The sequence below is a fragment of the Aminipila sp. genome, assembly GCF_032051575.1.
GTDB lineage: Bacteria > Bacillota > Clostridia > Peptostreptococcales > Anaerovoracaceae > Aminipila.
The window spans coordinates 1-57,671 of sequence record NZ_DAMBYD010000009.1 but is presented as its reverse complement, the minus strand read 5'-3'; the positions used below and the strand labels follow the sequence as shown (position 1 = coordinate 57,671).

The 57,671-nt window shown below is 34.3% G+C and carries 59 protein-coding genes, 1 pseudogene and 1 riboswitch (1 of these 61 running past the window's edge); of the genes and pseudogenes, 45 read left to right on the top strand and 15 right to left on the bottom strand.

Translation table 11 applies throughout. From position 1 onward, the window contains the following. The 10 genes from RTW14_RS13035 to rpmH form a co-directional block, all read right to left on the bottom strand. A protein-coding gene (locus RTW14_RS13035) for a ParA family protein (protein ID WP_312652087.1) crosses the window boundary here: on the bottom strand, positions 1-607 show its 5' portion. The gene continues 167 nt to the left of window position 1, outside the view; the window shows 607 of its 774 coding nt (coding positions 1-607); the start codon lies at positions 605-607; the stop codon falls past the left edge of the window. 299 nt (positions 608-906) lie between these two features. Beyond that, a complete protein-coding gene (locus RTW14_RS13030; RefSeq protein WP_312652085.1) occupies positions 907-1,707 on the bottom strand; it encodes a ParB/RepB/Spo0J family partition protein in 801 nt (266 codons plus the stop codon). Positions 1,708-1,820: 113 nt separating this feature from the next. Beyond that, positions 1,821-2,537, bottom strand: coding sequence for a 16S rRNA (guanine(527)-N(7))-methyltransferase RsmG (gene rsmG, locus RTW14_RS13025; protein ID WP_312652083.1), 717 nt, complete (start codon positions 2,535-2,537; stop codon positions 1,821-1,823). Further along, the gene (gene mnmG, locus RTW14_RS13020; protein ID WP_312652081.1) at positions 2,537-4,426 is read right to left on the bottom strand and encodes a tRNA uridine-5-carboxymethylaminomethyl(34) synthesis enzyme MnmG; all 1,890 of its coding nucleotides are present in this window, start codon (positions 4,424-4,426) and stop codon (positions 2,537-2,539) included. Before mnmG ends, rsmG begins: the two co-directional genes overlap by 1 nt. A gap of 21 nt (positions 4,427-4,447) precedes the next feature. After that, positions 4,448-5,884: a tRNA uridine-5-carboxymethylaminomethyl(34) synthesis GTPase MnmE gene (gene mnmE / locus RTW14_RS13015; protein WP_312652079.1), complete on the bottom strand. Its 1,437-nt coding sequence runs from the start codon at positions 5,882-5,884 to the stop codon at positions 4,448-4,450. A gap of 164 nt (positions 5,885-6,048) precedes the next feature. Continuing rightward, positions 6,049-6,885, bottom strand: coding sequence for an RNA-binding cell elongation regulator Jag/EloR (gene jag, locus RTW14_RS13010; RefSeq protein ID WP_312652076.1), 837 nt, complete (start codon positions 6,883-6,885; stop codon positions 6,049-6,051). Between the two features lie 27 nt (positions 6,886-6,912). Further along, a complete protein-coding gene (locus RTW14_RS13005) occupies positions 6,913-7,614 on the bottom strand; it encodes a YidC/Oxa1 family membrane protein insertase (RefSeq protein ID WP_312652074.1) in 702 nt (233 codons plus the stop codon). 12 nt (positions 7,615-7,626) lie between these two features. Then, entirely contained in the window at positions 7,627-7,836 is a 210-nt protein-coding gene (gene yidD, locus RTW14_RS13000) for a membrane protein insertion efficiency factor YidD (protein ID WP_312652072.1), read from the bottom strand. Positions 7,837-7,849: 13 nt separating this feature from the next. Then, entirely contained in the window at positions 7,850-8,212 is a 363-nt protein-coding gene (rnpA, locus tag RTW14_RS12995; protein WP_312652070.1) for a ribonuclease P protein component, read from the bottom strand. Positions 8,213-8,263: 51 nt separating this feature from the next. Continuing rightward, positions 8,264-8,398, bottom strand: coding sequence for a 50S ribosomal protein L34 (gene rpmH, locus RTW14_RS12990; protein ID WP_312652068.1), 135 nt, complete (start codon positions 8,396-8,398; stop codon positions 8,264-8,266). Positions 8,399-8,815: 417 nt separating this feature from the next. Here rpmH and dnaA point away from each other — a divergent pair, with 417 nt between their 5' ends. From dnaA to RTW14_RS12905, 17 genes are all read left to right on the top strand, one after another. After that, on the top strand, positions 8,816-10,195 hold the full coding sequence (gene dnaA, locus RTW14_RS12985; RefSeq protein ID WP_312652067.1) for a chromosomal replication initiator protein DnaA: 1,380 nt from the start codon (positions 8,816-8,818) through the stop codon (positions 10,193-10,195). A gap of 186 nt (positions 10,196-10,381) precedes the next feature. After that, the gene (gene dnaN, locus RTW14_RS12980) at positions 10,382-11,488 is read left to right on the top strand and encodes a DNA polymerase III subunit beta (RefSeq protein WP_312652065.1); all 1,107 of its coding nucleotides are present in this window, start codon (positions 10,382-10,384) and stop codon (positions 11,486-11,488) included. Between the two features lie 50 nt (positions 11,489-11,538). Next, a complete protein-coding gene (recF, locus tag RTW14_RS12975) occupies positions 11,539-12,666 on the top strand; it encodes a DNA replication/repair protein RecF (RefSeq protein ID WP_312652063.1) in 1,128 nt (375 codons plus the stop codon). Position 12,667: 1 nt separating this feature from the next. Continuing rightward, the gene (locus RTW14_RS12970; RefSeq protein WP_312652061.1) at positions 12,668-13,237 is read left to right on the top strand and encodes an RNA polymerase sigma factor; all 570 of its coding nucleotides are present in this window, start codon (positions 12,668-12,670) and stop codon (positions 13,235-13,237) included. After that, positions 13,227-13,976 (top strand): DUF4367 domain-containing protein, encoded by a 750-nt coding sequence (locus tag RTW14_RS12965; protein WP_312652059.1) that lies wholly within the window; start codon positions 13,227-13,229, stop codon positions 13,974-13,976. Before RTW14_RS12970 ends, RTW14_RS12965 begins: the two co-directional genes overlap by 11 nt. 64 nt (positions 13,977-14,040) lie before the next feature. Then, on the top strand, positions 14,041-14,634 hold the full coding sequence (locus RTW14_RS12960) for a hypothetical protein (protein WP_312652057.1): 594 nt from the start codon (positions 14,041-14,043) through the stop codon (positions 14,632-14,634). A 69-nt stretch (positions 14,635-14,703) separates the two neighbouring features. Then, positions 14,704-14,835: riboswitch (cyclic di-AMP (ydaO/yuaA leader) on the top strand. A gap of 142 nt (positions 14,836-14,977) precedes the next feature. Then, positions 14,978-15,526, top strand: a complete 549-nt coding sequence (locus RTW14_RS12955; RefSeq protein WP_312652055.1) for a GNAT family N-acetyltransferase — start codon at positions 14,978-14,980, stop codon at positions 15,524-15,526. A 285-nt stretch (positions 15,527-15,811) separates the two neighbouring features. Continuing rightward, positions 15,812-17,077: a glutamate 2,3-aminomutase gene (gene eam / locus RTW14_RS12950; protein WP_312652053.1), complete on the top strand. Its 1,266-nt coding sequence runs from the start codon at positions 15,812-15,814 to the stop codon at positions 17,075-17,077. 284 nt (positions 17,078-17,361) lie between these two features. Continuing rightward, complete coding sequence (gene gyrB, locus RTW14_RS12945) at positions 17,362-19,281, top strand: DNA topoisomerase (ATP-hydrolyzing) subunit B (protein ID WP_312652051.1); 1,920 nt, start codon at positions 17,362-17,364, stop codon at positions 19,279-19,281. A gap of 22 nt (positions 19,282-19,303) precedes the next feature. Continuing rightward, positions 19,304-21,793 carry a DNA gyrase subunit A gene (gyrA, locus tag RTW14_RS12940; RefSeq protein ID WP_312652350.1) on the top strand — a complete coding sequence of 830 codons (2,490 nt, stop codon included), beginning with the start codon at positions 19,304-19,306 and terminating at the stop codon, positions 21,791-21,793. A 76-nt stretch (positions 21,794-21,869) separates the two neighbouring features. After that, positions 21,870-22,271: an ATP-binding protein gene (locus RTW14_RS12935; RefSeq protein ID WP_312652049.1), complete on the top strand. Its 402-nt coding sequence runs from the start codon at positions 21,870-21,872 to the stop codon at positions 22,269-22,271. Then, positions 22,268-22,990, top strand: coding sequence for a SigB/SigF/SigG family RNA polymerase sigma factor (locus tag RTW14_RS12930; protein WP_312652047.1), 723 nt, complete (start codon positions 22,268-22,270; stop codon positions 22,988-22,990). The genes RTW14_RS12935 and RTW14_RS12930 overlap by 4 nt, the downstream gene beginning before the upstream one ends. A 16-nt stretch (positions 22,991-23,006) precedes the next feature. Next, positions 23,007-23,993 carry a tryptophan--tRNA ligase gene (gene trpS / locus RTW14_RS12925; RefSeq protein WP_312652045.1) on the top strand — a complete coding sequence of 329 codons (987 nt, stop codon included), beginning with the start codon at positions 23,007-23,009 and terminating at the stop codon, positions 23,991-23,993. A gap of 2 nt (positions 23,994-23,995) precedes the next feature. Continuing rightward, entirely contained in the window at positions 23,996-24,868 is an 873-nt protein-coding gene (locus RTW14_RS12920) for a YitT family protein (protein ID WP_312652043.1), read from the top strand. 186 nt (positions 24,869-25,054) lie between these two features. Beyond that, positions 25,055-25,540, top strand: a complete 486-nt coding sequence (locus RTW14_RS12915; RefSeq protein WP_312652042.1) for an RNA polymerase sigma factor — start codon at positions 25,055-25,057, stop codon at positions 25,538-25,540. Beyond that, positions 25,537-26,151, top strand: coding sequence for a zf-HC2 domain-containing protein (locus RTW14_RS12910; RefSeq protein WP_312652040.1), 615 nt, complete (start codon positions 25,537-25,539; stop codon positions 26,149-26,151). The genes RTW14_RS12915 and RTW14_RS12910 overlap by 4 nt, the downstream gene beginning before the upstream one ends. 155 nt (positions 26,152-26,306) lie before the next feature. Next, positions 26,307-26,543, top strand: coding sequence for a hypothetical protein (locus tag RTW14_RS12905; RefSeq protein WP_312652038.1), 237 nt, complete (start codon positions 26,307-26,309; stop codon positions 26,541-26,543). Positions 26,544-26,562: 19 nt separating this feature from the next. On the opposite strand, the gene RTW14_RS12900 is transcribed toward RTW14_RS12905, so the two are convergent. Further along, positions 26,563-27,306, bottom strand: coding sequence for a lysophospholipid acyltransferase family protein (locus RTW14_RS12900; protein ID WP_312652036.1), 744 nt, complete (start codon positions 27,304-27,306; stop codon positions 26,563-26,565). Between the two features lie 117 nt (positions 27,307-27,423). Here RTW14_RS12900 and RTW14_RS12895 point away from each other — a divergent pair, with 117 nt between their 5' ends. Genes RTW14_RS12895 through idi form a run of 4 tightly spaced genes read left to right on the top strand, consistent with a single transcriptional unit; the run spans position 27,424 to position 29,166 of the window. Next, positions 27,424-27,651: a hypothetical protein gene (locus tag RTW14_RS12895; protein WP_312652034.1), complete on the top strand. Its 228-nt coding sequence runs from the start codon at positions 27,424-27,426 to the stop codon at positions 27,649-27,651. Continuing rightward, a complete protein-coding gene (locus RTW14_RS12890) occupies positions 27,632-27,943 on the top strand; it encodes a YbjQ family protein (RefSeq protein ID WP_312652032.1) in 312 nt (103 codons plus the stop codon). Before RTW14_RS12895 ends, RTW14_RS12890 begins: the two co-directional genes overlap by 20 nt. A 21-nt stretch (positions 27,944-27,964) precedes the next feature. Next, on the top strand, positions 27,965-28,621 hold the full coding sequence (locus RTW14_RS12885) for a phosphatase PAP2 family protein (protein ID WP_312652030.1): 657 nt from the start codon (positions 27,965-27,967) through the stop codon (positions 28,619-28,621). A gap of 5 nt (positions 28,622-28,626) precedes the next feature. Continuing rightward, positions 28,627-29,166, top strand: a complete 540-nt coding sequence (gene idi / locus RTW14_RS12880) for an isopentenyl-diphosphate Delta-isomerase (protein ID WP_312652028.1) — start codon at positions 28,627-28,629, stop codon at positions 29,164-29,166. 97 nt (positions 29,167-29,263) lie between these two features. Here the strand turns inward: idi and RTW14_RS12875 are convergent, their stop codons facing one another. The 3 genes and pseudogenes from RTW14_RS12875 to RTW14_RS12865 all read right to left on the bottom strand — a co-directional run bounded on the left by RTW14_RS12875 (position 29,264) and on the right by RTW14_RS12865 (position 31,460). Next, a complete protein-coding gene (locus RTW14_RS12875) occupies positions 29,264-29,722 on the bottom strand; it encodes a pyridoxamine 5'-phosphate oxidase family protein (RefSeq protein ID WP_312652026.1) in 459 nt (152 codons plus the stop codon). Between the two features lie 22 nt (positions 29,723-29,744). Beyond that, complete coding sequence (locus RTW14_RS12870; protein WP_312652024.1) at positions 29,745-30,461, bottom strand: B3/B4 domain-containing protein; 717 nt, start codon at positions 30,459-30,461, stop codon at positions 29,745-29,747. Positions 30,462-30,516: 55 nt separating this feature from the next. Next, a pseudogene (locus RTW14_RS12865) lies at positions 30,517-31,460 on the bottom strand (DMT family transporter). 288 nt (positions 31,461-31,748) lie between these two features. Here RTW14_RS12865 and RTW14_RS12860 point away from each other — a divergent pair. Further along, on the top strand, positions 31,749-33,833 hold the full coding sequence (locus RTW14_RS12860) for a sigma-54 interaction domain-containing protein (RefSeq protein ID WP_312652022.1): 2,085 nt from the start codon (positions 31,749-31,751) through the stop codon (positions 33,831-33,833). A 78-nt stretch (positions 33,834-33,911) separates the two neighbouring features. On the opposite strand, the gene RTW14_RS12855 is transcribed toward RTW14_RS12860, so the two are convergent. Then, positions 33,912-34,460, bottom strand: a complete 549-nt coding sequence (locus RTW14_RS12855) for a ferredoxin domain-containing protein (protein ID WP_312652021.1) — start codon at positions 34,458-34,460, stop codon at positions 33,912-33,914. Positions 34,461-34,641: 181 nt separating this feature from the next. On the opposite strand from RTW14_RS12855, the gene RTW14_RS12850 reads away from it, so the two are divergent. The 23 genes from RTW14_RS12850 to RTW14_RS12740 all read left to right on the top strand — a co-directional run bounded on the left by RTW14_RS12850 (position 34,642) and on the right by RTW14_RS12740 (position 57,590). Then, entirely contained in the window at positions 34,642-35,565 is a 924-nt protein-coding gene (locus RTW14_RS12850) for a sugar phosphate nucleotidyltransferase (protein ID WP_312652020.1), read from the top strand. Positions 35,566-35,596: 31 nt separating this feature from the next. Next, positions 35,597-36,565 carry a nucleoside hydrolase gene (locus RTW14_RS12845; RefSeq protein WP_312652019.1) on the top strand — a complete coding sequence of 323 codons (969 nt, stop codon included), beginning with the start codon at positions 35,597-35,599 and terminating at the stop codon, positions 36,563-36,565. A 15-nt stretch (positions 36,566-36,580) separates the two neighbouring features. Then, positions 36,581-37,891 carry a class II aldolase/adducin family protein gene (locus RTW14_RS12840; protein ID WP_312652018.1) on the top strand — a complete coding sequence of 437 codons (1,311 nt, stop codon included), beginning with the start codon at positions 36,581-36,583 and terminating at the stop codon, positions 37,889-37,891. 127 nt (positions 37,892-38,018) lie between these two features. Continuing rightward, the gene (locus RTW14_RS12835; protein WP_312652017.1) at positions 38,019-39,110 is read left to right on the top strand and encodes a BMP family ABC transporter substrate-binding protein; all 1,092 of its coding nucleotides are present in this window, start codon (positions 38,019-38,021) and stop codon (positions 39,108-39,110) included. Between the two features lie 98 nt (positions 39,111-39,208). Continuing rightward, positions 39,209-40,765, top strand: coding sequence for an ABC transporter ATP-binding protein (locus tag RTW14_RS12830; RefSeq protein WP_312652016.1), 1,557 nt, complete (start codon positions 39,209-39,211; stop codon positions 40,763-40,765). After that, positions 40,758-41,831 carry an ABC transporter permease gene (locus RTW14_RS12825; RefSeq protein WP_312652014.1) on the top strand — a complete coding sequence of 358 codons (1,074 nt, stop codon included), beginning with the start codon at positions 40,758-40,760 and terminating at the stop codon, positions 41,829-41,831. The genes RTW14_RS12830 and RTW14_RS12825 overlap by 8 nt, the downstream gene beginning before the upstream one ends. Further along, complete coding sequence (locus RTW14_RS12820) at positions 41,815-42,732, top strand: ABC transporter permease (RefSeq protein WP_312652012.1); 918 nt, start codon at positions 41,815-41,817, stop codon at positions 42,730-42,732. Before RTW14_RS12825 ends, RTW14_RS12820 begins: the two co-directional genes overlap by 17 nt. 30 nt (positions 42,733-42,762) lie before the next feature. Then, on the top strand, positions 42,763-43,659 hold the full coding sequence (locus RTW14_RS12815; protein ID WP_312652010.1) for a ribokinase: 897 nt from the start codon (positions 42,763-42,765) through the stop codon (positions 43,657-43,659). A gap of 165 nt (positions 43,660-43,824) precedes the next feature. Next, positions 43,825-44,112 (top strand): 30S ribosomal protein S6, encoded by a 288-nt coding sequence (gene rpsF, locus RTW14_RS12810; protein WP_312652008.1) that lies wholly within the window; start codon positions 43,825-43,827, stop codon positions 44,110-44,112. Positions 44,113-44,122: 10 nt separating this feature from the next. After that, positions 44,123-44,557: a single-stranded DNA-binding protein gene (locus tag RTW14_RS12805; protein WP_312652006.1), complete on the top strand. Its 435-nt coding sequence runs from the start codon at positions 44,123-44,125 to the stop codon at positions 44,555-44,557. Between the two features lie 30 nt (positions 44,558-44,587). Continuing rightward, positions 44,588-44,821 carry a 30S ribosomal protein S18 gene (gene rpsR / locus RTW14_RS12800; protein ID WP_331640265.1) on the top strand — a complete coding sequence of 78 codons (234 nt, stop codon included), beginning with the start codon at positions 44,588-44,590 and terminating at the stop codon, positions 44,819-44,821. Positions 44,822-44,997: 176 nt separating this feature from the next. After that, a complete protein-coding gene (locus tag RTW14_RS12795; protein ID WP_312652004.1) occupies positions 44,998-45,741 on the top strand; it encodes a DUF2232 domain-containing protein in 744 nt (247 codons plus the stop codon). A gap of 44 nt (positions 45,742-45,785) precedes the next feature. Then, positions 45,786-47,600 carry a DHH family phosphoesterase gene (locus tag RTW14_RS12790; protein ID WP_312652003.1) on the top strand — a complete coding sequence of 605 codons (1,815 nt, stop codon included), beginning with the start codon at positions 45,786-45,788 and terminating at the stop codon, positions 47,598-47,600. Position 47,601: 1 nt separating this feature from the next. Beyond that, positions 47,602-48,045: a 50S ribosomal protein L9 gene (gene rplI, locus RTW14_RS12785; protein ID WP_312652001.1), complete on the top strand. Its 444-nt coding sequence runs from the start codon at positions 47,602-47,604 to the stop codon at positions 48,043-48,045. Positions 48,046-48,054: 9 nt separating this feature from the next. After that, positions 48,055-49,377 (top strand): replicative DNA helicase, encoded by a 1,323-nt coding sequence (gene dnaB, locus RTW14_RS12780; protein WP_312651999.1) that lies wholly within the window; start codon positions 48,055-48,057, stop codon positions 49,375-49,377. A 23-nt stretch (positions 49,378-49,400) separates the two neighbouring features. Then, complete coding sequence (locus RTW14_RS12775) at positions 49,401-50,702, top strand: DnaD domain protein (protein ID WP_312651997.1); 1,302 nt, start codon at positions 49,401-49,403, stop codon at positions 50,700-50,702. Beyond that, complete coding sequence (locus tag RTW14_RS12770; RefSeq protein WP_312651995.1) at positions 50,675-52,813, top strand: LysM peptidoglycan-binding domain-containing M23 family metallopeptidase; 2,139 nt, start codon at positions 50,675-50,677, stop codon at positions 52,811-52,813. The genes RTW14_RS12775 and RTW14_RS12770 overlap by 28 nt, the downstream gene beginning before the upstream one ends. Before the next feature lie 16 nt (positions 52,814-52,829). Then, the gene (gene udk, locus RTW14_RS12765) at positions 52,830-53,453 is read left to right on the top strand and encodes a uridine kinase (protein ID WP_312651993.1); all 624 of its coding nucleotides are present in this window, start codon (positions 52,830-52,832) and stop codon (positions 53,451-53,453) included. Between the two features lie 270 nt (positions 53,454-53,723). Continuing rightward, a complete protein-coding gene (locus RTW14_RS12760; protein WP_312651991.1) occupies positions 53,724-53,954 on the top strand; it encodes a helix-turn-helix transcriptional regulator in 231 nt (76 codons plus the stop codon). After that, positions 53,941-54,372 (top strand): hypothetical protein, encoded by a 432-nt coding sequence (locus tag RTW14_RS12755; protein ID WP_312651989.1) that lies wholly within the window; start codon positions 53,941-53,943, stop codon positions 54,370-54,372. Before RTW14_RS12760 ends, RTW14_RS12755 begins: the two co-directional genes overlap by 14 nt. A gap of 60 nt (positions 54,373-54,432) precedes the next feature. Next, complete coding sequence (locus tag RTW14_RS12750; protein ID WP_312651987.1) at positions 54,433-54,852, top strand: hypothetical protein; 420 nt, start codon at positions 54,433-54,435, stop codon at positions 54,850-54,852. Positions 54,853-55,407: 555 nt separating this feature from the next. Continuing rightward, positions 55,408-56,070: a response regulator transcription factor gene (locus tag RTW14_RS12745; RefSeq protein ID WP_312651985.1), complete on the top strand. Its 663-nt coding sequence runs from the start codon at positions 55,408-55,410 to the stop codon at positions 56,068-56,070. Continuing rightward, positions 56,067-57,590 carry a sensor histidine kinase gene (locus RTW14_RS12740; RefSeq protein WP_312651983.1) on the top strand — a complete coding sequence of 508 codons (1,524 nt, stop codon included), beginning with the start codon at positions 56,067-56,069 and terminating at the stop codon, positions 57,588-57,590. The genes RTW14_RS12745 and RTW14_RS12740 overlap by 4 nt, the downstream gene beginning before the upstream one ends. Positions 57,591-57,671: the final 81 nt, after the last annotated feature.

The window sequence follows — 57,671 nt, the reverse complement described above, 5'->3', positions numbered from 1 at the left end:
TCTTAACTTCTTCAACAACTTGAATTGAAAGATTTGTTCTCCCATCAAACATACTTAGGATAACACCCTGTATCTGGAGATTCGGATTTAAGCTCTTTTTTACTAATTCTATTGTGCTCATAAGTTGACTTACACCTTCAAGCGCATAAAATTCACATTGAATAGGAATCAAAACACTATCTACTGCTGTAAGTGAATTAATAGTCAAAAGTCCCAATGATGGAGGACAATCAATAAATATATAGTCATAATTAGATTTAATCTTATCAATTGCCTTTTTAAGTCTCTTTTCTCTACCCTCTAATTGTACTAATTCAATTTCTGCACCTGCAAGTTGAACACTTGCTGGTATAATGTCCATGTTTTCAACGCTTGTATGCATAATTGCTTCTTCTGGAGTAATTGTATCATCAACTAGTATCTCATATGTAGTCCTATCAAGTCCTTTTTTTGAAATTCCCACTCCACTTGTTGTGTTACCCTGTGGATCTATGTCAAGAATAAGTACTTTTTTTCCCTTTAATGCCAAACAAGCTGCCAAATTTATATTTGTGGTAGTTTTACCTACACCGCCCTTTTGGTTAAAAATTGCTATCGTCTTTCCCAATATATTTTCTCCTTTTTAGTTTTATATAGTAAATTGTTGATTACTTAATATTATCCTTTTAATAACCTATTTACTATTATATTATACAATATAATATTTAACCACTACTTTTTACATAATAACACGTAATTTTCACAAAAAAACAAAAAAATGTGGCTTTGCCACTTATCTAAGGTACCCAATGTTTCACGTGAAACATTTTATAAGATAACAAACCAGCTACAATTATATTTAGCAGCTGGTTTATCTATATGTAGTATTTACATTATATTATTTTGTAATTTACATTTTTTGTAATTTTATCCGACTTTATCGCAACTTGCGTTTTTAGGTATTAAAATCTTAATTTCCAGCATATCCCCCAGATCCTGCTGATAATACTTTGCGTTCGCTTCTGCATCTTTAATTTGGTCAAAAGTTTTCTTTATTGAATTTATATATATTTTATAATTAATATATCTTAATTTATGAGCCTTCCGCATTTCCTCCTGCTTTTTACTCAAAATATCTTCTATTAACCTTTCTGTTTGCTTAACATTTAAATTATTAGCAATAACTCTTTCTAAAACCTTTTTTCTTAAGGTTTCATCATCCAATTTTAATAAAGCTCTAGCATGCCGTTCAGTCAACTGGTTATTTATAAGCATTTCTTGTACATCATTAGGTAATGCTAATAGTCTTATCTTATTTGATATAGTAGATTGCTGCTTTCCCACTCTTTTGGATATTTCCACCTGAGAAAGTCCGAAATCGTCCATTAATTTTTTGTATGCAATGGCCTCCTCAAGATAACTCAAGTTTTCTCGCTGAACATTTTCAACCAAAGCAATTAATGCTATGTCCTTAGAGTTTACTTCCCTTATGATGGCAGGAATCTTAGATAATCCAGCCAGCTTTGATGCCCGAAGTCTTCTTTCTCCTGCAATTAAAAAATATTCACCTTCTTTATTCTTACTTACAATAATTGGCTGAAGTATACCATACTCTCTAATGGACTCTGCTAATTCCAAAAGTTCATTCTCATTAAAAACCTTTCTAGGCTGATCTGGATTTAGATTTACTAAATCAATAGATACTTCAATATTTTTTTTATTAAACATAAAATCATCCTCCTGATAATCACATTACAAGCATATACTCTTCCTTATTTAATATTATCAGAAGCCTGTCCAATTGAAAGTACCTTATGATAAACAAAAAACCACTGAAATCGCTATTTCAGTGGTTCTTTCGATGGTGTTCCCGCTTTTCTCGGATATTTTGCGGAAGTGCTCTGCACTTTATTCATTACTATAATATTATGATCCAAATCATAACCTGGTAGTGTTACTCTTTCCTCTCTAGCTATGCTGCCCCCAAGAAGAAATATAGCTTTATGGGCCTCTTTTATTTCTTCATCAGCCTTAGTCCCCTTATATGCAAGGAAGTTACCTCCCCTTTTTATAAATGGCAGACAATATTCAGACAAAGTTGCAAGGTTTGCCACAGCTCTTGAAACACATATATCATACTTTTCCCTATGTTCCTTATTACGCCCCATATCTTCTGCTCGGCCATGCAGCGTAACAACATTTAAAATATTTAATTTAGAAGCCAAATCGTCTATTATATTTAAACGTTTTTGCAGTGAATCCATTAAAACAAACTGTTTTTCAGGAAAAACTAATGCTAAAGGTATTCCGGGAAATCCTCCACCGGTTCCAACATCTATAACCTTCTCTGCTTTTTTCATTTCAGGAAAATTGTAACACAAAAGAGAGTCAATATAGTGCTTTCTAATGAATTCTTCTTTGTCCGTTATCGCTGTTAAATTTACCTTTTCATTCCATTCAAGAATCAATTCCATATACTTTTGAAACTTGTCTAAAACTTTATTATTATAAGATATATTTAACTCATTAAATGCTCTCTGTAATGTTTCCATTGCCATTAGTTTTTCTTACTCCTTCTTGCCTTCTCCAGATATACAAGTAATACATTTATATCTGCTGGTGAAACTCCTGAAATTCTTGAAGCCTGCCCAACAGACATAGGTTTAAACTGAGTCAGTTTTTGAATAGCCTCTAATCGCATTCCTTCAATCTGTTTATAATCAAAATTCTGGTCTAATTTTTTAACCTCAAGTTTTTTAAACTTTTCTATTTGCTGAAGCTGCTTCGCAATATATCCAGTATATTTAACCTGAACTTCCAGTTGAGTAATAGAATGCATGGATAGCTGCTTATCTCTATTTTTGTCAAGGGGGGCAAGTAAATCATAAGTAATTTCTGGTCTCTTCAAAAGCTCACATAGTGAAACTCCACTCTTTATTGGAGAACTTCCTAAGCTTTCAAGATAATGATTAATTTCTTCTGTTGGTGGAACTATAACATTTTCAAGTCTAATCTTTTCTTCTTCGGCCTCATTTCTTGTTTTTAAGAATCTATCAAATCTATTCTGCTTCACGAGACCTATTTCATAAGCTTTTTCGGTCAGACGTAAATCCGCATTATCTTGCCTTAATACCAGTCTATATTCAGCTCTGGAGGTCATAATACGATAAGGTTCATTAGTACCCTTAGTTACAAGATCATCGATTAATACCCCAATATAAGCCTCTGATCGATCCAATACGAATGGATCCTTACCATCTACCTTAAGTGCTGCATTTATACCAGCCATTAAACCTTGTGCAGCAGCTTCTTCATATCCAGAACTTCCATTAAATTGCCCTGCACAGAAAAGATTTTCAATCTGCCTGTTTTCAAGGCTTGTTTTAAGTTTAAGTGGATCGATACAGTCATACTCTATAGCATATGCAGGTCTTACAATTTTTAAATTTTCAAGTCCTGGTATAGTTTTATAAAAAGCCTCTTGTACATCTTCTGGCAAGCTTGAAGACATTCCCTGAATATACATTTCTTCAGTCTGCAAGCCTTCAGGCTCAATAAACAACTGATGTCTTTCCTTGTCACTGAATCTGTTGACTTTGTCCTCTATGGATGGGCAATATCTAGGTCCAATACCTTCTATCTGGCCTCCAAAAAGCGCAGATCTTGAAAAATTATTTCTTATAACTTCATGTGTTTTGGCATTTGTATAGGTCAGCCAACATGATATTTGCTCCTTCTCAAGTTCATCATTCATAAATGAAAACGGTACGATCTTTTCATCACCAAACTGCTCCTGCATTTTAGAATAATCAAGGGTGCTCGCAAGTGCTCTTGCAGGCGTGCCCGTTTTAAAACGACGAAGCTCCATGCCATGCTTTTTAAGATTATCCGCAAGTTCCATTGAAGGTGCTAGACCATTTGGTCCACTATTAAAACACCATTCTCCTATAAAAATCTTACCTCTTAAAAATGTTCCTGTCGCCAATACTACAGCTTTTGCTTTATATGCAGAACCTGTTCTTAGTATTACTCCACAAGCCTTACCATCCTCCACGAAGATATCTATAACCTCACCTTGTTTTAAATCGAGATTATCCTGTTTTTCCATAGTTTTCTTCATCTCTTCATGATATTTAAATTTATCAGCCTGTGCTCTAAGGGAATGTACTGCCGGTCCTTTTGCAGTGTTTAACATTTTACTCTGAATAAAAGTTTTATCTATATTTAGTCCCATCTCTCCGCCCAGTGCGTCTATTTCTCTGACTAAGTGCCCTTTTCCTGTTCCACCGATTGAAGGATTACATGCCATCATAGCTACTGCTTCAAGATTTATAGAAAATGCTAAGGTTTTTTTGCCCATTCTTGCAGAAGCAAGCGCTGCTTCGCAGCCTGCATGTCCTGCACCAATAACGATTACATCATATTCACCCATCATATAATAATTCATACTACTTATCACCTACTTATTCTACTTTCCAAGACAAAATCTTGAAAATACCTCATCTATTATACTATCACTTACTGTTTCTCCAACAATTTCACCAAGAAACTCAAAAGTTCTTTTTACATCTATTTCTATAAATTCAAGTGCCTCACCTAGACGTACCATATTTACAGCATCCTCTAAAGCACTTTTAGCAGACACTAAAAGATTTGAGTGGCGAACATTTGTTATAAACGTATTTCCACTCTGCTTTACTTCACCATTGTATACCAAATTTTCAATTTCTTGCTCAATATTGTTTATTCCTCGTCCATCTTTAACTGCAGTTTCTATAAAAATAGCTCTTGGCATTTTTTCATGTAGAGTTTGTTCATCAATAACCATGCCTAAATCTATTTTATTTATAAGAACTAAAGCTCTCCTATTACCAACTATTTTTATAATATTTTCATCTTCTTCAGAAACGGGCTGGCTTCCATCTAAAATTAGCAAAACTAAATCAGCTTCATTAAAAGATTCTTTACTTTTTTCAATTCCTATTTTTTCAACCGTATCCTCCGTATCATGAATTCCTGCAGTATCAATTAATTTTACAGGTATATTCTTAATTGTAATATCTTCAACAATTGTATCTCTAGTAGTCCCAGGAATATCAGTAACAATAGCTCTAGTTTCTTTTAACAGCGCATTCATAAGTGAAGACTTTCCTACATTTGGTTTACCAACAATAGCAACTTTAAATCCTTCTTTTATTATACGCCCTGTATCTGCTGAACTAATTAATTTTTGAATCATATCGTTTATTTGTAATAGATTGTTTAATAATTTTTCATAGGTTATTTCTTCTATATCTTCATCTGGATAATCTAAATTTACTGTTAAGCCTACAAGTTCATCCATCAATAAATCTCTAATTTGTTTTATATCTTTCGATAAAGCTCCTTCAAGCTGCCCCAAAGCAACATCAAAGCTTTTATCACTTTTTGCTTTTATTAAATCTATAACTGCCTCTGCCTGAGTTAAGTCTAATCTGCCATTTAAAAATGCTCTTTTAGTAAATTCTCCAGGTTCAGCCATTCTAGCGCCATTTTTTAAAACAAGTTCTAAAACTTTTCTAAGTGACACTATACTCCCATGGCAGTTAATTTCTACAACATCTTCTGTAGTATAAGTATAGGGTGCCTTCATATATACTGAAAGTACCTCATCTATAACCTGATTTGTATGATAATCTATAATGTGACCATATGTTAATCGTCTATTAACTATAGGCTCTCCAATTGTCATACTAACGGATTCAGGCTTGAAAATATATTTTTCAACATCATTTTTTTCTATGTGCTTTTTTATAGGCTGAAATACCTTATTTAAAATTGATAAGGATTCTTCACCGCTTATTCTTATTATTCCAATTCCACCTTCTCCATATGCGGTAGCAACTGCTGCTATTGTATCTTCCATAATTTAATCACCATCTTTTCAAATTAGTAAAATTATAAATTTTGTCTAGCAACTTCTTTCACCAATTGGACAAAATAATTAACGATAAAAATCGATCTATCCATGATTAATTTCATAAATCTGGATAGATAAAAAAGAAAAAATAGCCCGAATGGGCTATTTTTTTATTTCATTTCTATTATAACCCTTCTATAAGGTTCTTCACCTTCACTTCTTGTAGTGATTTTAGGGTTGCCCTGAAGAGTAGCATGAATAATCTTTCTTTCATACGGATTCATTGGCTCAAGCCTTACACTCTTCTTTGTTCTAACAACCTTGTCTGCTAGTCTATTTGCCAGCTGTTCCAAAGTTTTTTCTCTTTTGCTTCTATAATTCTCAGCATCAACGACAACTCTTTTATATTTTTCATCGTCTTTATTTACAACAAGACGAGTTAAATACTGTATAGCATCAAGAGTCTGTCCTCTTTTTCCTATAACAGTTCCAGAATCTTTTCCATTGATGTCAATATATATACTATTTTCATTTTCTGTAGCTGTAACAGTAACTTCAATTCCCATTTTTTCAGTTACATCTTTAAGAAAATCTAAAGCAGGAGAGCTTTCAACAGATACTAAATCATTTGGTCTTTCAGTTTTAAAGTCTTCAACATTTTCAGGTTTTCGAACTGAATTTTTAATTTCTTTAGTCTCTTTAAATTCTTTGTGCTCTTTATTTTCTTTTTTTACAAATTCCTTTTTCGTAAACTCTTTATTTGAGTTACTTTGTACCTTTGTTATTGGAGCTTCCTTCACAGCTTCTTTTATAGGCTTTTCTTCAACCTTTGCAGCTGTCTTCTTATAAACTCTTACTTTGGCAAGTTTTGAACCTATACCGAAAAAGCCTTTTGAAGATTCTTCCAATACAATTACATCAACTTCATCTATCGTAAGTTTTAAATCAATGAGGGCAAGTCTTATAGCTTCATCTTCATCCTTCCCCCACTTTTCTGCGTAATCCATATTTAATTTCCCTTCAAATATATGCTTTTATTTCTTACGTTTCTTTTCTGATTCTTCCTTCATCTTTTTCCTTAATCTATTAAGTCTAAAATTAAAACCAATCTGAACTAAAGTACCTATAAACCAATAAATTGTAAGACCAGCTGGGAATGATCTACCCATCCAAACGATCATTACTGGAAAGAAGTACTTCATCATATTCATCATTGGAGCCATCTGGTTATTTGCAGAACCTTGCTGACTCTGTGTTTGGCTGAAAGAAATAAAAGTTGTTACACCGGCTGCTATTGGAAGAATCCATAAATCAGGCTGACTTAAGTCCATAACCCATAAAAATGATTCGTGAATTGCCAATAGCATAGAATCACTATTCATATAAGCCATAGGATTTCTTAATAAAGCAAAAAGTCCAAATATTATAGGCATCTGAATTAACATAGGTAAACAACCGCCCATAGGATTAAACTTTTCTTCCTTATAAAGTTCCATCATCTTTATATTTAGTGTTTCTTTATCATTTGCGTACTTTCTTTGCAAAGCCTGCATTTTAGGCTGAATGTCCGCCATACCAGCAGTTGATTTAATCTGTGCTGCATAAAGCGGGTAGAGACAACCTTTTACTAATATGGTGAAAATTATTAAAGTTATACCATAATCATTTAACAAACTATATATAAAACTTAATAACCAACCTAGAGGCACTGCAATAAAACCAATAATTGTTTGCATTAATTTCCTCCGCTACTTTAAAGGATCATAGCCACCAGGATTAAAGGGATGACATTTTAGAATCCTTTTAATTCCAATAAAACTACCCTTTATCACACCATATTTTTCTACTGCTTGTATAAAATATGCTGAACATGTTGGGTAAAACCGGCATGTTGGTGGAAATAAAGGAGAAATAAATTTCTGATATCCCTTAACAAGTCCTATAACTATTTTCTTCAAATAGTACACCTTCTTATTTTTTTGTTATTAATCCGGCTTTTTTTATAAGAGAATTCATAGATTTGTAAACATCATCACACTTGACATCTTTGATAGTGTTTCTTGCAATCAAGATTATATCAAAACCAATCAGCGTATCAGCTTCCATTCGTCTAAAGCTCTCTTTCATAAGTCTTCTTGCTCTGTTCCTTACTACGCTGTTTCCTACTTTTTTACTAGCTAAAAAACCTAATCGATTGTAACTTAAATTATTCCTTCTACAGAATAATACTACATATTTTCCACCGAAGGATTTTCCTCTGTTATAAATAGCAGAAAAATCTTTTTTATTGCGTAATACATTTTTTTTTAGCATTACATCACCATACAAGACCATACAAGAGTGTCCTGTTCAATCTTTAAAACAAAAAGACCACAGTTGCGGTCTCTATGCTGATAATTCTTTTCTTCCTCTTAATCTTCTTCTCTTTAATACATTTCTACCGTTCTTTGTACTCATTCTTTTTCTAAAACCATGTTCTTTTGATCTCTGTCTTTTCTTTGGCTGATAAGTCTGTTTCATTCTTAAACACCTCCTTGCTTAATTCAATAATTCGGTTTCATACACATCTAAATTTCAACGCGTATTTTCACTTACATGTCCTATACATGCCACATTATTATACATTCGCTAATTATCTGTGTCAATGATTTTAACAAGTTTACCAATAATATTACAAATAAATAAAAATATTTTACGGTAATATTTTATATAAAAACCTATATATAGTTGTTAACATGAAAACTATACACAAAGTTGTCCACTATATGTGGATAATTTTTAAATTGTTGAAAGTTCAATATAAAAAATTTAACTATTGCCTGTGGATAACTTAATTGTTATTATGTATTAAGAACTTTATATCATTTTTTTTCTTTGATTAGTTATTTAATTTTTACTAATCATTTTATATTTAATTAAGCATAAGGATGTAGATAAATGAGCAACATGAATGAAAATTGGAAAAAAACCCTAGAATTACTTGCTCCAGAATTAACTGAAGTAAGCTATAATACGTGGTTTTTGCCTATAGTACCTTTAAAAATAGAAGAAGAAAATAATAAATTATATTTAAAACTTTTAAATGATATGAATTTAAATATTATGAAGAGCAGATATATGTCTATTCTGGAAAATGCCGTAGCTATTGCCTTTTCAAAGAAATATGATATAGAACTTACTCTTGATGATATGGAGGAGGAAGAAACCATCAATCACAAAAGTGCATATGATGATTCCTTCGTAAAGCGTTTTCCAGATGAATACTATTTTAATCCACGCTACAATTTTAATGCATTTGTAGTAGGTAATAACAATAGATATGCACATGCTGCATCACTTGCTGTTGCAGAATCGCCATCATGTGTATCTGCAAATCCCTCTGATTCCTACAATCCATTGTTTTTATATGGTGGATCTGGTTTAGGGAAAACTCATTTGATGCATGCCATTGGTCAATACTTATTGATAAATTATCCAAAACTTAAAGTTCTTTATGTCTCCTCTGAAATGTTTACAAATGAACTGATCAAAGCTATAGGGGATAGAAAAACTCTTGAATTCAGAAATAAATATAGAAATATCGATGTATTGTTAATAGACGATATACAGTTTATTGAAGGAAAAGACAGTACTCAGGAAGAATTTTTTCATACGTTCAATACTTTATATGAAGCCAATAAGCAAATTATTATTTCCAGTGATAGACCACCAGCCAAACTTTTAAACATCGAAGAAAGACTGCGATCTAGGTTTCAATGGAATATGATTGCAGATATACAACCTGCTGATTATGAAAACAGAGTTGCCATCTTAATGAAAAAGGCGGAACTTGAAAACATTACAATTGATGATAACCTCATGGAAGTCATTGCTCTTATTGCTGGAAAGATTAAGTCAAATATCAGAGAACTTGAAGGAGCCTTTTCAAGAGTTATTACTTTTTCAAATCTAATGAACAAAGAAATAAACCTATCTCTTGCAAAAGAAGTATTAAAGGATATTATTTCAAATACAGATGTCATCATTAATCCAGAGGTTATAAAAAAATATGTCTGCAAGCATTTCGATATTAAAATTTCAGATATCGAATCAGCAAAGAGAACAAGGGCTTTAGCATTTCCAAGGCAGATTGCTATGTATCTATGCAGAGAAATGACTGATTTATCACTTCCAAAGATTGGCGAAGCTTTTGGTAAAAGAGATCACACTACGGTAATGCATGGATGTGAAAAAATTACTTCTGAAATAAAAATGAATGAATCTATAAAAGAAGTTGTTGAAGCAATCAAAAGAAATATAAATGAGAGTAGAATATAAAAATAATACATAAAAATTTATACACAACAATACACTGGTTGTTATATAAATTTATACAAGTTATCAACAAAAAATAAACAACAAAAAAGTTAGCAGTTTCAAGGCTTCAAAGTGGTTATCAACAAATCCACAGCCCCTACTACTAATACTACTAATAAAAATTAATAAGAATAAAGGAGTCGGCACATGAAATTTACCTGTAATCAGCAAATTTTATCTAAAGCTATAAATACCGTTTCAAAAGCTGTAACTAACAGAACTACTATTCCTATTCTTAAGGGAATTTTACTAAAAGCAAAAGATAATAAGTTAGTATTAACTGCATCAGATTTAGATTTAAGTATAGAAAAAATAATTGACACACATGTATCAGAAGAAGGAGAAATTGTTGTTTTATCAAAATTATTTGGTGAGATTATCAGAAAACTTCCAAACGAAGACATCACTATTGAACTAAAAGAAGAAAACAACATAACTATAGAATGTTCAACATCACAATTTAACATTGTATGTTTTCCAGCAGATGAATTTCCAAACATAGGGGAAATTGAAGAACAAAGTAAACTTTTAATTAATAGAGATATATTTAAAGAAATGATTAGAAAGACGTCTTTTGCCGCAAGTGTAGATGAATCAAAGGGTGTCATAGTTGGTGTTTTAATTGAGCTAGAAGAAAATTACTTAAATATGGTTGCATTAGATGGCTTCAGAATGGCTGTTGTGAAAGAAGAAATGAAAAACTCTGAAGAAAAGAAAATAATAATAGCTTCAAAGATTTTATCAGAAATAAGTAAAATAATTTCAGAAGTAGAAGATGAAGATGTTGGAATCATCTTAGACTATAAAAAAGCTGTTGTGATACTAGAAGGAACAAGAGTTGTTTTAAGACTTTTAGAAGGTGAATTTATAAAATATAAAGATATAGTTCCAAAAGAATGTCAGACAACTGTTACTATAAACAGGGGAGATTTATTAGAAAGTGTTGAAAGAGCCTCTCTTTTCGCAAAAGAAGGAAAAAACAATCTAGTAAAACTTTCTATAGACGGAAATAATATGACTATTACTTCAAGATCTGAAGAAGGTAATGTTAAAGAAGATGTTATTATTTCAACAGAGGGGGAAGGTCTCGATATAGGGTTTAATTCAAAATATTTAATTGATGTACTAAAAGTAATAGACGATGAAAATATTAGACTTGAGCTAAATACAAGTGTAAGTCCTTGTTTGGTTAAGCCAATAGAGGGTAATCAGTTTGTTTATTTAATATTACCTGTAAGATTATCAGGAAATTAAAGAAATTTGGCTGTCATTTATGGCAGCCTTTGTTATATGGAGAATAGAAGATGTACATAACAAAAGTTGAACTGCAGGATTTTAGAAATTATGAAAATCTGAATATAGAATTTCATCCTAATGTTAATTTGATACTTGGTAATAATGCGCAGGGAAAAACTAATCTTATTGAGGCTATTTATTTATCTTCACTAGGAAAGTCTTTTCGTACTTCTAATGATTTTGAAATGATCAAATTTGGCAGTAAATTTTTCAGAGTAAAGATAGAGGCCGAAAAAAAGAATGAAGATCTTTGTGTTGAAATGGCTGTGAGTAAGGAAAGTAAGGCTGTAAAGTTAAATGGGCGAAAAATAAAAAAAATTTCTGAACTTCTTGAAAATATTTATATTGTTGTGTTTTCTCCAGAAGATTTAAAAATTGTTAAAGAAGAACCTGAAAAAAGACGAAAATTCATTGATCGAGAACTTTGCCAGATAAGGCCTATGTATTTTAATAATATTTCTCGATATAAAAAAATACTTCTACAGCGAAATACAATGTTAAAAGAGAATTCTCCCAAAATATCTTTACTTGAAATATGGGACCAGGAATTAGCAGAGTATGGATCTAAGATTATATTGATGAGAGCTGAATTTATTAAAAAGTTAGATAAAATAAGCAGTCAAATACATAAAAATATTACCAATGGCAAGGAAAAACTCCATATTCAGTATGAAGCAAATGTTCCATTTATGAATAGCTTACAGGAGCAGAAAGATTTATTTTTAGAAAAAATAAGGAAAAATATAGAAAAAGATTTAGTAAGAAGAAGCACAAGTGTTGGGCCTCATCGTGATGATTTGAAAATAATCATAAATGGCATAGATATAAGAAAATATGGCTCTCAGGGCCAGCAAAGAACAGCAGCATTGTCTTTAAAATTAGCTGAAATTATGTTGATAAAAGAAGAAACAGAGGAAGATTGTATATTGCTATTGGACGATGTTTTGTCTGAATTGGATGAAGAGAGACAAAATTATTTGATAAATTCCCTTGCAAATATACAGCTTTTTATAACTTCAGCAGAACTTTCAGATAAAGTTAAAAGAACACTTCCTGAGGGAAAAACATTTTATGTGGAAAATGGATGTGTAGAACAACGAAAAAGTACGATAGATTTTGAGGTGGTAGGGGTTTAGTGTGATTAGTTTATTAATGATGGAAATTTCTGATGGAGTTAATAAAACAAATTTTGAGAAATTGTATACTCTATATAAAAAACATGTTTATTACATAGCCTTAAAATATTTAGATAATCAGCAACAGGCAGAAGATGCTGTGCAGATTACATATTTTAAGGCCTTTTGTAATATAGAAAAGTTCGAAAATATGGATGATTATAAAACCAAAGGGTATATTTTTACTATAGCTAAACGCACTGCAATAGATATTTTAAGAAAAGAAAAAACAAATGTATGTGTAACAAATGAGCAGGAAGATGCGTTATTAAAAATAAAAGACAATTTTTCTTTAGAAAAAGAAATTTTAAAAAGAGAAACAAAAAAATTAGTTAATTCCAAGATGGATGATCTAAGTGAAGTGGATAGAAAATTATTAAAATTAAAATACATAGATGAAAAAAAAGATAAAGAAATAGCTGAAGAACTTGGAATTCCTTATGATAATGTGAGAGTGAAAATAACAAGAGCTAGAAAGAAGCTGGCACTATCACTTTTAGTTGAAAAGGAGGATATGTTTGATGAATTTTAAATTTGAAGATATGGCAGATGAAGAATTAGAAGAAGCTGCAGAAGAATTCGAAAGGATAGAAGTTGAAGTAAAAAATTTAGAAGAACAAAATAATCCTTTTTCTGTTCCAAAAGAATTGGATCAGAAAATACTAAAAATGATAAGAAAATTTGAAGCAATAGAGCTAAAAAATAATAAAAAGAAAATAAAAAATAAATATTTTAGAATTGCAGCTATGATTATAGTTTGCATAGGTGTCGCCATGACAGTAGTCACAATGAATGTAGATGCTTTTCGTATAAAGCTTTTTGATTTTATAATAGAGGATCATGGAGAATACATAGATGTTAATGTAGTTGAAAAAGGTGAGCTGAGTCCTGAAACAAAAGCAAAATTTCCAAAAAAATGGGAAGATGTATTTTATCCAATGGCACTGCCAGAAGACTTTAACTTAGTAGATGTTAATGGATATGGTGATATAAAAAGTATGACTTTCACTATTAATGAAAAAGAGGAGTTATATGCAACGTTTCAATATTATTTAATTGGAAAAGCCAATACAGCTATCAATAGTGAAAATTGTGAGGTAGGAAAAACTAAGGTTAATGGAAAAGAAGCAATATATTCTTTAAAAAAAGATGAGTGTGTTATTTTAATGTGGACTGATAGTGGATATGAATTTTGTATAACGATAAATAGGGGAACTGTAAAAGAAGCAGTAAATATAGCAGAAAGCGTAGCTTATGTAAAATTAAACTAATTAGTGGAACCACTAGAGTATCTTATTTAAAGTGAAAAATAAAGAGTAAATAAGGAGAAGAAAAATGCGCAGATTATTGATTTTAATGAGTTTAATTGCAATATTTTTTTCATTAAATGCCTGTGGTAATCAAGTAAATAGTTCAGAGAATATGAGTGATAAACAATTTATGCCTTACGAGAAACTCACATTAAGCAATAAGGCAGATGATATACAAAATGGGGAGTGGATTGAAAAATTAAGGATGCAGCTTATTGAAAAACAAGAAGTTAGTGAAATGACTGCGGACAGATTAATGAAAAATGGAAAATTTGAAGCTTATAGATTAGAACTTGCAGGTAGCCAGGAATATGATGGTAAAACATATCCATATAAAATAAGTGCAGACATGGTGTTATGGCAGAGTGATGAATATTATGCCATTTGTGAAATTAATAATAAAAAAATACAAAGTTGCGACGAAAATATAGAATTAATTACAGAAGAACCCTTAAAAATGTGGACAGATGATTTAGATGTCTTAAAAATAGTGACAACAAAGGAAGTAATACAATTTGATATAGGTGGAAGAGTTTCTTTTAAAGAAAAAGGAAATAAAGAAGTAGGTCCATTTACTATAGTTTATAGCGTAAATTTTTCTTGTCCAAGGGAAATGTGAATATAAGAGAAAGTAATTGAAATTTGACTTATAACATCTAAAATGTTATAATAAATAAGAATAAAATAATAAAATGTGTTGCTGAGTCAAGAAATTGAACGGGAGAACCAAATTTATGGGGTGAATCACAGATGTATTGTGTAGGGTGTCTTTTCTGCCCGAATCCGTCAGCTAATCTCGTAAGCATTAGAAAAGGGAGTATAATATAATAATATACATTTTTTTTGTGTGCAAAAAATTAGCTACGGTTTAAAAACCGTAGCTTTCTGTGTTTTTGGCTTCAGTTCCAACAAAGAAAGGAGGAAAATAATTCGTTTGTTGTAACAATTGAAGGGGGTTTTATATGATTAATAAAATGTTAGAGGAAATTAATCGTTTACCGCGTAAATTTATTAAAGATTTAGATATAAATCTTAGTAATATTAAAGTATATCTAGTTCAAGATTTTGATTTATTACTTTTACAAAATATGGTAAGTTTTGGATTGAATATCTTTGGAGAATTAGGTATGGATGAATGGGGACTAGTTCCACAAATTCGGCATGGAAGTGTTTATATATTAAAAGAAGAAGAGAAAACAGACATTAAAGGGCTGGCAATTCTTATGAGAGATTGGGAAAATCCTGAAAAAGCATATCTATTTGATTTTGCTATTGAAAAAGAAATACAGGGCCATGGTTTTGGGCGTCAATTCCTTAAAATTATTGCAGAGAATCTGCAAGAACAAAATTTCGAGAAAATAGACCTTACTGTTGATGTTGACAATCAACCTGCAATAAATTTATATAAGCATATTGGATTTAGACCTATTGAATATAGTCGTAATGAGTATGGAAAAGGTCATAATCGATATATTATGGAATGGGATATTGCAGGATCAGATCAAATATAAGATTCTTAAATACAATTCATTAAAAAATAACTTAAATTCTTAAATTTCAAATTCTAAATATATTATTTTACTTTATTTCAAAAAAAATATATGATTAGCATTTAATATGAGCAAACAACAGATAATATGATTTAGGCTGTTATTTATTTGTATTAATTTAATATTTGTTTCCGTGTAGGAACAGAAAAATTTCAATAGAATATATGTTTGTATATAGGGGATATAAGTATATCTAAAGAAATAAAGAGATGAAATATAAGACGTACAAAAAGTGAGGAGGAGTACATGGAAAAAAACAAAAAAAGGCAAATATCTATTCAAAGAGCAAATGAACTAAAGGGTAAAATAGAAGATTTTTTGGAAGCAAAAAAGACAATTACAAAAGGAATGGACATGGAAAATGAACTAGTTAAAAGAAAAAATAAAATATTAAGTTTGTTAAAAGCCTCAGAAGAGGATTGGAATGATTATCATTGGCAATTAGATAATAAGATTACGGATGCTGAAACTTTAAGTAAAATTATTAATCTAAGTGAAAAAGAAAAGAAAAATATTGAAGAAGTTGAAAAAAAATTTAGGTGGGCAATTTCTCCTTATTACTTGAGTTTAGTACATCCGGATGACAAGTATGATCCAATAAGATTATTATCAATTCCTGCATATAAAGAATTAGAGGATTCATGTACAGATCTTGATCCTATGGGAGAAGAATTTACAAACCCAGCAGGATGTATAACCAGAAGATATCCCGACCGATTAATTATAAATGTAACTAATGAATGTGCCATGTATTGTAGACATTGCCAGAGAAGAAGAAATATTGGAGAAGAAGATGTTCACAATACTCGTGCCGCCATTCAAGAGTCAATAAACTATATTAAGGAAAATGAGGAAATAAGGGATGTTTTAATTACCGGTGGAGATGCTTTATGTCTTTCAGATGAAGAATTAGAGTGGATTATAAAACAATTAAAAGATATTTCTCACGTTGATTATATTCGTTTGGGAACCAGAACCCCAGTAACCATGCCTCAAAGAATTACTGATAAATTATGTTCTATGCTTAAAAAGTATCATCCCATTTATGTAAATACTCATTTTAATCATCCAATAGAAATTACTTATGAATCTAAAGCTGCCTGCGAAAGATTAGCTAATGCTGGTATACCTATTGGAAATCAAGCAGTATTGTTAAATGGTATTAATAATAGTAAATTTGTTATGAAGGTGCTAAATCAGGAATTGTTAAAATGCAGAGTAAGGCCATATTATATATTTCATGCTAAACATGTACAGGGAACCACTCATTTTAATACTTCAATTGAAGATGGAATGGAAATTATGGAATATTTGAGAGGTTATACTTCAGGTATGGCAATTCCTACTTTTATAGTAAACGCACCAAAAGGCCAAGGAAAAACTCCTATATATCCAAATTACATTGTTTCCAGAGGACCAGGTTATATTCAATTAAGGACATGGGAAGGAAATATTGTTAAATACGAAGATCATGAAACAAAAAATATTAAAGAATATTTTGAAAAGGTATAAAATAAATGCCGCAAATTAGACTATAGAACTTAAAGTGAACCAGAAAGCCTTAAATTAACGATTTAAGGCTTTTAAAATGTGTTTTTTAAAAAGAACCTCCAAAAATAGAAAAAATATTGTAAGGGTGCAAATTTTAGTGTATACTAGATTAGTTATATTGTATCTAAAATTTGGTAACAATATTTAGTAGAGTAAAAAATAAAATTTTAAAAGGCAAGGAAAATGGCATTACTAGAAGTTTTGACAAGATAACCATCCATGTCTATAGAACAGGAGAAGTTAAATTGAGTACAGAAGTAAACAATCAACAGTATGATGCTGCCCAGATACAAGTTCTGGAGGGTCTTGAAGCTGTAAGAAAAAGACCGGGAATGTATATAGGCAGTACTGGTCCAAGAGGTCTTCATCACCTAGTTTACGAAGTTGTAGACAACAGCGTGGATGAAGCTTTAGCAGGTTTCTGCAAAACTATCAACATTACAATAAATGCAGATAACTCTATCACTGTAGAAGATGATGGCAGAGGTATGCCGGTAGATGCACACCCTAAGCTTGGTATTCCTGCAGTTGAAGTCATTCATACAATACTTCATGCTGGTGGTAAATTCGGCGGCGGGGGATACAAAGTATCTGGAGGTCTTCACGGTGTAGGTGCTTCTGTAGTTAATGCGCTTTCTACTGAAATGGAAGTTGAAATAAAAAGAAATGGGAAAATCTATAAGCAGACGTATAGTAGAGGTAAGACTACTATGCCTCTTACTGTTATAGGTGATTCAAGACATACTGGTTCAAAGACAACCTTCTGGGCTGACCCTGATATCTTTGAAGATGTAAACTATGATTATGCAACGCTTGAACATAGACTTAGAGAGATGGCTTTTTTGAATAAGGGAATTAAAATTTCACTTAAGGATGAACGAGAAGGTCAGAAAAAGGGAGAAGTATTCCATTACGAAGGCGGTATTAAGGAATTTGTAATACATCAGAATAAAAATAAAGAAGCTATTCATGAAGAAGTTATTTACTTTGAATTAATTAAAAATAACCTTGAAGTTGAAGTAGCTATGCAGTATACAGATCGTTATAACGAACTGATTCTTTCTTATGCAAATAATATTAACACCACTGAGGGTGGTACTCACATGGTGGGCTTTAAGTCGGCACTTACCAGAGTAATCAACGACTATGCAAAGAAGAATAAGCTTATAAAAGAAAATGATGATTCTCTTTCAGGTGAAGATGTAAGAGAAGGACTTACTGCTATTATTTCCGTAAAGCTTACTGAACCTCAGTTTGAAGGTCAAACAAAGACAAAGCTTGGTAATAGTGAAATGAGAGGTTTCGTTGAAACTTCAACAAATGAGAATTTAACTGCATTTTTAGAGGAGCATCCAAATGAGGCAAGAATTATCATTGATAAATGTCTTCGTGCGGCTCGTGCAAGAGAAGCAGCAAGAAAAGCAAGGGATTTAACCAGAAGAAAAGGTGTACTTGATGGTATATCACTTCCTGGAAAGCTTGCTGACTGCTCCGAAAAAGATCCTGCGCTTTCAGAAATATTCTTAGTCGAAGGAGATTCTGCGGGTGGTAGTGCTAAGCAGGGCAGAGATAGAAAAAGACAGGCAATTTTACCACTTCGTGGTAAAATTTTAAATGTTGAAAAAGCTAGACTTGATAAAATATTAAATTCAGAAGAAATTAAAAATATGATTACAGCATTTGGCTGTGGTATTGGGGTTGACTTTAATTTGGAAAAGCTTAGATATCATAAAATCATTATCATGACCGATGCCGACGTTGATGGCGCGCACATCAGAACATTATTATTAACATTCTTCTACAGATATATGACACCGCTTATTGAAAACGGTTATGTATATGCGGCTCAGCCGCCACTTTTCCAGACCAAAAAGGGTAAGGAAGTATATTACACTTATGGGGAAAAAGAACAGGAAAGACTTATGGCGGAAATTGCGGACAAGCCTGGAAAAGCAGATATTCAAAGATATAAGGGTCTTGGAGAAATGGATTTCAACCAGCTTTGGGAAACAACTATGGATTTTAATCACAGGACTTTAGTGCAGATAACCCTTGAAGACGTTACTGCTGCAGATGAAATCTTTACAACTCTAATGGGAGATAAGGTTCCACCAAGGCGAAAGTTTATAGAAGATAATGCAAGATATGCAAATGTAGATATTTAAGATAGGAGGAAAAAACATGACTATGAATTTATTAGAAGATTCAAAGCTGATACAGCATGAGATTCATGATGAAATGAAAAACTCCTATATAGACTATTCCATGAGCGTTATTGTAGGAAGAGCTCTTCCAGATGTTCGTGATGGTCTAAAGCCTGTACACAGAAGAATACTTTATGGTATGAGTGAATTGGGAGTTACTCCTGATAAGCCACATAAAAAATCGGCACGTATCGTCGGTGAGGTAATGGGTAAATATCACCCTCATGGTGACAGCTCTATTTACGATGCTATGGTTAGAATGGCACAGGATTTCTCAATTAGATATATGCTTGTGGACGGTCACGGTAACTTCGGTTCGGTTGATGGAGATGGCGCCGCAGCAATGCGTTATACGGAAGCAAGAATGACTCCGTTTGCATTGCAGATGCTTCGTGATATTGATAAAGAAACCGTTAATTTCATGCCTAACTTTGATGAAGAAGAACAGGAACCTGAAGTACTTCCCGCAAGATTCCCAAATCTGTTAGTAAATGGTTCTAACGGTATTGCGGTCGGTATGGCAACATCTATTCCTCCTCATAATCTTAGAGAAGTGATTGATGCTGCTGTTTATATGATTGACAATGAGGATGCAGATGTTGAGGATCTAATTAAAATTGTTAAAGGTCCAGACTTCCCAACAGGTGCAACCATCATGGGAAAAAACAGTGCAAAGCAGGCTTATAGAACTGGACAGGGAAAAGTGCTTGTTCGTGCAACAACTGAATTTGAAGAAACAAGCAAGGGTAAGCAGCAGATTATTGTGACAGAAATTCCCTATCAGGTAAATAAAGCAAGATTAATCGAAAAGATTGCAGAATTGGTTAAAGATAAGAAAATTGAAGGTATTTCTGATATCCGTGATGAATCAAATAGACAGGGTATGAGAATTGTAATTGAACTTAAAAGAGATGCAAATCCTCAGATAACTTTAAACCGACTTTTCAAGCATACTCAGCTTCAGGAAAGCTACAGTATGATTATGATTGCACTTGTAGACGGACAACCAAGAACATTAACGCTTCACGAGATTTTAACTGAATATTTAAAGCACCAGAAAGAAGTTGTTACAAGAAGAACTATATTTGATAAGAAAAAAGCTGAAGCAAGAGCTCACATCTTAGAAGGTTTAAGAATAGCGCTTGATAACATTGATGAAATCATTAAAATTATTAGATCTAGTTACAATGATGCAAAAGATAAATTAATAGAACGTTTCGGGCTTTCAGAAATTCAGACACAGGCAATTCTTGATATGAGGCTTGCCAGATTACAAGGTTTGGAAAGAGAAAAAATTGAGAGCGAATATGAAGAATTAATGAAAAGAATTTCATATTACAACCAGTTATTAGCAGATGAAAAGATGTTAATGGGTGTTGTTAAAGACGAACTTCTAGAAATCAAGGATAAGTGGGGAGATGACAGAAAAACAAAGATTGTTGCTGACATTTCCGAATTAGATGAAGAAGATTTAATTGAAGAAGAAAATGTTGCAATAACATTAACTCATCTTGGTTATTTAAAGAGAGTATCAGTTGATAATTATAAGACTCAGAAGCGAGGCGGCAAAGGAATAACTGGGTTAACAACCAGAGAAAATGACTTTGTAAAGAATATGATTATGACGTCAACTCATGATACACTAATGTTCTTTACAAATACGGGTAAGGCTCATAAACTCAAAGCTTATGAAATACCTGAGGCAGGGAGAACTGCAAAGGGCATGCCTGCTGTAAACTTCTTGAATTTAATGCAGAGAGAAAGAATAACAGCTATTATTCCTATCAAGGAATTTACAGAAGATGAATTCTTAATTGCGGTAACTAAGCATGGTACAATTAAGAAGACTCCTATTTCACAGTTTGATACAAATAGAAAAACTGGGCTTATTGCTATCAATCTAAAGGATGGCGATGAACTTATTGGAATAAAGCAAACAACAGGCCGCAATAAAGTTATTATCGTAACAAAGCAGGGAAAATGTATCTGCTTCTCTGAAGAAGACGTTAGAAGCATGGGAAGAATTGCTGGCGGTGTAAGAGCCATTAAACTTGAACCAGATGATGAAGTCGTTTCCATGGAGTTAGTTGAGGCAAATGAAGAACTTCTTGTTGTTACTAAGAATGGTTATGGAAAGAGAACACCGGTTGATGACTATAAGATTCAGGTAAGAGGTGGTAAGGGACTTTTAACTTACGACAAGGCTAAGTTTAAGAAAACAGGCGAACTTATCGGTGCAATGGTTGTAAATGAGGATGATGAAATCATGCTTATTAACTCCGATGGTATTATAATCAGAATTAGAGCAGGTGAAGTCTCAAGACTTGGAAGAGCTACTCAGGGTGTTAAAATCATGAGGGTTGACGATGATGCGAATATCATTGCTATGGCAAAAGTTATTAAAGAAGTTGATATAGAAGAAACTGAAAATGAAACGGAAGAATCTTCACAGATTGAAATAAAAACAGAATAATGTTAAAATGAGGGGAATCATCATTTATGATGATTCCTACTTCCTATTATGACCAAATCAAGGAGAAAGTATAAAAATGGCAGATTGTATTAAATTTACAGTTACGGGAAAACCGGAATATATTAAAGTTGTTAGAATGGGTATTGCTGCACTTGCAAGCAATGCTGGTTTTGACGTGGAAGCTGTGGATGACATAAAGCTTGCTGTAGATGAGGCCTGCAAGGCTATTACGTGTCATGGGTTCAATGCTTGGACAAATATGTATGAAGTGTCTTGTGAACTTCATGAAGACAAAATAGAAATTTTGGTTACAGATATTGGTAACGGAAGAGACTTAGTAAAAGAATACAGACCTTGTAAAAATTGTCCTCAAGATGGTGATTTGGCAATGATTGTTATAAAAACGCTTATGGATAAAGTTGAAATTAAAAATGCAAGTGATGAACAAAAAAGCATAGTAATGGTGAAGAACAAATGATGAACCAACAAGTATTCCTACAGTACAGAAAAAGCAGAAGTGTTGATATAAGAAATCAAATTGTAGAGACTTATCTGTATATGGTGGAAATTCTCATAAGAAAATATATGAATAAAGGTGTAGACTATGATGATCTTTATCAAGTAGGTGCAATGGCTCTCGTTTCTGCCGTTGACAGATTTGATCCTGAAAAGGGCTTTGAGTTCTCTAGCTTTGCTACGCCCACAATTTTGGGAGAAATAAAAAAGCATTTCAGAGATAAGGAATGGAGTATGAAAGTTCCTCGCAGGACAAAGGAGATAAGTCTCAAAATACCTGCTGCAAAAGAAGATCTTACCGAAAAGCTTGGAAGAACACCGACTGTTGATGAATTAGCAAAGCATCTTGACTTATCAAATGAAGAAATTATTGAAGCAGTGGAAAGTGGAAAAGCTTATGCTACATACTCATTAAATCAAACTACTGAAACTGACGAGGTTCTAACCTTTGATAAGTTTGCGTCTATTGAAGAAAAGGGATATAGTAGTATTGAAGACTTTGAAGTTATAAAGACGGTATTTAAAACTCTTAATGAAAAAGAAAAGAAGGTTTTTAAGCTTCGATATTTAGGAAATAAAACTCAGGCAGAAATAGCAGACGCTTTAGGGGTATCACAGATGACTATATCTAGAGCAGAAAAGAATATAAGAAAAAAGTTTCACGAGGAATTAAATCGTTAAACGGAGGAAAAATAAGATGAAACGAGTTTTTTCAGGCGTACAGCCTACAGGTAATATACACATAGGAAATTATTTAGGAGCGTTAAAGCAGTTTGTTGAATTACAAAATGATAACGACTGTATTTACTGCATAGTAGATATGCATTCAATAACTGTGCCACAGGATCCAAAAGAACTTAGAAAACACACACTTGATGTGGCTGCTTTGTATATGGCAATCGGGATTGATCCAAACAAAGCTACTGTCTTTGTTCAATCTGATGTTCCTGGTCATGCTGAATTATCATGGGTATTAACTTGCAATTCATACACAGGTGAACTTTCCAGAATGACTCAGTTTAAAGATAAGAGCAAGGGAAAAGAATCTGCACCTACAGGATTGTTTTCATATCCTGTATTAATGGCAGCCGATATTCTTTTATATGATTGTAATATAGTTCCTGTTGGAAATGATCAGAAACAGCATATTGAATTATGCAGAGATCTTGCTATGAGAATAAATAATAAGTATGGAGAAACCTTTGTAATTCCTGAGGGAAGATTCCTAAAGGAAGGTGCCAGAATCATGGCATTGGATGATCCTACAAGAAAGATGAGTAAAAGTGCAGAAAACCCACTTAGCAAGATTTCTCTTCTTGATGATGAATCAAAAATTAAAAAGGCAATTATGAAATCCACCACAGACTCTGAAGGAATTATTCGTTTTGATATTGTAAACAAGCCTGGTATAAGTAATTTACTTAATATCTACAGCTCTTTTTCAGGAATTACTGTACAAGATATTGAGAAAAAGTATGAAGGCTGCGGATATGGGGATTTTAAAAAAGATTTAGTTCAGGTAACTTCCGAAGCACTAAGACCAATAAGAGAAAGGTTTGAAGATATCAGAAATTCCGAAGAACTAATTATAGCATTAAAAGAAGGTGCAGAAAAGGCTAATGCTATTTCTGAGGCAACTATGTCTAGAGTAAAAGAGAGATTTGGACTTGGAATTGGAAAATAAGAATGAATATAATAAAAAAAGAAATGAACTGGAAAAGAGTTTTAATTGATTATTCTTTTATAACATTAGGGCTATTTTTAGTAGCAACTGGTGTGTATTTTTTTAAAATGCCAAACAATTTTTCAACTGGTGGTGTTAGTGGTATTTCTATTCTACTTGCCAGTGTAGTGCCTATGTCAAAGGCAACTTTAATGGCGTTAATAAATATGCTGCTACTGGTTGTAGGTTTTATATTTTTAGGGACCTCTTTTGGAATAAGAACTCTATATGGTTCTGTAGTTTTATCTTTTTTTGTTACATTTTTTCAAGAAATCATTCCTTTGAATGGCCCGCTGACTAATGAGCCATTAATGGAGTTAGTCTTTGCTGTAATACTTCCAGCAATAGGCTCTGCGATTTTATTTAACTATTCAGCCAGTAGTGGCGGTACGGATATAATCGCTATGATTTTGAAAAAGTTTACCGCTTTGGATATAGGAAAAGCTTTGTTTTGTACAGATGCACTTATAGCCATAACTAGTGGAATTATGTTCGGAATCACCACTGGTTTATTTTCTATACTTGGACTTTTATCAAAAGCAGTTGTTGTAGATAACGTAATGGAAGGTATTAATATTTCAAAATGCTTTACAATTATTACGGATAAGCCAAGTGAAATAAGTGAATTTATACACAGTGAATTGAAGAGAGGAGTAACGAAGCATAGCTGTATTGGAACATATGACAATCACGAAAGATTTGTGTTAATGTCAGTAGTTAACCGTGCACAGGCAAAACAGCTTAGAGATTTTATCAATATAAATGATAAACATGCTTTCGTTATAATAACCAATTCAAGTAATATATTAGGCAAAGGGTTTAGAACACCCATGTAGGAATTATAAAGGAGTAGGATCAAAAAAAGTTTTTGATCCTACTCCTAATTTTTATCTGTTTTTTAATTCAGCATATATAGTAAGAAAACTATTATGGTGGTTTTTATTTTTTGTTTATACTTTTTTATTTTCTATGTAACGAAATATAGAGTAGTCGGATACATGTTGTGAAGGAGGTGATATAAAATGCTCAACGTAGATGATATTTATAATGAATACGCAAAAATGATTTACAAATTTTTGATGAGTCTTTGCAATAATGCAGAGCTTGCAGAGGAATTGACTCAGGAAACTTATTACCAAGCAGTCAAATCATCTAAAAAATATAATGGCACCTGTAAAGTATCAACCTGGCTGTGTCAAATTGCAAAGCATTTGTGGTATCAGGAAATTGAAAAAAGTAAACGAAGAAAAACATCTACGCTTAATGAAGATATCGTTTTACCTGATTTAGAACTGCCTGAAAAAATATGTTTAAAGTTTGAGAAAATGAAAGTGATTAAAGCAGTACATATTTTAGATGAAACGTCAAAAGAAGTAGTACTTCTTCGTATAACAGGAGCATTTTCATTTAAGGAAATAGGTGAAGTTTTTTCTAAAAATGAAAATTGGGCAAGAGTAACCTTTTATAGAGCAAAACAGAAGATTGTAAAGGAGGAGAGAACAAGATGAAGTGTGAAATAATCAGAGATTTACTGCCAAGTTATATTGATGGACTGACTAGTGAGGAAAGTAATTTAGAAATAGAAAAGCATATAAATGAATGTTCTTTATGCAATGATATTTATGATCACATGAGAGTGGAAATGAAGTCCCAGCGTATCATATTTGATGAAGACAGAATTAAGCCTTTTAAAAAGTTGAATAGAAGAATATTAAAATCAGTGGTAGCTACAGTTTTAATTTGTGCAATGCTTGTAGGTGTTTATTTGTATTTTTTTACTTTCGGTTGGAAAGTAAATTCAGAAGATATGAATATACATTATGATTATAAGGATGGGAGTATCTACATTGAGTTTGAACTTTTAGATGGAAGAACTTTAACTCCAATATTGGATAGACATGCCTTTGGACCTGAAAAAGTTATTAATTTTAGAGAATGTTTCAGTAGTATTATAGATGACAGAGGGGAGTACCCAAACCAATTTTCCTATGGAATTGAATATAATGAATATTTCAGAAAGAATTTGGATGATGATAATTGTGTTATACTTAATTTTAAGGATAAAACTGAAATTTTATATTATAAAGATATTGTTAAAGAATTGAAGTTAAAGAAATAAGTGAAAAAATTTATCAAGCTGAATAGTTCATCAATCAGCTTTTTGTATGAGCAAAGACACATAAGCATAGTTAAATATACTTATTTGGTGTTAAGAATTAGAATGGTTTTTATGGGATATAATAGTAAAACAACATGATTGGAAGGAGACCAACTATGGAATTTACTATATGGCCAGAAACAGAGCTGGGCCGATGGGCAGCAAGCCTTGGCATTACTGTTATAATTTTTGAATTGTTGAAAATGATGTTTAATTTTCCGATTATGTGGTTTATTATTACAGTTCAAGGCTTGTTGGGATTGGTTTTTGCCATGGTTACAATTTTGAAATATAAAGAAAAATCGATACTTGTTTTTCTTTCAGCTTTTATAGGAATAATTATTATTTTATAATATATAAATAGTTTATGGACTATTTGTTATTTTTTAAATCGTTTAGGCCTTTTTTTACAATCTGTTCTACTGTCTCGGCTAAATTAGAAGCCTCAGATCTAGATAGCCCAGAAGTTTGAATTGCTGGATGAATAAGAAAGTCAACTGTAAAGTCACCCTGCATATAGCCTTTTTCCTCAAAAAGTTTGTAAGTGCCATTTATAGAAATAGGCACGATAGGAACGCCAGGTTTTGTAGCAAGTCTTAAGCTTCCTTTTTTAAATTCACCCATTTCGGCGCCCTTGCTTCTGTGACCTTCTGGAAAAACAACGATTGAAAAACCTTGTTTTATAAAATCAATTGCTGTTTCAAAAGCTCTGAGTGATTCTCTTGGATCTTCCCGATCAATCATAACACTTCTGATATTTTTTATCCACTCGCCATAAAGAGGCAATTTACTAAGACTGCTTTTAGCAATAAATCCAGTTTGGAATTTATCTAAAGCGGCGCAGCATGTGGGGATATCACCATAACCCTGATGGTTAGCAACAAATACCACAGGACCGTTTTCTGGCATATTTTCTTCTCCAATTATATTTAAGTGGATATTTAAATCATTTAAAATTCGTTTTCCCCAGGTAGAAGTAGCTTTCAATATATATTCTTTTTCTTTCTCAAGATCTTCAAGAGCCCTATATTTATATATGTTTTTTTTATGTTTTTTTAGTTCTGGGAGTGCTGAAACAAATTCAACAATCATAGGTATATTTCTTATAATTTTCATCTTTATTTCTCCATTCTACTTTTAATCATAACATATAATTAATAAAATATTAATTACTAATTAAAATAAAGGTGTAGTATAATGTTACGAAAAGAGTATATTTTAAGGTGGTATAGTATGAATAAATTTATTGCACCTATTGTCATTGCAGTAATAACAATAATTTATGGACTAGGCATGTCGATACTTTTATTTACAGCTGTAATGAAGAATCTGTTACCTATGGCAGTAGCCATATTTATATTAATTGGCCCTATAGTAGGAGCTGTTTTAATAATAGTAGTCTTAATTCAAAGGATAAAAGAAATAAAAGGAGGAGAAGAGAATGCTGCTAGTAAATATTAATTATATTCCAGGAAAAGATATAGAGGTAATTGGAATTGTTAAGGGAAATGTAGTACAGTCAAAGAATGTTGGAAGAGATATAATGGCTGGTGTAAAAGGGCTTGTAGGAGGCGAATTGTCAGGATATACAGAAATGCTGACAGAGGCACGGCAAATTGCAACTAAGCGAATGGTTGATGAAGCAGAAAAACTTGGGGCAGATGCAATTTTACAGATTCAATTTTCATCATCAGCGATAATGCAGGGAGCAGCTGAAATTATTGCTTACGGCACTGCTGTCAAATATAAATAGAACGATAGCGTTGGGGGCTTTATGAGTTTAAAAAGAATGGTTGTTTTGAGCGGAGCATTGCTATGCTTCGCTTTTATAGCGTTTTATGTAATGAACTCAATGGCAACAGTGGAGCCATTAGTTTTTGATACAATTATAAGGAATACAATCATTGGATTAAGAAATCAATATTTAAATCCAATTTTAACTGGTATAACGTATTTGGGAAATCCAAATACCATTACATTATTTTGCATAGTATTATTATTTTTTAAGAAAACTAGAGTGGAATACGGGATGCCACTTGGTATTGCAGTTTCTTGTTCAGCAACGATACAAACCATGATTAAAGTAGTGGTGCATCGGCCCAGACCACCTGTGGAAAACTTCTTGATTTTACAGGGAGGATTTAGTTTCCCTAGTGGACATTCGTGCTCAGGCCTTGTATTTTATGGGATGTTCGCATATTTACTTTTCCACACAACTGTGGATAAAATTGTGTATAAGATAGTTGGAAATCTATTTATAGTATTAATTTTAGTAATTGGGTTTAGCAGAATATATGTAGGTGTGCATTATCCTACAGACGTTTTAGGTGGTTGGTCGTTAGGATTAGCCATATTGATGGTAGCAATTTCTGTTATAGACAGGTGGAAAAGTCCTAAAAACAAGAAAAATTCTAATAAAATTGAGGATTAGAAATTATGACAAAAAGGGAAGAGATATTAAGGAATGAGGTCCTTTTAGTGGATTGCAGCAATATGCCTATAGGTAAAGCCACAAAATTGGAGGCTCACAGGAGTCCATTACTCCATAGGGCCTTTTCTATATTTTTATATCATGAAGATAAGTTATTAATTCAGCAGAGGGCGTTTGATAAATATCATTCTGGAGGATTATGGGCAAATACATGTTGTTCACACCCTGGGGATAATATGGGGATAACTTCAGATGCAGAAGAAAGGCTCTTTGAAGAAACAGGCATAAAATGTAAGGTAAAAGAAATTTTTTGCTTTGAGTATGAACATAAATTTGATGAGAATTTATATGAGCATGAGTATGATCATGTAATGATTGGAGAATACAATGGAGATTTTGTATTAAATCCTGAGGAAGTAGAAGATATGAGGTGGGCTACCTTTTCAGAACTGGAAAAAGAATTATCTGAGCATCCAGAAAAATTTGCACCTTGGTTTATCATAGCGGCACCTAGAGTTATGGAATATTTAAAATCAAAGAAATAAAAAAAGCCATAGGAAATATAAAAATATCTCCTTGGCTTTTATCCTGATGTGGACACAGTATTTTATAATATCATAATCAGCAAAAAATGTTAAAATATCATACTCGGTGTTTCCCTGTAAGGTTTTTAATTTTGATTTTTATTACCATTGCTTTTGGTGCAGCAGCTTTTATATATTTTTCTCCTTCATTTATAAAATCAGCACAGTACTTGCTAAGAAATTCTCTGAAAGCCCTTAATCGTTCTTCTTCATCGGAAACTAACTCAGCCTCTCCGAAAGCAATAGCACTCTCATATAAAGTGCCAAATTTATCTGGCAGAATTTTTGTTTTTCCCACAACTGTAAAACAAACTATGTTGTTATATTTTATATTGTTGTATTTGCCGCCACCTTCACTGGTACTGTGGAAATAGATGCAGTCGTCCACATAAACATAACTTAAAGGTACTCCATAAGGGTGCCTCTCCGCATCAACTGTTGCAAGAATTCCATAATTCCCTTCTTTGAGAACCCTTAAAGTGTCCTCCTGGCTCATGAGCCGATCCGATCTACGCATGTGTATCTCCTCTCATATCTAACTATAAAGTTAGTTCCCGGTCAACAACATTCATAAAAGTAACCTCTGTAGTACCTCCAAGATACTTCTTGGTAAGATCCGCTAATAATAATGCAGCTGCTTCTAAGTCATCACTTTTGTCAGGATCTACTGATTCTATAATAAGAAAAGCATTTTCCGTCTTTTCAGTAAGCATCGTTCTCTGACCATCACGCCAGTTCCAACATCGGCATACGGCTCCTTCGTCATCTTTATAAATGACTTCACCAGGCAAAGCATTATTATAGTCCTCATCACCAAGTGCCAGAAAAAGTTCTCCACCAACTGCTTTTGTTAGTAGTAAATCCCCCTTAAACGTATCAATATCTTCGCCACCGCAAGGAAGTCCATAGGTTAGTGATACTGCATTATAGATGTCAACTAAAGGATTTATCGGCGAAACTCCGATCCCTTTTTCTACTCGTTTCAATAACGCCTCTATGGAGCATCTGACACCTTTTTTTGTCTTAAATTGCTGATATGCTTCTCGCCAAACAGAAATTACTTTATTTTGGCTGAACACCTCCGCTGTCAGAAATTTGTTTGCTTCTTTGCTACTCTGTTTCAATAGTTGGTTGATTTCTTGCCTTACATCGGCCACATGTGCTTCTGTATTTTTAATTCCTTTCACTAGAACTATAGCAATCTCAGCTTCGGGAAACAATTCCCAAAACTCATCAGTAATCATAAATTTTGCCATTTTACATTCCTCCTCTGTATTTATATTAATTAAGGTTATACATAAACTTATAAACTTAATTTTTATCAAGTCCAGAATTATATTTTATCATTTTTTTACTTGTTTTATTAATTAGTTTTCCTTGGGATGGAATCTGCGCAAGAAGAATGGCTGCAAACATTATTATACATCCAAAAGTCTCACGTATAGAAATTTGCTCATGAAGAATAATAATTCCTGCAATTACTGCAAATACGGATTCCAAGCTTAGAATCAGGGATGTAACGGTAGGCTCAGTATATTTTGAGCCACAACCTGCAAGGTATATGCAATACCGCAAGACATAACGCCCGCATATAATATGGGCAGCCAGCAATTCATAATATTCATCCAATTGATACTCTCAAAAACAATCATAAAAGGTATGGAAAGAATCCCGCAAACAAGGAATTGGACACAGGATAGTTTCACGCCATCTGTTTTTGGCGAAAAATAATCAATTACTAAAATGTGTATTGAAAATCCCAAGGCACAAATCAATATTAGAAGATCACCTTTGCCTATTGAAAAACCCTCTTGAATGCAAAGCAAGTATAGACCTGCGGTGGCTAATAGTACACAGAACCATAGAATTGGACGAACCTTGTGTTTCAGAAAGATTCCTAAAATCGGCACTATAACAATGTATAATGCTGTAATAAAGCCAGCTTTTCCAGCAGTGGTATAAACCATTCCAATCTGCTGCAATGAGCTAGATATGAAAAATATAACACCACATGATAAACCACCTATAATTAGATTCTTTTTGGCAGATTTAATTTCCATTTCCGTTGTTTTTATTTCTCTTTCAGTGGATTGGCTTTTTTTTCTTTGGCAATTCATTATAATTATAACAGGAAGCAGAGCAAGAGCGCCAATTAAACATCTTATTCCGTTTAATGCAAACGGACCGATGTACTCCATTCCTGCTCGTTGGGCAACAAAAGATACTCCCCATATCAGAGCTGTTATAATCAACATGAATTCACCACGCATTTTTCTTAGCATAATATTTCCTCCATTACATAATTAGATACTCACATAATAAGCAAATTACATGCCAATTATTATGTTTTAACTATAAATGCCAAAGAACATGTAAGTTATCAAGCTTCAGTCTGTATAAAATATTTTTTGGTGAAGAGTGTTTGAATCAATACTGAATCATTATTAATTATCTTGATACAAAATTGATTCAAGATAGACATTGGTTCGTATTGAAGATATAATGAGTCAGAAATATATTCGTCTGGTTAGAGAGGAAGAAAAATGAACATAACAAATGATACATTCGGGCTTAGCCGAGTAATCGAGCCAAAAGATGCTGTTCCAGTTACGGCATGGAAGGTTGATAATCATAGAGAAATATCACCCGCGGAGTGTAGAGTATCTTTAAAATTGATTCATTTAGAAAGAGACTGTTTTCAGCAATTTTGCAGCGAATGTGGTTTTGATGAGGCTAAGATTATTGCAAAAATTTTAGATTTAATAAATCGTAGAGGAAAACTTCATAATCCTTTTACAAATACTGCCGGACAATTTTATGGTACTATCGAAGAAATGGGAAGTGAGTTTGAAAAGAGCTCACAGTATCATATAGGGGATAGCATTTTTTGTTTGACAACCATGACAGCTCATCCGATTTATATTGATAAAATCCATAAAATTGACTATAACTATGGCGAACTCACGGTAATGGGCTATGGCATTGTTTTCATGACGTCGCCATTAACGACAATACCTCCTGCTTTACAGTTGAATTATACTATGGCTACCTTTGACGAAGCAGCGAGTTTGTATAGTATTCATAATGTGTCTGATGAAGGACAACGGTATCTTGTTATCGGGAAGGATTTAGTTTCAAGCATAACCTATGTTTGCTCCATAAAGAAAGCAGTCGGTGATAACTGCTATATTACAGTGATTCTTGACGAGGATGGGATAGGGACGCTTACACCTCAGCAAGTTAAACACGAACTAGCATATTGGGCTAATTCTTCCTATGTTCTTAATGTAGCACAACCTATCAATTCGTCAAAAGCGGTTCTGAAAGAAGAAAAAAAACACTATGACATGACAATTAATTGTGAAGATCTTCAGGGCTCAGAGGTTCTAAGCGTTATTCTTACACGCCAAAAGGGAAAACTATATTTTACAAGTCTCAAAAATAGTTATACACAATCCATTCTAATCGCAGAGAGTATGAGCAAGGAACTTGAAACTTATGTACTGGGACAGTTCGTTCTTGGATATGAAAAGTATACCTTTGATTTACTAATATCCATTGCAAAAGAGCTGGATAGGGTGAATAAGCTTTATGAATCACAATCAATCGCTTTTCGTCAGGCAACAAAAAAATCCACTGTAGTAGCAATGGAAAAAAATAAAAAAATAGATGATTTTATTTTCGGAAGTTCTACAACAAAAGCCTTAGTAGATGAAGGCTTAAATATTGCTCAATATGACTGCAATATTATTATCCAAGGAGAAACTGGCGTTGGGAAAGAAAAAATTCTTGATTTAATACACAAAAACAGTACTCGTAAGAACAAGCCATGTATCAAGATTAATTGTGCAACTATTCAAGAGAACCTTGCTGAAAGTGAGTTCTTTGGATACGAGGCAGGTTCGTTTACTGGAGCTCAGGCAAGTGGTAAAAAAGGATATTTTGAGTTAGCCAATGGAGGAATTTTGTTTTTAGATGAAGTTGGCACGCTTTCATTAAATCTTCAATCAAAACTTCTGAGAGTACTTCAAGAGAGTCAGTTTTATAAGGTTGGTGGAACAGCGCCTATTAATATTAATGTACGTGTAATCTGTGCAAACAATATACCGTTGCGGCAGCTTGTGGAGCAGGAAAAGTTTAGAGAGGATTTGTATTACAGGCTAAATATCTATACGATTACAGTTCCGCCACTTCGGGAGCGAAGCGATGATATTGTGCCTTTGGCTACATCCTTCCTTAGCAATTATTGTAAGCATTACAACATCGACAAGGAATTTGATGCTGCTGCTCTTACAAAACTTGCTGATTATGATTGGCCAGGAAATGTCAGAGAGTTAGAAAACCTAATACATCGTGCTGTAATCAGCGTAAAAAGTCATGTTATAACGGGAGACCATATACAAGAAGTCTTAAACGAGAATATATATGAAGATTTAGTTATGGAATTAAAACGTAACATGCGGGCTTCCTCTTATCTGAATTTTGATGAGATTATGGAGCAGCAGGAAAAGAAACTGATAGAATATGCTTTAAAAAAATTTGGAACGACCAGAAAAGCTGCAGACTTTCTTCATATGTCTCAACCCAAACTAATGCGAAAAAAACAGAAATATAATATTTTGATCTAAAAGAACTGAGGCTGTAGCAAAATAAAACGGCTACAGCCTCAATTCAGAGTAAGCTATAAACATCGATTAGGGTTCGAGTTAAACAAGAACGCAGCCAGGCTCTCTATCAAAGAAAATACTCTTTGAAGATGTTGAAAGTGGAATTCCATAAGCTACTCTTACCTCTTTAGGGAAGACACTTGTTTCTACTGCAGTCTTTCCTGCAGAATAGAGCACACGGTTGTCAATTCTGTTATCTGCTGCGATAGACACGGCTGAACCTACAGCTATACCTAAGTCGGTTATATTAAATGTACAGTTGGCACCTGCATTTCTCATAACCCCACAGTTTTCAAAACCGCATATTCCACAATTCTCTAAACCTAAAGGATTATTCTTTATGCCGATTAAAATAACGCAATGGCTGTTATCCACATTGCCAGCATCACGATTAAAAAAATCAGCCCCTGTTTCTTTAGCAATCCTTCTCATATCACTGGATAACTTATCCTTTTCTATTCCATCAAGAATCACAACTTCAATGTTATCTACACCACAGCCTTTTGGAGCTGTTCTTGCTGCAGCTGCCATTAAATCTGCAACGGCAAAGGCTGCTCTTTTCTCTGCATCAGCGCTAGTATATCTCATGTCTAAAGTCCTCCCTTTTATGTTCTTTATTTATAAAACTTATTATACCATAGGTACAGTATTTGAAAAGGTTGCAAAATTCATTATTTTGGTATAAAATTAAAAGGTTTATGGAGTATAGTTAGTAGAAATTTTCTACTAGAATGAAATAAGGATAGAGAATTTGAAAGGTCGTGAATTTATGAAAGAACCAGTTTTAGTGATTATGGCAGCTGGTATGGGTAGCCGATACGGCGGATTAAAACAGATGGATCCAGTTGGATCTGCGGGGGAACTAATTATAGATTTTTCTTTATATGATGCATACCTTGCGGGGTTTAAAGAGGTTATCTGTGTTATAAAAAAAGAAATAGAAGAAGACTTTAAAAAAATTATGGAGGGAAGAGCTGCAAAGCATTTAAACATTCGTTATGCTTTTCAGGATATTCATGATCTTCCTGAAGGATATAGTGTCCCAGAGGATAGGGTAAAACCATGGGGTACCTGTCATGCAGTTTTGAGCTGTAGAAAAATGATTGATGGGCCTTTTGCGGTAATTAATGCAGATGACTATTATGGCCCAGGGGCTTTCCAGAGTATTTATGATTATCTTTCAAACACACAGGATGATGATAAATATAGATATTGTATGGTAGGTTATCAGGTAGAAAACACTCTTACTGAAAATGGAACAGTTGCCAGAGGTGTATGCCAAACATCTGGGGATGGATTCTTAAAAGAAATTATTGAGCGAACAAAGATTAAATGGATGGAAGATGGAAACATTGGATTCACAGAGGATGAAGGAGAAACTTGGCAGAATGTTTCGAAAGGAACACCTGTATCTATGAATTTCTGGGGATTTAGCAGAAGTATGATTGATGAAATGGATGCAAGATTTCCTAAGTTTTTGGACAAAGCATTAGTTGAGAGTCCTTTAAAAGGCGAATATTTCCTTCCTTTGGCAGTAGATGCTTTGATTAAAGAAGAGGCAGCAACGGTAAAGGTATTAAAATCTGCAGACAAATGGTATGGAGTTACTTATAAAGAAGATAAGGAAATGGTTGTGGATGCACTCCAGTCACTGAAAGACAAGGGTTTATATCCTGAAAAACTTTGGGATTAGATATAATAAACATTAAAAAAATGGAGGAACTATGGAAAATAAGAAAATAACTAAGGTAATAATGGACTGTGACCCTGGGCATGATGATGCGATTGCGCTATTGCTTGCATCCAGAGCGGATAATATTCAGATTTTAGGAGTAACAACAGTTCAGGGGAACAGCGAAATAAAATACACAACAAGAAATGCCAGAAGAGTTCTAGATTACGCAGGTGTTACGGATGTAGATGTATATATGGGATGCCCTAAGCCAATGATGAAGGAGCATTATCGTTTAACAGGTGTGGCTATTCATGGGGAAGATGGATTAGGTGGACCTTATATTCCAGATCCTATTACACCAATAAAGGAAAAGCATGCCGTAAACTTTATTATCGATACATTGAGGGCTTCCGAGGAAAAAATAACACTTATTCCAACAGCACCTTTAACAAACATTGCTACTGCATTTATTATGGCACCAGATATTAAAGAAAAAGTTGAACGAATTATTATTATGGGAGGAGTCGTTTATACAGATGGGAATGTAAACTCTTCAAATGAATTTAATTTATTCCTGGATCCTGAAGCAGCTAAAATTGTATTTAACAGTGGTTGCGATATTTATGTAAATACACTTGATGTTACGATGAAGGCAACTTTTGAAAAAGAAGATGTGGAAAGACTTAGAGCACAGGGAGACAAAGTTTCCGTAATAGTTGCAGAACTTATGGACTTCTTTGGAAACAGCCATGAAGAATTATTTAATTTCTTTACGATTCCACTTCATGATCCAGTTTGTGTTGCAATGCTTATTGACGAGAATTTGGTGGAATATGATCATGTTTGGGCAGATATCTCTACGAGAGATGAGCTTACAGCAGGTGAAATTGTGGCAGACATCTGGCATTTAACCGATAAAGCACCAAATTGCCATATATCCAGAAAAATCGATAGAGAAAAATTTGTAAACATGATTTGTGATCACATGAAGAAACCTTACATATCAAAAAATGCTTAAGGGAGAAAAAAGGTTATGAAAGTTGAAAAACTAAAACCTTCAGAACAACTTTGCAAAATTATGTCGCGTATTTATGATTCCAAGCTTACTACAGTTTCTGGAGGAAATTTGTCCTTAAAAGATCAGGAAGGGAATATATGGGTAACCCCTTCTGGAGGAGATAAAGGGAGATATGAGATTAGTGATATTTTAAAGATATTACCAGATGGGAAGATAGAAGGGACGAAAAAGCCTTCAGTGGAGACAGGAATACATCAATCTATCCTTGCGGATAGACCTGAATTTAAGGCCGTTGTTCACGCACATCCTGCAGGGCTAGTGGCGGTCAGTCTTCTTAGAGAATTGCCTGAAACTATGATTATACCACAGGTTGCTAATTCTGTTAAAAATATTAGATTGGCGGCTTACGGATGTCCTGGCAGTGAGGAGCTCAGAAATAATGTAGCGAAAGAATTTAAGGAAAATAAGCAGACTAATGTTGCAATACTTGAAAATCATGGAGCGTTTGTCGCCAGCAAAATTGGACTGCGAGATGCGTTTGGTATTTTTAAAGATTTAGATTTTAGTATCAGGATACAGGCAAAAGCGCAGAATTTTTTGGGAAAACGCCCGAATCTCATTTCACAGGAGCAGCTCGAACATTACAACAATGCTTCATGCCCTAAAGTTGAAACGTTTAACCAAGCAGAAATTCCTGAAAAGGAAATGCAGTTAAGAGAGCTGATTTGTGATTTCTGTGAAAGAGCATATCGAAGAGATTTGTTTACTCAGAATATTGGAGTAATTTCTTCCCGGCTAAATAGCCATAGTTTTTTGATTACAGAAAGTGGGGCTGACAATGCACAGCTTACTGTGGATGAAGTTGTTAAGGTTCGAGGGGTGGCAGTAGAAGAGGGAAAAATCCCCTCTAAGAGCGTTACGCTGCATAAAAAAATTTACGACGAAAATCCAGACATAAACGCTATAATAATGGCTGCCCCAGAAAATGCCATGGTTTTTGCTGTAACCGATTTAGAATATGATTTAAAAACTATTCCAGAATGTTATATCGTATTGCGAGAAGATATTACTAAATTTCCTTTTGGAGCAACAATTAATCAACAAGAAGATTTAGCGCAATACTTTAAATTAAAATCCCCAGTTGCAATTGTTGAAAATGACTGTTATATCTGTACAGGAAATAGTCTTTTTAATGCATTTGATAAACTTGAGGTAGTAGAGTTTAGTGCAGCTGCGGTTATAAATGCAAAATTGCTTGGAAGTGAACTAAAACCAATAAATCAGGATCAAGTAAAAGAAATAAAAAACAAATTTGGCATATTTTAAATTAAGTTGAAATTTATGTATAAGAAGTATAAAATGGAAATTACCGATTTTTGTTAATTGTCAATCAATTATAGAAAATTGACAATAAAATAATGTGATTTAGGGTAATCCCTAAGAGGAGGAAAAAATGAAAAAAATTCTTAGCTTATTATTAGTGACTGCATTAATAATGACTTCATTAGCTGGTTGTGGCAGCAAAGCTTCCGAAAAACCTGCTAAGGATAGTAAAACATTAAAAGTTGAGTGTCTATTAAATGGTAACTTAGGAGACAAATCATTCTTCGATTCAGCCAATAATGGTATGAAACTTATTAAGGACCAACTTGGTTGTGAAACTAAAGTGGTAGAAATGGGTTTTGATAACACGGTTTGGGAATCAGATCTTTATGAAGCTTGTGATTCTGATTATGATGTAATTGTTGTTGGTACATACCAGATGCAGGAGTTACTTCAGAAAGTTGCACCAGAATACCCAGATAAGAAATTTATTATCTTCGATTCAGAAGTAAAGGCTGATAATGTATATTCTATCACATTTAAGCAAAACGAAATGATGTATCTTGCAGGCGCGTTAGCAGCTACATTGGCACAGGATAAAGAAAAAACAAATGGTTCAGGTACTATTTCAGCAGTATCTGCTATGGATATTCCTGTATTAAACGACTTCCTAGTTGGTTATATTCAGGGAGCTACGGAAACTGTTCCAGGTACTAAAGTTATTACATCAATGATTGGGGATTTCTCTGATACAGCAAGAGCAAAAGAATTAGCAACAGCTCAGATAAATGCTGGATCTGCAGTAGTATTCCACTGTGCAGCACAGGCAGGCCTTGGTGTTATTGATGCATGTAAGGACAAAAATACTTTAGCAATTGGTGTAGATGCTGATCAAGCTATGGCATTGCAGAAAGATGATCCAGAAGCAAGCAAGATTATTGTAACATCAGCAATGAAGAATATTGACCAGGTGCTTTTAAGAGCGATTAAAAAGCATCAGGATGGAACTCTTCCATATGGAAAAACAGAAGCTTTAGGTATGGCAGATAATGCCGTTAGCCTTGCTGATAACGAAGTTTTCAGAAGCATTGTTCCACAGGATACTATTGATATGATGGCCGGCTTAGAGAAAAAGATTCAAAATGGTGACATAAAAGTTAAGAGTGCGTTTGATATGTCAACAGAAGAAATAACTGCTTTAAAGGCATCAGTTGCGCTATAATAATTAACAAAAACTAATTCAACGGGGCTGCTTTTGGGGACTATGAGATGTGGTCAGGGATATAAAGCAGCTTCGTTGTTGTATAAGAGGAAAAATATATGGCTGAATTATTGGAAATGAGAGAAATTTCTAAGATATATGGGAATGGCGTTTATGCTAATCAAAGAATAAGTTTCTCCATTAAAAAAGGTGAAATTCATGCTCTAGTAGGTGAAAATGGGGCAGGGAAAAGTACCTTAATGAAAATTTTGTTTGGGCTGGAGAAGCCAGATCATGGTGAACTTATATTAGAGGGAGAAACACAGAATTTTCAATCGCCACAGGATGCGATGGCAAAGGGAATTGGGATGGTACATCAGCACTTTATGCTGGTAGAGTCATTTAGTGTACGAGAAAATATTGCACTTGGTTATGAACCGATTAAAAATGGTTTTGTTGATAAAAATGAAACAAAAGAAAGAGTTTTAGCCCTTTCAGAAAAATTTAACATGAAAATTAATCCAGATAGCGTAGTAAGGGATTTACCTGTAGGAATAAAGCAGAAGGTAGAAATATTAAAAGCACTTTACAGAGGTGCAAAGATTTTAATTTTAGATGAACCTACAGCCGTTTTAACGCCGCAAGAGACAACAGAACTATTTGCACAGTTAAAACATTTAAAAGAACAGGGCTTTACCGTTATCTTCATTACACATAAATTAAGAGAGGTAAAAGAGATTTCAGATAGAATCAGCGTTATGAGATCAGGAAAGATGATCACAACGGTAAATACTGCTGATGTAACAGAAACTGAAATTTCTGCCCTTATGATGGGAACGCAATATTCATCAGTATTAGAAAAAAAACCTGCTAAACCTACGGATTGTATATTGCAAGTAGACAATGTAAGGCATGTGGACTCAGATAAAAAGGCAGTGGTTGATGGTATATCATTTACTGTAAGAGCAGGTGAAATTATGGGAATTGCAGGAGTTGAAGGCAATGGGCAAAATGAGCTGGTTGAGCTTATTACAAATCTTAGGAAACTTGATAGTGGTAAAATCACCATGTTTGGTACAGATACAAGGGGCAAGCATATTCGGAAACTTAGAGAATTGGGATTAGCCTATATTCCAAGTGACAGAATGACTTTGGGGATTACAAAGCAGCTGTCTATTGAGGACAATCTTATAACAACTAAGTTAAAGTCCCCTGAGATTTACAATAAGTTTAAACTTTTAGATCCAAAAGCGATTAGAAAGTTAAGCCAAAGACTGGTAAAAGAATATTTAATAAAATGTAAGTCTCCATTGACAGAAGTTGAAATGCTTTCAGGTGGTAACATGCAGAAGGTTGTTGTTGCGAGAGAATTTACCCAGGAGAATGTAAAACTTATTATAGCAGAGCAGCCAACAAGAGGTATAGACGTTGGCGCTGCTAAATTTATACATGAAAAACTTGTAGAGCTAAGAGATGCAGGCTGTGCAGTATTGCTAATTTCTGCTGATTTAGAGGAACTATATAAACTGTCAGACTCCATGCTTGTTATTTATGATGGCAAATTATCGGCTTACTTTGAAGATCCTTCAAAGATAAGTGAGCAGGAACTGGGTAAATATATGCTTGGTGTTGAGACTCAGTCTGATGAAGAAATAAGGAGGGCTTATCATGCGTGAAAAATTGCAGAATAAAAATTTGTGGTTCTCCTCAGCGACTACTATTTTAGCGGTAGTAATTTCACTGTTTATCGCATTTATATTAATTATGATTTTCAGCAATAATCCAGGAGACTCCATTTCAGACCTGCTTACAGGTCCATTTTCATCAAAAAGAAATCTTGGAAACGTTATATCTATGGCTTCAACGTTTACTTTTACTGGGGTTGCCATCTGCATTATGTTTCAAGCCTCTTTATTTAATGTTGCAGCAGAAGGTGCATTTTTTATGGGTGCTATGTTTGCGGCAGCAGCTGCAACTCTTTGGCAGCTTCCAGTTGGACTTGCATTAGTAGTACCAATGATAATTGGTGCAGTGACAGGAGCCATCATTTGTTTTATACCAGGAATATTAAAGGCTAAATTTAATGCGGATGAACTGGTGTCATCACTTATGCTTAATTATATAGTTCTTTACTTGGGCTTATACTTACTTAATACATATATAAGGGACCCGAAATTTGGTGCGTTAGCGTCCTATCAACTTCCTGCAGCGTCAAAGATTTCAAACCTTATACAAGGGACTTCAGTAAATAATGGAATTATCATTGCTATTATTTTAGTCATTATAAGTTATGTGTTTTTATATAGAACTAAAACTGGCTATTCCATTAGAATTCTTGGGCAAAATAAGGATTATGCCAATTACTCAGGGATTAAAGTAGCAAAAGTTATCGTTATTTCTCAGTTAGCAGGCGGAGCAGTAGCTGGCCTTGGCGGTGCTGTTGAAGTAATGGGTATGTATGGACGTTTTCAATGGACGTCACTTCCTGGGTATGGATGGGACGGTGTAATAGTTGCAATTTTAGCGGGAAATAAACCTCAGCTTGTACCTATTGCAGCCATATTTTTAGCATATTTACGAATAGGAGCAAATGTAATGGCTCGATCAGGTGACGTTCCTTCAGAACTTATAACAGTTATACAGGCAGTAATGATTATTCTTGTAACAGCTTCAGCGCTGTTAAGTCATATAAAGAAAAAGGTTATAATAAAGGAGGCGCTTTCAGATGGACAAAATAGTTGATATAATCTTCTCAATCGCTTTCCTTGATTCGGTTATAAGAGTTACTACTCCAATATTATTTGCAACAATGGCAATACTAGTTTCAGATAGGGCTGGTGTTTTAAACATTGGTGTAGAGGGAACAATGCTAGTGGCAGCTTTGGCGGGAGTTGTAGGGAGTGCATACACACAGAGTGCATGGTTAGGTTTATTAATCGCCATCCTAACAGGAATGGTTTATTCTGGCATTTTAGCGGTTTGTCACTTAAAGCTTGGAACAGATGTATTCTTATCTGCCATAGCTCTAAATTTGATGGCAAGTGGACTAACGGTATTCGTTCTTTATCTGCTAACAGGGGATAAAGGTGTTTCAACAAAACTGCCAAGTAAAGTAATTCCAGATGTAAATATTCCTATTATTAAGGATATCCCAGTTTTAGGAGATATTTTATCCGGGCAGAACGCGCTTACCTATATTGCCATAATCACACTGATATTACTTAGCATATTTTTGTATAAAACGCGCACAGGTACTTATATCCGTGCTGCTGGAGAATTACCTCAGGCAGTTGAAACTGCTGGTATTTCAGTAAAGAAAATTCGTATGTTTGCATTACTCCTTTCTGGAGCCATTGCTGGTATGGGTGGAGCATTTATGTCTATGGGTTATTTATCCATGTTCACAAAGGATATGGTGGCAGGGAGAGGATTTATTGCTTTAGCAGCAGAAGCTATGGGAAGGGGCCTTCCGGGATTATCCTTGCTTTCCTCACTATTATTTGGTTTTGCAGATGCATTAGCCAGCAGCTTACAGATTTTTAATATACCGAGCCAGCTGACTCGATTAGTACCATATCTTCTAACAATTGTTGCGTTGACAATATATGCTGCAAGAGAACAGAAAAAGAGAAAGAAGTTATAACTAAGAAAAAAGTCAGGATAGGAGAACGATATGAAAATATTAAATTTTGGTTCTTTGAATATAGACTGGGTTTATAATGTAGATCATTTTGTTAAACCGGGAGAAACTCTTTCTGCCTTGTCTGTTGACAGGTTTTGCGGGGGTAAGGGGCTAAATCAGTCAGTAGCCTTATCTAAGGCGGGAGCTTCGGTTTTTCATGCAGGAGGCATTGGAATTGACGGACAGTTCTTAAAAGAACGCCTTAAAGAAAGCGGCGTTGATGTAAGTTTTGTTAAAACATTTGATGTGCCAACAGGTAATGCTTTTATTCAGGTGGATAAAACAGGACAAAACTGTATTATACTTTTTGGTGGAGCAAATCAGGAAATTACTAAAGAGTATGCAGAAGAAGTGATTAAAAATTTTCAAAAAGGAGACATTATCGTTCTTCAAAATGAAATTAGCTCACTAAATGAAATTGTGGATATGGCATATGAAAGTGGTTTACAGATTTTCTTAAATCCAAGTCCTATGAATGAAAAGATTTTAGCCCTTGATTTAAACAAAATAACCTATTTTATGATGAATGAAATAGAGGGTGAAGCCATTACAGGAAGCAATGAACCGGATATTATTCTTGATAAAATGATAGAAAAATACCCTAAAAGTAAAGTTGTTTTAACTTTAGGCGATAAAGGGGCAAGATACGCAGAAGGAACCAAACGTATTGCTTGTGGCAGTTATGAAGTGAAAGCAGTTGATACTACAAGCGCAGGAGATACTTTTACGGGGTATTTCATCGCGGCTTTGGCTGACAATATGGAAATAGAGAAGGCATTAGAAAGATCCGCTAAGGCAGCTGCACTGGCAGTATCCGTAAAGGGTGCCTCGAATTCCATACCGTTACCAGAAGAAGTTGATAATTGCAAGCTTACTTTGAAAAAATAATTCAAAAATTACCTTGCTTTTTCAAAAAAATATAGTATAATTAAAAGGCATGAAATTTGTAGGACTACTTTGAAATTATTTTCAGTTGGAGTCCGACCGACAAAAGATTGCTCTCTGTGCAGGCATAAGGTCTGCACCATTTAGTCCATAGGGAGGTGAAAACGAATGACAAATTATGAAATTATGTTCATTATCGACCCAACTGTAGAAGATGCTAAAAAGGATGCTGTTGTAGCAACAGTACAGGAAATCATTGCATCAGATGGTGAGGTTGGTAAGGTTGATGTTTGGGGCATGAGAAAGCTTGCATATCCAATTCAGAAGAAGAATGAAGGTTACTATGTGGTAATCGAGTTCAAGGCTGCTCATGATCTACCAAAGGAATTAGACAGAAGACTTAGAATTTCAGACGCAGTAATGAGACATCTTATCGTAAACAAGGATGAGAAATAGGGGGTAACAAATGAATAGTGTAGTTCTTATTGGAAGACTTACTAGGGACCCTGAAGTTAGATATACTCCTAGTACACAGATGGCTGTTGCTACTTTTACATTAGCAATTGACAGACCTACTGGTCAGGGGAAAGAAAAACAAACTGATTTTCCTAGAATAACTGTATTTGGCAAGCAAGCCGAAAACTGTGAGAGATTTCTTACGAAAGGCAGACTTGTAGGCATTCAGGGAAGAATTCAGACAGGAAGCTACAAGAATAAAGAGGGTGCAACTGTATACACCACTGATGTTGTAGCAAATAATGTGGAATTTCTGGAATGGGGAGACAGAGGCGGAGATGGCGCAAGAAATAGTTCATCAGTACCTACTGGTTTCCAGACGATGGACGAACCATCGATTCCAGAAGGTTTCTCATCACTTGATGATGATGATATTCCATTCTAAACAAACCTTAATGAAAGGAGCGTAATCGCTATGATGGATAAAAGACGTGGCGGCATGAGAAGAAAGAAAGTATGTCAGTTCTGTGCCGATAAAACTGAAGCAATAGATTACAAGGACGCAGACAAACTAAAGAAGTATATTACTGAAAGAGGTAAAATTCTTCCTAAGAGAATCACAGGTACTTGTGCTATTCATCAGAGAGAAGTTACTAAGGCTATTAAGAGAGCAAGAATTGTTGCATTATTACCTTACGTAGCTGACTAATATAACATTAAATTTAAAACCGAGTCTTATCTGACTCGGTTTTTTTATCTATATAGAAAAAGATTATTTTCACATAAAATAATAAAAAATACGGGGGCAAAGCCATATTTTGTAATGTTTGAAATTTGAATTGCTTTGTGATATAATTAATAGGTTAAAATAGTAGGGAGAATTGGATGTATACATTAATTATATTTTCGGTATTGGTGTTTTTACCGCTACCTTTAATGGCTTCAGCAGCCAGAAAAACAAAAAAAAGCTATAGGGCTATATTTGAAGGGGTTTTAGGTGTTGCCATAGCTATGATGCTGATGTTTATTATCGCGTCCGTTACAGGAAATCCTGTGGGCCGTGCTATAGCATCAGATTTACAATTGTTCTGCGAAACTGCAGCAAACAATAATCAAATTGTCTCCATGTTAGGCATGGAAAAGGTTTCATTTGGCGATAGGGTCAATACACTTACTAAAGTATATACGTATGCGATAAATGCTTTACCAGCAACAATGCTAGTTTGGTCCACGATTATCGCATATTTTGAATATATGCTTATAAGCAGAATAAGCAGAGGAGCAAAATATCCATTACCAGAACTTACAAAACTTAAAGATTTTAGTATGCCAAGGAAGGCGTTATGGGGATGGATTTTAATCTATTTAATGACTTTTGTTGTTACATTGCTTGGGTTTATGCATAGCAAGATATTACAGATAAATATACAAGTGTTATTTCAATTTGCATTTCAGATACAAGGTTTAGCTGTAATATTTTACTTTTGTGATTCTAAAAAATGGCCAAAAGTTGTTGCTGTCATATTGTGTTTATTTTTCTTGCCGACAGCTATAGGGCAAATGTTATTATGCATGATAGGGTTCTTAGATTTGGGATTCGGATTGCGAAAGATAATAACCAGACGTTAGTTTCGAGCTATCTGATTAGTATTGAGTGAAAAAGAGGAAATAAAATGGATGGAACAAGCCTAGAAAAAATCACCACTGAGAAGAGAATTGAAAAATTACTTTCTGCTTATGTGCCGCTTCCTATGTGTGTTATAAATCAGCAGGGAAAGGTTACTAGAGCCAGTAATAAAATTGATGAAGTGTTTAAATATGATGGTATAAAAGATGCAGATATATTTGCTCTTACTGGAATAAAACACGGAGAGTTCTTCTCTGAAGGTGTGAATGAGAAGTTTTTGACACTTTCCAGAAATGACAAGATTTTTAGAATCCAAGTAGGATATATTGGCAACAATGAGCAAAGGCGTGCCATAATCTATTTCTATGACATCACAAATTATGAAACATTAAAGACGATGTACAATGATGAGCGTACATGTGTGGCAACTATAAATGTGGATAACTATGATGAACTTACCTCAAGTACGTCAGAGGAAAAGCGTCTGGCTTTAAGCACAGATATTGACAAGGCCGTAAGACAATGGGCCGCAAGAGGTAACGCCTCTATTATCAGATATAAAGAAAGTATGTATTTTATGGTATTTGAAAATGCCTACTTAGAGAAAATTCTTGAAAATAAGTTTGCAATTCTTGATGACATCAGAGCCATAGAAACGGAGGCTGACTTCCCAGTAACTTTAAGTATTGGCATTGGGGCAGGCGGAAAACATCCTGCACAGAACGATCAGTATGCTGTTGCAGCTTTAGACCTTGCACTGGGCCGTGGGGGTGACCAGGCCGTTGTAAAAAAGGGAGCCAAACTGGAATACTTTGGCGGCAAAATGCAGACCGTTGAAAAGGGAAACAAAGGAAAATCAAGAATTATAGCGCATGCTATAAAGCAGCTTGTAGATCAATCCTCTAAAGTTATAATTATGGGACATCGTAATCCTGACATGGATTCTTTTGGATCAGCTTTAGGTATTTACAGGATTGTTGCAAATAGAAATAAAGATGCTTATATTGTTATAAATAACTATTTTGAAACCCTTGCGGAGATATATAATCAGGCAAAAGAAACGGAATTTTATCAATTTATCAATAGTGAAAAGGCTATATCTATGACGGATAAGGATACGCTTTTGGTTGTTCTAGATACCCATAGACCTAGTCTAACAGAGTGTAAAGAATTGTTAGATCTAACTGAGAGAATAGTAGTAATAGATCATCACCGTAAGGCTGAAGAATGGATTGAAAATGCTACCTTGTATTATATGGAACCTTATGCGTCTTCAACATCGGAGCTGGTAACAGAAATTTTACAGTATTCCGGTGACAAGAAAAATGTTGCAAAGCTTGAAGTTGAAGGTCTTCTAGCAGGAATATCAATGGACACAAATCGATTTGCTGTGAAAACGGGCGTTAGAACCTTCGAAGCCGCTTCTTGGTTAAGACGTTCGGGAGCAGATACAACTACAGTTAAAAGATTTTTTCAAACAGATGTAGAAGCCTTTAAGATAAAGGCAAGGTGCATAGCAGATGCAGAAATAAAAGAAACTGGAATAGCTTATGCTATAAGTCATGGACATCATCCTGACATTCAGGTAATTAATTCTCAGGCAGCAGATGAACTTTTATCGGTTAAAAATGTTCGAGCTAGTTTTGTTGCGGGCAAAGATGAGAAAGGGACTACAGTAATTAGCGCAAGATCTCTTGGAGAAATGAATATGCAGACAATAATGGAGAAGCTGGGGGGTGGAGGACACCTGACCACTGCAGGTGCACAAGTTGAATGTACACCAGAAGAAGCATTACAGCAGATAGAGGAAATTGTAAATTCATTGGATGGTAAACTTGCGAAAAACAAGGAGGAAAAATAAGATGATTGTTATATTGTTAAAAGATGTAAAAGGTTCCGGTAAAGCGGGAGAAGTTGTAAAAGTAAACGATGGATATGCAAGAAATTTGCTAATTCCGAAGGGGCTGGCAAAGGAAGCAACAGAAGGTAATGTTAGAAGTTTGGAAAAGCAGAAAGCTATTGCTGCAGAAAAGAAAGCCGAAGAAAAGGCAGCGGCCCAGCAGTTAGCTGAAAAGCTTAAAGAACTAACCGTTTCTATTGTAACAAAGGGTGGAGAAGGTGGAAGACTATTCGGGTCCATCACTTCAAAGGATATTTCAGAAGCATTAAATAAGCAGCATAAAATTAATATTGATAAGAAAAAATTCGTTCTTGAAAATCCAATAAAAACAACGGGTGAGTTTTTTGTAGAAGTAAAACTTTATACAGAAGTAGCAGGTGCTGTAAGAGTTAATGTTTCAGTTTAGGTGATTTAAATGTTAGATAGAATACCTCCTCACAACGATGATGCGGAAAGGTCAGTATTAGGCGCGGCTATGCTGGACAAAGATGCACTTTTTGACATCATTGAGGCAGTGAAGGATGAGGATTTTTACAGCGAAATACACAAAGAAATTTTCCACGCAATTGTCGAGTTATGTAGAAAAAGTGCGCCGGTTGATGCACTTACTGTGGCAGAAGAGTTAAAAAAAAGAAAAGCACTTGAAATGGTTGGCGGACGTGCTTACGTTCTGTCTTTAGCCAGCAGCGTTCCATCTACAGCAAATGCAGTTCAATATGCTAAAATAGTAGCGGAGAAAGCTGTGCTTAGAAATCTGATAAGGACCGCAAGTGATATTGTAGAGGAAAGTTATCAGGAAAAAATGGAACCTGAGGCAGTACTTGATCATGCTGAACGAGGAATTTTCGAAATTGCTCAAAAAAGGCAGAAAAAAGACTATGCAGCATTGCAGGATGTACTGCTTTCCAACATGGAAATGATAGATGAAATATCAAGGCTTGAAGGTAATGTTACTGGTATACCTACGGGATTTATTGACCTTGATGCAAAGACTGCAGGCTTTCAAAGATCAAACCTAATTGTTCTTGCGGCAAGACCAGCTATGGGAAAAACTGCATTTGCACTAAATGTAGCTCAGCAGGCAGCCATAAAGGGTAATGCTACGGTATTAATTTTTAGTTTGGAAATGGGTAAAGAAGAACTTGGACAAAGACTTTTATCTATGGAATCCCGTATAGAAATGCAAAAATTAAAGACAGGCCAGCTAGAACGTAAGGATTGGGAAGACATCACGCTTGGATTAGATGCTCTTTCAAAGGCAAACATTTTTATAGATGATACACCAGGCATTTCTATTATGGAGATGAAGAATAAATGTAGAAGGTTAAAGGCTGAAAAGGGACTGGATATGATTGTGGTGGATTATCTTCAGCTTATGAATTATGAAGGTAGGAACGAGAGCAGACAGCAAGAAATTTCTGCACTTTCAAGATATTTAAAACTTCTTGCAAGAGAAATGGACTGCCCTGTTATATTGCTTTCGCAGCTTTCTCGTGCACCAGAGCAAAGAACAGACCACAGGCCAATACTTTCTGACCTTAGAGAATCTGGCTCCATTGAGCAGGATGCGGATATAGTAATTTTCTTATACAGAGACGATTATTATAATCCTGAGACAGACAAGCCAGGCGTTTGTGAAGTTATTATTGCAAAACAGAGAAGTGGTCCAACTGGTACGGTAGAGTTGACTTGGTTAGGAAAATACACGAGATTCGTGGATAAGAGTAATATTAGATAATTATAATTGAATGGGAAGGTAACATGCAGAATAATTTTGTTAAAAAAAGAGCAAATGAACTTTACCTTTTAGACACCAATGTTGAAAATGTATTTATAAGTGAATATATGGTGGGTGCGCCGGCGGAATATGTAAAGGTTTATCTCTTTGCGCTTATGTATGCAAGTGCAGGACATTATATGGATAATGACACTATTGCTAAGCAGCTTTCCATGGCAGATGAGGACATCTTAAAAGCCTGGTCTTACTGGGAGGCCATTGGGGTGATTGAAAAACATTTTGAGGACCCGAAAGATAAGTTTAACTACGGCATAGAGTTCATAAATTTAAAAGAACTTTTATATGGGAAGCAGACAAAAAAAAGCAAAGAAAATAAATCCAATAAAGATATACAAAATAAATTAGTAGACATTGACGTAAAGGAAATGTATAGTTCTATTGAAAAGATAACAGGTAGACTTCTTGGGGGTAAAGAGCCTATGTCTATCCTTTCATGGATAGAAGATTTTGGCGCTGATCCAGAGATGATTGTTTATGCTTATACCTACTGTAAAAATACACGAAAGAAGGATGCACCTAATTACGTGGGAACTGTAGTGAAAGAATGGGCAGAAAAAAATCTTAAGACAAAAGAAGATATTGAAGTATATTTACAGGAAATAGATAATAAGCACTATTTATATAAACGTGTTATGAGGGCACTTGGGTTTAACAGAAATGCTACAGAACAGGAAAAGCACTTGATGGATTCATGGTTTGGAGAAATGGAGTATAAGCTTGACAAGGTCTTGGAAGCATGTAACAAAACCAGTGGAATATCTAATCCAAATATAAATTATGTACATAAAATCCTTAAAAACTGGCGGGAAGATAGCGGAGCTGGGAATAGTGGATCTTCTGAAAAGACAGGTGGAAGTAAGTCTGTAAAGGCAGGAAGTGTGCTTAGGTATTATGACATGATTAGAGAGAAAGCCGAAGCAGAAGCTGCCGAAAGACGTCAGCAGATATATGACCAGCTGCCTGAAATAAAGCAAATAGACGAAGAGGTAAGAGACCTTGGTATGAAACTTTCAAGGGTAATGGTTTCGGGAGCAGATAATGCCAAAGAACAACTTGGAAGATTTAGGATTAAGATTGATGCTTTAGGCGAGGAGAAAGCCTTTAAGCTTACTGAAAATAATTTTCCTATGGATTACATGGAAATCCGTTATAAATGTGATAAATGTAAGGACACAGGAACGAATGATATGGGGGAACGTTGTAGTTGCTTTAATGAGCGGCTTAGCGAAGCGGAAATATGGCAAAATTCTTCAAAGAAGATTTAGATAAAACACAGAAAAAGAAAAACAAAAGAAAACATAGACCTGGAGAACTTATTGCGGACTTAAATAATTTGGGTGCAGATAAAGAGGATGAGTTTTTAAGGGGATTTCCGAAGACACCAGCTGAAATTGCACAGGAACAGGCAGAAGCTCAGGCAAAGGCTCAGGTCTTAGCAAGAGCAGAAGAGGAAGCTGCAAGGCTGCTGGAGGAAGAAAATAAGAAAGCTTTGTTAGAGGCAGAGGCTCAAGCAACGAAGCAAAAGGAGCAAGAAGAATTAAATGCTATACTTGCAGCTGAAAAAATGCAAAGTGGACAAGTTAAAACTAAGAGAGAAAAATTAGGGACGGGGCAAACTACAGTTGCAGATAAAACAATGGAACTAATGACATCTGTGGAGCATGGAATCGGTGAATTCTGTCGAACTTTTTATGAAACAATAATACATTTGGGACATTGTGCGCAAGATGAAATCGTATCTTCGGTAGGTTCAGTTTTTGGCGGCATGAAAGCGGTTAAAAATGCAGGCAGGGACAAAATAAATACTTATTACCAAGAGAACCCAGAAAAAAGGCGTGAACGGCATCAGAAAAATCGTAAACTAATGAGACAGTTTATTCAGACAAAGAATAATCTGATTGCAAAGGAAAAAGCTACAGCTGCCAAAATGGTTCGGTTTATTAACCATGTGGATACCAAAAATGAACAACTGGCAGATAAAACCACAGTTATCGTTACAGAAGGTAACAAAAAGTTTAATTTTGCAAGAGAATGGGCAGAGATAAATAAGAGAAAGCTATTACTACATTTTGGTGTAGTTATAGTTATAGCAATTTGCTGTGTTGCAGTATTTAATTATTGTACGGCATATGAATATTCCTATAATGGCAGAACCCTTGGCATGGTAAAAAAGCAGGAAGATGTTTTAAAGATAGTTGATATCGTAAGTGAGCAGCTTTCTAAAGAACATAATGCAGAAATAAACATTGATAAAGAACAAGATATCGCTTTTAAAAGGGTTGTTGCCATAAATAAGGACATGGACGATACAGAGGCAGTCCTTAAGCGGCTGACCTATATGAAAAACATGAATGCCACAGCTTATGGAATTTATGTAAATGATATAAGAGTTGCTATTGTAGACAGTAAAAAAACAGCTAAAGACATATTGAATAACATTCAAGCAATGTATCTTGTTTCATCAGGAGATATAGACTATAAAAAGGTTAGTTTTAAAGAAAAAGTTACTTTTAAAGAAATAGATACTAAGCTGGGAAGAATACAAAATGTTGATACCGTTATGCAGAAGCTGTTGACTGGGGCAATCTCCCAGCAGGTTCATATAGTAGCAACAGGGGATACCTTATCAGGCATAGCAAAGACTTATGGTATGTCAATAAGTGAGTTAAGGGAAGCAAATCCTACTATCAATCCAGAAAAGTTAAGTATTGGTCAGCAGATTGTACTTACAAAACCAGCGCCGATGGTAACCGTTCAGACTCTGGAAATAGCAAATTATCTTGAAGCGATTGCATATCAAACCGAGTACAAAGATACAAATACCCTTTATAAGGGGGAAACAAATACAGAAGTACAGGGCATTGATGGTGAACGTTCCGTTACTGCACGAATAACTAGACAAAATGGGGTTCAAGTAGCGGCAACCGTTTTATCCTCTGAAACCACTTTAGAACCAACTACAGCAGTAATTCTAAGGGGTACCAAGGAACGCCCGTCCACTGTGGGGACCGGAAACCTAAAATATCCAGTATCTAGTTTCAGGTTAACTTCAAAATTCGGACCAAGATGGGGCAGAATGCATTATGGGCTAGATCTTGCTTGTCCTGTAGGCACAAGAGTCAGTGCTGCAGATGGTGGTACGGTAATCTTCTCAGGTTATAGTGGTTCCTTAGGCTATGTAGTTAAGATTAATCATGGTAATGGTATAGTTACTTTTTATGCACATTGTAGTAAGTTACTGGTGAAAAAAGGTGATAAAGTTTATCAGGGACAGCAGATTGCAAATTCAGGAAATACCGGAAGAAGCACTGGTCCCCACTGCCATTTCCAAGTTGAGAAAAATGGCGTACCAGAAAATCCGTTGAATTATTTGTAGGAGGAAGGATACACAGATGGAAGATAATGAGGTTATTGTAATAGGTATCGCTGGAGGTACAGGAAGCGGAAAGAGTACGCTGATCAATAAAATAAAAGAAGAATTTAATGATAATATTACAGTAATTTCACATGACTTCTACTATAAAGAGCACGACAATATGCCCTTTGAGGATAGAATACTTTTAAACTATGACCATCCAAATGCTTTTGATACAGATTTGATGATTGAGCATATAAGACAGCTAAAAGCCTGGAAACAAGCCATGTGTCCTGTGTATGATTTCACTATTCATAACCGTGTAGATGAAAAACTAGTGTTAAAACCTTCAAAAGTTGTTGTTGTAGAAGGAATATTAATTTTTGAAAACAAAGAACTTTTAGACTTGCTTGATATAAAAGTTTTTGTAGATACTGATTCTGATGTAAGGATTATACGACGTATATTACGGGACGTTAGAGAACGAGGCAGAAGCTTAGAATCTGTTGTTGCACAGTATCTTACAACAGTAAAGCCTATGCATGAAGAGTTTGTGGAACCAAGCAAGAAAAATGCGGACATCATTATTCCTGAGGGTGGGTTTAATACTGTAGCATTACAGATGTTGAATCAAAGGATACATGCCTTATTAAATGAATAAGCGTTACGAGTCAATTTAATAATTTTAGTCCAAAACAGGAGTATATGAATGCCCCGTCTCAGTAGGATGTTTTAAGTTTTTAAGATTTGCCGTAGGATTTTTGTCCTACGGCTTTTATCTTGTCTTAAGCTGTATTTTGGACAAGTTTTCCAATCATAACAAAAATTTGTTAGGCCAACTTTGTGTTAAAATTGACATCTTTAGCCGAATATAGTATTATGAAGTTAACTTCTTATGAAGCGAGCTTCATAATACGAGAGCAGGGGAATTATGAAAACAAAAGTAAAAGAATTACGGAACAAAGCTAATTTAACACAGCAACAGTTGGCAGACTTGGTTTATGTTTCATCAAGAACCATTATTTCTATTGAAAAAGAGCAGTATAGCCCTTCCCTTATGCTGGCGTATCGAATGGCAGAAGTATTTAAAACAACGGTGGAGGATTTATGCTGTCTAAAAGAGAACAAGGAATTGGAGGATAACCAGCGTGAAGATTTATAATAAAAAGGGACTCGTGTTTGGAATCGTGTGGACCGCAGTAGGTGTCTGTAATTTAATCGTTAATATTGTTTCACCTGAAGAGTTTTTACCGAAACAACTCAAGGATGTTATTATTGCTGTTGTGGTTATCATGATTGGCATTAGCGGATTTATTCGTGCTTTTTCAAAACAAGCCACAAGAGAAGATATTATAGAAGGTCACGATGAAAGAAACAGGCTTTTAATGCTTAAAACTAAGTCGTTAACACTAAAAATCCTTTACGGCTGTCTTGCAGTGTCTGCAATAGGGGGCGTGGTTGGATACAAGCTGATTGACAACACAGCATGGATTCCTGTTTTTACAGTATCCGCAGTTTTTCTGGGGTTTTTATTGTTAGTTGAATTGACGGTCAGTATCTATTATGGGAGGCATATGTGAGATAGGAGACAAAATGATGAGTAATCTAAATAATTAAAAATTTACAAAGGGAGAAGTAAAATGCCTGAAAGAGAGAAATGTTTTGAACAAGCTGAACTTAGATTATACAGTTTAAAGGAAAAGATGAATTTTAGTGACTTGCAATTTGAAAGGATAAAATCGACAATATTTAAGTCATCCATATGGGATAGAGGAATAGATGAAGCAATAGTTGATTTTATGAATGAATTTGATGAAGATGAAAAAGAAGAGATGAAATTTAGATATGAAACAGCTAAGATAGCCAGTACTTCTGCAAAAGAGTTATGGAATCAATTGAATAAGTGCTCCGACATTGAATTGCCAAAAGAGAGTATAATTATAATTTTAAGTTACTTTATTGAGTATTTTAAAGAATTTGCAGACCAGTTTAACGATAATAAAGATACGGAAGTACTTATACATCTTAGAAAAAGTTTAGAAGATATCAAGCAAATGTAAGGTATCCTTGAATTTAAGTTCCGGCAATATTAGAACAGCACAACCATCTTCAAGAAGCTCCGAATGACGTGCTGTTCAAGCTGCATTCACCCTATTGCCTGCACAAGGTTCTGCCGCAAGGCAGCCCTTATCTGAATAATGATAATGAGGTCGTCAAAGCCTATGTAACAGAGTGCATGGATATTGCCGCTGACATATATCGCTGCTTGGATTTCGGTTCTGAGCTTCTTGTCGTGTATGAGTACTGTTACAGTGAAAACAGTCAAGAGGAAATTTATTTCGGAGAAAAACGAATACGTTTCATGGTATCTTCCATTGGCATGGTATTTTGTTTCAGATAATCCTCCAATAAAGATTATTTACAATTCATAGGTAATCGTTTGGCTGTATGCGAAACAATTATGATTTTCGAAAACATCCTTATTAGATGATTGCTAAAAAATGCTCCTGTTTTTTAATATCCTGTTGTAAACGGTAAGAACAGGAAGTACTCTTAGTAAGATTTCAGTAAAACTACAGATTTCTGTGTTAGAATAAAACTGAGGTGGTAATGAGATGAATATTCAAATTTTAGTTGTTGAGGATGATAAACATATTTGTGATACAGTAAAAACCTTTTTACAGAATGAAGGTTTTTTTGTGGACACCACTTTTGATGGAGAAGAAGCATTGGAAATGTTTTATGATAAAAACTATCATCTTGTGATTCTTGATATTTTGCTTCCCCGTTTAAACGGGCAGGAACTTTTAAAGGAATTTCGAAAAATAAGTAATGCACCTGTTCTGATAATGACTGCGTTGTCAGATGACACAAATCAACTAACAGCCTTTCAGAATGAAGCTGATGATTATGTGATAAAGCCTTTTTCCATGCAAATTCTTATTAAACGTGTTGAGGCATTGTTGAGACGAAGTGGGATGCTTCAAAAAGAAATTAGTGTCGGAAAATTGTCACTTAATATGGAATCATATAAAGCAATTTATGACACTAGGAAGTTAGCTCTTACTTTAAGAGAATTTGAGATTTTGCTCCTTCTTGTGCAAAATAAGGGAAAAGTCATTTCACATGAAACCTTTTTCACTAAAATATGGGGTTATGATTTCGATGGAGATGAGGGGATTGTACATACGCACATTAAAAATCTGCGCAGTAAACTCCCTGTTAATATGATTAAAACAGTCAGAGGTATCGGATATAGTCTGGAGGAACAAAAGTGAACATACATAAATTTGGAATTTTTGGAAAAGTATTTTTATATACACTATTGTTTCTTTCACTTACGATTAGTATAACAGTACTTGTTTTTGCACAACAGTTTAAAGACTTTTATGATTATCTTCAAGTTCAACAATATACAGCAATGTTTGAACCATTGAAAATGAGCATAGTTAAAGATGAAGGTATTGAACAGATTGTTAAAACAGCTAATGAATTTCATGATAAGAATCAGTCTTTTGTTTTTAATATAGAAACTCAAGATGGAGATATTGTTTATACAACAGTTAACGATAAAGGTATAACAACAACAGAATCACATGTTGTAGTAACTAAAGATATAGCAACAGACTCCAAAAATGAAGGGGTAGAGCCTATCGGTAAAAAAAATGGAGGGCTAGTTACAAGTAAAAGCTTTAGTATAAGTAAGGCAGAAGGTATAGTAACAGATTCGGCTAATAGACCCAGAACAGTTACAATTTCAAAGAAAAATCAAAATAATATAGAGATTGCGTTGGATGATAATCTAATCATAAGTACAGTAACGGTGACGGATAATAAAGATTTGTACGAAGAGTTCATTAAAAAAGGAATTTTTATTCTATTTCTTTTATTATTATCAAGTATTGCCGGAGCAGTACTGTTTGCCAGAGGAATCACCAGACCAATCAGAACGCTGGCTGATGACACCTGTAAAATGGCATGTCTTGAAGAAGTTTCGCTGCCAGTTTCCAGACGGGATGAGGTGGGGCAGCTGGCCAGAGATGTACATAATATGTATGAAAAACTGAAATATACGATTTCGGAACTTCAGGCAGAAGTTATTCGTGAAAGAGAAATGGAGGAAAATCAGAGGTATTTTTTTTCTGCAGCTTCTCATGAATTGAAAACACCAATTGCAGCTACTTCCGCATTGCTGGAAGGAATGATCGCAGGGATAGGTGATTACAATAATCATCCAAAATACTTGAGGGAATGCTTGAATATGATGAGAGCACAGAATCGAATTATTACTGAAATACTAGAAATTGTAAAGCTTTCAGATAAAAAAATTGTTCCGCATAAGGAGAAGGTAATACTGTTACATATCATTCATTATTTATTGCCGGAGTACAATACCCTTGCGGATAAAAAAGAGCAGAGTATCTTTATCGAAATTCCGGAAACGACTTCCTGTTATACTGATCCCAAAATGATATGCAATGTATTTTCAAATGTAGTGATGAATGCGATTCAAAACTCATCGAAGGGGGAAGAAATTCGTATTTGGAGTGAAATTCGAGATAATGATATTGTTCGTATTTCCATTCTCAATACAAATGCTCATATAGATGAAGAAATCAAGGCAAAACTTTTTGAACCATTTTACAGAGTAGATAAGGCAAGAAGCAGGACGCAAGAGTGTGGAGGTCTTGGTCTGACTATTGTAAAAAAAATATTAGAATCATTAGATGTTACGTTTGCATTAGAAACAAGAAATGCAGATATAATCTTTTGGATGGATTTGCCTATAAGTGAATGAATTATGAAAACATTGGACTGCCATTTTGATATGCTCCCTTCTAGGTAGACAAGTGAAATAATAAAACACTTGATACGTAGA

Bases quoted from the DNA above. Each gene is read 5' to 3' on its own strand.
- RTW14_RS13030 (WP_312652085.1), bottom strand. From the start codon at position 1,707: ATGTTTAATAAAAAAAATATTGAAGTATCTATTGATTTAGTAAATCTA.
- rsmG (WP_312652083.1), bottom strand. From the start codon at position 2,537: ATGGCAATGGAAACATTACAGAGAGCATTTAATGAGTTAAATATATCT.
- mnmG (WP_312652081.1), bottom strand. From the start codon at position 4,426: ATGAATTATTATATGATGGGTGAATATGATGTAATCGTTATTGGTGCA.
- mnmE (WP_312652079.1), bottom strand. From the start codon at position 5,884: ATGGAAGATACAATAGCAGCAGTTGCTACCGCATATGGAGAAGGTGGA.
- jag (WP_312652076.1), bottom strand. From the start codon at position 6,885: ATGGATTACGCAGAAAAGTGGGGGAAGGATGAAGATGAAGCTATAAGA.
- RTW14_RS13005 (WP_312652074.1), bottom strand. From the start codon at position 7,614: ATGCAAACAATTATTGGTTTTATTGCAGTGCCTCTAGGTTGGTTATTA.
- rnpA (WP_312652070.1), bottom strand. From the start codon at position 8,212: ATGGTCTTGTATGGTGATGTAATGCTAAAAAAAAATGTATTACGCAAT.
- rpmH (WP_312652068.1), bottom strand. From the start codon at position 8,398: ATGAAACAGACTTATCAGCCAAAGAAAAGACAGAGATCAAAAGAACAT.
- dnaA (WP_312652067.1), top strand. From the start codon at position 8,816: ATGAGCAACATGAATGAAAATTGGAAAAAAACCCTAGAATTACTTGCT.
- dnaN (WP_312652065.1), top strand. From the start codon at position 10,382: ATGAAATTTACCTGTAATCAGCAAATTTTATCTAAAGCTATAAATACC.
- recF (WP_312652063.1), top strand. From the start codon at position 11,539: ATGTACATAACAAAAGTTGAACTGCAGGATTTTAGAAATTATGAAAAT.
- RTW14_RS12965 (WP_312652059.1), top strand. From the start codon at position 13,227: ATGAATTTTAAATTTGAAGATATGGCAGATGAAGAATTAGAAGAAGCT.
- RTW14_RS12960 (WP_312652057.1), top strand. From the start codon at position 14,041: ATGCGCAGATTATTGATTTTAATGAGTTTAATTGCAATATTTTTTTCA.
- RTW14_RS12955 (WP_312652055.1), top strand. From the start codon at position 14,978: ATGATTAATAAAATGTTAGAGGAAATTAATCGTTTACCGCGTAAATTT.
- eam (WP_312652053.1), top strand. From the start codon at position 15,812: ATGGAAAAAAACAAAAAAAGGCAAATATCTATTCAAAGAGCAAATGAA.
- gyrA (WP_312652350.1), top strand. From the start codon at position 19,304: ATGAATTTATTAGAAGATTCAAAGCTGATACAGCATGAGATTCATGAT.
- RTW14_RS12935 (WP_312652049.1), top strand. From the start codon at position 21,870: ATGGCAGATTGTATTAAATTTACAGTTACGGGAAAACCGGAATATATT.
- RTW14_RS12930 (WP_312652047.1), top strand. From the start codon at position 22,268: ATGATGAACCAACAAGTATTCCTACAGTACAGAAAAAGCAGAAGTGTT.
- trpS (WP_312652045.1), top strand. From the start codon at position 23,007: ATGAAACGAGTTTTTTCAGGCGTACAGCCTACAGGTAATATACACATA.
- RTW14_RS12920 (WP_312652043.1), top strand. From the start codon at position 23,996: ATGAATATAATAAAAAAAGAAATGAACTGGAAAAGAGTTTTAATTGAT.
- RTW14_RS12915 (WP_312652042.1), top strand. From the start codon at position 25,055: ATGCTCAACGTAGATGATATTTATAATGAATACGCAAAAATGATTTAC.
- RTW14_RS12910 (WP_312652040.1), top strand. From the start codon at position 25,537: ATGAAGTGTGAAATAATCAGAGATTTACTGCCAAGTTATATTGATGGA.
- RTW14_RS12905 (WP_312652038.1), top strand. From the start codon at position 26,307: ATGGAATTTACTATATGGCCAGAAACAGAGCTGGGCCGATGGGCAGCA.
- RTW14_RS12900 (WP_312652036.1), bottom strand. From the start codon at position 27,306: ATGAAAATTATAAGAAATATACCTATGATTGTTGAATTTGTTTCAGCA.
- RTW14_RS12895 (WP_312652034.1), top strand. From the start codon at position 27,424: ATGAATAAATTTATTGCACCTATTGTCATTGCAGTAATAACAATAATT.
- RTW14_RS12890 (WP_312652032.1), top strand. From the start codon at position 27,632: ATGCTGCTAGTAAATATTAATTATATTCCAGGAAAAGATATAGAGGTA.
- RTW14_RS12885 (WP_312652030.1), top strand. From the start codon at position 27,965: ATGAGTTTAAAAAGAATGGTTGTTTTGAGCGGAGCATTGCTATGCTTC.
- idi (WP_312652028.1), top strand. From the start codon at position 28,627: ATGACAAAAAGGGAAGAGATATTAAGGAATGAGGTCCTTTTAGTGGAT.
- RTW14_RS12875 (WP_312652026.1), bottom strand. From the start codon at position 29,722: ATGCGTAGATCGGATCGGCTCATGAGCCAGGAGGACACTTTAAGGGTT.
- RTW14_RS12870 (WP_312652024.1), bottom strand. From the start codon at position 30,461: ATGGCAAAATTTATGATTACTGATGAGTTTTGGGAATTGTTTCCCGAA.
- RTW14_RS12860 (WP_312652022.1), top strand. From the start codon at position 31,749: ATGAACATAACAAATGATACATTCGGGCTTAGCCGAGTAATCGAGCCA.
- RTW14_RS12855 (WP_312652021.1), bottom strand. From the start codon at position 34,460: ATGAGATATACTAGCGCTGATGCAGAGAAAAGAGCAGCCTTTGCCGTT.
- RTW14_RS12850 (WP_312652020.1), top strand. From the start codon at position 34,642: ATGAAAGAACCAGTTTTAGTGATTATGGCAGCTGGTATGGGTAGCCGA.
- RTW14_RS12845 (WP_312652019.1), top strand. From the start codon at position 35,597: ATGGAAAATAAGAAAATAACTAAGGTAATAATGGACTGTGACCCTGGG.
- RTW14_RS12840 (WP_312652018.1), top strand. From the start codon at position 36,581: ATGAAAGTTGAAAAACTAAAACCTTCAGAACAACTTTGCAAAATTATG.
- RTW14_RS12835 (WP_312652017.1), top strand. From the start codon at position 38,019: ATGAAAAAAATTCTTAGCTTATTATTAGTGACTGCATTAATAATGACT.
- RTW14_RS12830 (WP_312652016.1), top strand. From the start codon at position 39,209: ATGGCTGAATTATTGGAAATGAGAGAAATTTCTAAGATATATGGGAAT.
- RTW14_RS12825 (WP_312652014.1), top strand. From the start codon at position 40,758: ATGCGTGAAAAATTGCAGAATAAAAATTTGTGGTTCTCCTCAGCGACT.
- RTW14_RS12820 (WP_312652012.1), top strand. From the start codon at position 41,815: ATGGACAAAATAGTTGATATAATCTTCTCAATCGCTTTCCTTGATTCG.
- RTW14_RS12815 (WP_312652010.1), top strand. From the start codon at position 42,763: ATGAAAATATTAAATTTTGGTTCTTTGAATATAGACTGGGTTTATAAT.
- rpsF (WP_312652008.1), top strand. From the start codon at position 43,825: ATGACAAATTATGAAATTATGTTCATTATCGACCCAACTGTAGAAGAT.
- RTW14_RS12805 (WP_312652006.1), top strand. From the start codon at position 44,123: ATGAATAGTGTAGTTCTTATTGGAAGACTTACTAGGGACCCTGAAGTT.
- rpsR (WP_331640265.1), top strand. From the start codon at position 44,588: ATGATGGATAAAAGACGTGGCGGCATGAGAAGAAAGAAAGTATGTCAG.
- RTW14_RS12795 (WP_312652004.1), top strand. From the start codon at position 44,998: ATGTATACATTAATTATATTTTCGGTATTGGTGTTTTTACCGCTACCT.
- RTW14_RS12790 (WP_312652003.1), top strand. From the start codon at position 45,786: ATGGATGGAACAAGCCTAGAAAAAATCACCACTGAGAAGAGAATTGAA.
- rplI (WP_312652001.1), top strand. From the start codon at position 47,602: ATGATTGTTATATTGTTAAAAGATGTAAAAGGTTCCGGTAAAGCGGGA.
- dnaB (WP_312651999.1), top strand. From the start codon at position 48,055: ATGTTAGATAGAATACCTCCTCACAACGATGATGCGGAAAGGTCAGTA.
- RTW14_RS12775 (WP_312651997.1), top strand. From the start codon at position 49,401: ATGCAGAATAATTTTGTTAAAAAAAGAGCAAATGAACTTTACCTTTTA.
- RTW14_RS12770 (WP_312651995.1), top strand. From the start codon at position 50,675: ATGGCAAAATTCTTCAAAGAAGATTTAGATAAAACACAGAAAAAGAAA.
- udk (WP_312651993.1), top strand. From the start codon at position 52,830: ATGGAAGATAATGAGGTTATTGTAATAGGTATCGCTGGAGGTACAGGA.
- RTW14_RS12760 (WP_312651991.1), top strand. From the start codon at position 53,724: ATGAAAACAAAAGTAAAAGAATTACGGAACAAAGCTAATTTAACACAG.
- RTW14_RS12750 (WP_312651987.1), top strand. From the start codon at position 54,433: ATGCCTGAAAGAGAGAAATGTTTTGAACAAGCTGAACTTAGATTATAC.
- RTW14_RS12745 (WP_312651985.1), top strand. From the start codon at position 55,408: ATGAATATTCAAATTTTAGTTGTTGAGGATGATAAACATATTTGTGAT.